The 55,241-nt window shown below is 71.2% G+C and carries 65 protein-coding genes (1 of these 65 running past the window's edge); 40 read left to right on the top strand and 25 right to left on the bottom strand.

Annotation, left to right across the window (positions count from 1 at the left end):
* On the top strand, positions 1-7 hold the 3' end of the coding sequence (locus ACZ53K_RS35850; protein WP_468845252.1) for a hypothetical protein. Its footprint begins 170 nt before the window's first position; only the last 7 of its 177 coding nucleotides appear in the window; the start codon falls outside the window, past its left edge; it ends in the stop codon at positions 5-7.
* Between the two features lie 262 nt (positions 8-269).
* Here ACZ53K_RS35850 and ACZ53K_RS35845 read toward each other — a convergent pair whose 3' ends face one another.
* Positions 270-1,547, bottom strand: a complete 1,278-nt coding sequence (locus ACZ53K_RS35845) for an outer membrane protein assembly factor BamB family protein (protein ID WP_468845249.1) — start codon at positions 1,545-1,547, stop codon at positions 270-272.
* Between the two features lie 210 nt (positions 1,548-1,757).
* Between ACZ53K_RS35845 and ACZ53K_RS35840 the strand changes: the two genes are divergently transcribed.
* On the top strand, positions 1,758-2,468 hold the full coding sequence (locus ACZ53K_RS35840) for a class I SAM-dependent methyltransferase (RefSeq protein WP_468845246.1): 711 nt from the start codon (positions 1,758-1,760) through the stop codon (positions 2,466-2,468).
* A gap of 368 nt (positions 2,469-2,836) precedes the next feature.
* On the opposite strand, the gene ACZ53K_RS35835 is transcribed toward ACZ53K_RS35840, so the two are convergent.
* The 21 genes from ACZ53K_RS35835 to ACZ53K_RS35735 form a co-directional block, all read right to left on the bottom strand.
* Entirely contained in the window at positions 2,837-4,159 is a 1,323-nt protein-coding gene (locus tag ACZ53K_RS35835; RefSeq protein WP_468845243.1) for an MFS transporter, read from the bottom strand.
* Positions 4,160-5,261: 1,102 nt separating this feature from the next.
* Positions 5,262-6,290, bottom strand: coding sequence for an MSCRAMM family protein (locus ACZ53K_RS35830; RefSeq protein ID WP_468845240.1), 1,029 nt, complete (start codon positions 6,288-6,290; stop codon positions 5,262-5,264).
* A gap of 59 nt (positions 6,291-6,349) precedes the next feature.
* Entirely contained in the window at positions 6,350-6,589 is a 240-nt protein-coding gene (locus ACZ53K_RS35825; RefSeq protein WP_468845333.1) for a hypothetical protein, read from the bottom strand.
* Positions 6,490-6,915, bottom strand: a complete 426-nt coding sequence (locus ACZ53K_RS35820) for an SPDY domain-containing protein (RefSeq protein WP_468845326.1) — start codon at positions 6,913-6,915, stop codon at positions 6,490-6,492. The genes ACZ53K_RS35825 and ACZ53K_RS35820 overlap by 100 nt, the downstream gene beginning before the upstream one ends.
* A gap of 264 nt (positions 6,916-7,179) precedes the next feature.
* The gene (locus ACZ53K_RS35815) at positions 7,180-7,668 is read right to left on the bottom strand and encodes a hypothetical protein (RefSeq protein WP_468845237.1); all 489 of its coding nucleotides are present in this window, start codon (positions 7,666-7,668) and stop codon (positions 7,180-7,182) included.
* A gap of 28 nt (positions 7,669-7,696) precedes the next feature.
* Positions 7,697-8,557, bottom strand: a complete 861-nt coding sequence (locus ACZ53K_RS35810) for an SPDY domain-containing protein (RefSeq protein ID WP_468845234.1) — start codon at positions 8,555-8,557, stop codon at positions 7,697-7,699.
* Between the two features lie 156 nt (positions 8,558-8,713).
* Positions 8,714-9,985: an ATP-grasp domain-containing protein gene (locus tag ACZ53K_RS35805; protein WP_468845231.1), complete on the bottom strand. Its 1,272-nt coding sequence runs from the start codon at positions 9,983-9,985 to the stop codon at positions 8,714-8,716.
* 52 nt (positions 9,986-10,037) lie between these two features.
* Complete coding sequence (locus ACZ53K_RS35800) at positions 10,038-10,373, bottom strand: hypothetical protein (protein WP_468845228.1); 336 nt, start codon at positions 10,371-10,373, stop codon at positions 10,038-10,040.
* Between the two features lie 49 nt (positions 10,374-10,422).
* On the bottom strand, positions 10,423-11,667 hold the full coding sequence (locus ACZ53K_RS35795; protein ID WP_468845225.1) for an MFS transporter: 1,245 nt from the start codon (positions 11,665-11,667) through the stop codon (positions 10,423-10,425).
* An 83-nt stretch (positions 11,668-11,750) separates the two neighbouring features.
* A complete protein-coding gene (locus ACZ53K_RS35790) occupies positions 11,751-12,407 on the bottom strand; it encodes a hypothetical protein (RefSeq protein ID WP_468845222.1) in 657 nt (218 codons plus the stop codon).
* Positions 12,404-13,261: a winged helix-turn-helix transcriptional regulator gene (locus ACZ53K_RS35785; protein WP_468845219.1), complete on the bottom strand. Its 858-nt coding sequence runs from the start codon at positions 13,259-13,261 to the stop codon at positions 12,404-12,406. Before ACZ53K_RS35785 ends, ACZ53K_RS35790 begins: the two co-directional genes overlap by 4 nt.
* A gap of 30 nt (positions 13,262-13,291) precedes the next feature.
* Positions 13,292-13,702, bottom strand: a complete 411-nt coding sequence (locus ACZ53K_RS35780; protein ID WP_468845216.1) for a hypothetical protein — start codon at positions 13,700-13,702, stop codon at positions 13,292-13,294.
* Between the two features lie 9 nt (positions 13,703-13,711).
* Entirely contained in the window at positions 13,712-14,146 is a 435-nt protein-coding gene (locus tag ACZ53K_RS35775) for a hypothetical protein (protein WP_468845213.1), read from the bottom strand.
* Positions 14,143-14,601: a hypothetical protein gene (locus tag ACZ53K_RS35770; RefSeq protein ID WP_468845210.1), complete on the bottom strand. Its 459-nt coding sequence runs from the start codon at positions 14,599-14,601 to the stop codon at positions 14,143-14,145. Before ACZ53K_RS35770 ends, ACZ53K_RS35775 begins: the two co-directional genes overlap by 4 nt.
* Before the next feature lie 84 nt (positions 14,602-14,685).
* Positions 14,686-15,033, bottom strand: a complete 348-nt coding sequence (locus ACZ53K_RS35765; protein ID WP_125533678.1) for an SH3 domain-containing protein — start codon at positions 15,031-15,033, stop codon at positions 14,686-14,688.
* A 62-nt stretch (positions 15,034-15,095) separates the two neighbouring features.
* Positions 15,096-15,434, bottom strand: a complete 339-nt coding sequence (locus ACZ53K_RS35760) for an SH3 domain-containing protein (RefSeq protein WP_468845207.1) — start codon at positions 15,432-15,434, stop codon at positions 15,096-15,098.
* A 186-nt stretch (positions 15,435-15,620) separates the two neighbouring features.
* A complete protein-coding gene (locus tag ACZ53K_RS35755) occupies positions 15,621-16,325 on the bottom strand; it encodes a hypothetical protein (RefSeq protein ID WP_468845205.1) in 705 nt (234 codons plus the stop codon).
* A gap of 49 nt (positions 16,326-16,374) precedes the next feature.
* Positions 16,375-17,073, bottom strand: a complete 699-nt coding sequence (locus tag ACZ53K_RS35750) for a hypothetical protein (RefSeq protein WP_468845203.1) — start codon at positions 17,071-17,073, stop codon at positions 16,375-16,377.
* Between the two features lie 166 nt (positions 17,074-17,239).
* A complete protein-coding gene (locus ACZ53K_RS35745) occupies positions 17,240-17,716 on the bottom strand; it encodes a type II toxin-antitoxin system RelE family toxin (RefSeq protein WP_468845201.1) in 477 nt (158 codons plus the stop codon).
* Complete coding sequence (locus ACZ53K_RS35740) at positions 17,713-18,330, bottom strand: DUF4913 domain-containing protein (protein ID WP_468845199.1); 618 nt, start codon at positions 18,328-18,330, stop codon at positions 17,713-17,715. The genes ACZ53K_RS35745 and ACZ53K_RS35740 overlap by 4 nt, the downstream gene beginning before the upstream one ends.
* A gap of 147 nt (positions 18,331-18,477) precedes the next feature.
* Entirely contained in the window at positions 18,478-19,233 is a 756-nt protein-coding gene (locus tag ACZ53K_RS35735; protein WP_468845197.1) for a DNA-methyltransferase, read from the bottom strand.
* Between the two features lie 493 nt (positions 19,234-19,726).
* On the opposite strand from ACZ53K_RS35735, the gene ACZ53K_RS35730 reads away from it, so the two are divergent.
* From ACZ53K_RS35730 to ACZ53K_RS35675, 12 genes are all read left to right on the top strand, one after another.
* Positions 19,727-20,857 (top strand): C40 family peptidase, encoded by a 1,131-nt coding sequence (locus ACZ53K_RS35730; RefSeq protein ID WP_468845194.1) that lies wholly within the window; start codon positions 19,727-19,729, stop codon positions 20,855-20,857.
* A gap of 135 nt (positions 20,858-20,992) precedes the next feature.
* Positions 20,993-21,301 carry a DUF6112 family protein gene (locus ACZ53K_RS35725; protein ID WP_468845191.1) on the top strand — a complete coding sequence of 103 codons (309 nt, stop codon included), beginning with the start codon at positions 20,993-20,995 and terminating at the stop codon, positions 21,299-21,301.
* On the top strand, positions 21,301-21,978 hold the full coding sequence (locus tag ACZ53K_RS35720) for a hypothetical protein (protein ID WP_468845189.1): 678 nt from the start codon (positions 21,301-21,303) through the stop codon (positions 21,976-21,978). The genes ACZ53K_RS35725 and ACZ53K_RS35720 overlap by 1 nt, the downstream gene beginning before the upstream one ends.
* Before the next feature lie 36 nt (positions 21,979-22,014).
* A complete protein-coding gene (locus ACZ53K_RS35715; protein WP_468845186.1) occupies positions 22,015-23,376 on the top strand; it encodes an SCO6881 family protein in 1,362 nt (453 codons plus the stop codon).
* Positions 23,377-23,468: 92 nt separating this feature from the next.
* A complete protein-coding gene (locus tag ACZ53K_RS35710) occupies positions 23,469-24,944 on the top strand; it encodes an SCO6880 family protein (RefSeq protein ID WP_468845184.1) in 1,476 nt (491 codons plus the stop codon).
* A gap of 378 nt (positions 24,945-25,322) precedes the next feature.
* On the top strand, positions 25,323-25,526 hold the full coding sequence (locus ACZ53K_RS35705) for a hypothetical protein (protein ID WP_468845181.1): 204 nt from the start codon (positions 25,323-25,325) through the stop codon (positions 25,524-25,526).
* 43 nt (positions 25,527-25,569) lie between these two features.
* A complete protein-coding gene (locus ACZ53K_RS35700) occupies positions 25,570-26,034 on the top strand; it encodes a DUF6238 family protein (protein ID WP_468845179.1) in 465 nt (154 codons plus the stop codon).
* Between the two features lie 28 nt (positions 26,035-26,062).
* Positions 26,063-27,577 carry a VirB4 family type IV secretion system protein gene (locus tag ACZ53K_RS35695; protein ID WP_468845176.1) on the top strand — a complete coding sequence of 505 codons (1,515 nt, stop codon included), beginning with the start codon at positions 26,063-26,065 and terminating at the stop codon, positions 27,575-27,577.
* A gap of 134 nt (positions 27,578-27,711) precedes the next feature.
* Complete coding sequence (locus ACZ53K_RS35690) at positions 27,712-28,149, top strand: XF1762 family protein (RefSeq protein WP_468845173.1); 438 nt, start codon at positions 27,712-27,714, stop codon at positions 28,147-28,149.
* Between the two features lie 162 nt (positions 28,150-28,311).
* A complete protein-coding gene (locus tag ACZ53K_RS35685) occupies positions 28,312-29,070 on the top strand; it encodes a hypothetical protein (RefSeq protein ID WP_468845170.1) in 759 nt (252 codons plus the stop codon).
* A gap of 207 nt (positions 29,071-29,277) precedes the next feature.
* A complete protein-coding gene (locus tag ACZ53K_RS35680) occupies positions 29,278-29,847 on the top strand; it encodes a hypothetical protein (RefSeq protein ID WP_468845167.1) in 570 nt (189 codons plus the stop codon).
* Positions 29,848-30,151: 304 nt separating this feature from the next.
* A complete protein-coding gene (locus ACZ53K_RS35675) occupies positions 30,152-30,643 on the top strand; it encodes a hypothetical protein (RefSeq protein ID WP_468845164.1) in 492 nt (163 codons plus the stop codon).
* A gap of 110 nt (positions 30,644-30,753) precedes the next feature.
* Here ACZ53K_RS35675 and ACZ53K_RS35670 read toward each other — a convergent pair whose 3' ends face one another.
* Entirely contained in the window at positions 30,754-31,065 is a 312-nt protein-coding gene (locus ACZ53K_RS35670) for a hypothetical protein (protein WP_468845161.1), read from the bottom strand.
* Positions 31,066-31,281: 216 nt separating this feature from the next.
* Between ACZ53K_RS35670 and ACZ53K_RS35665 the strand changes: the two genes are divergently transcribed.
* From ACZ53K_RS35665 to ACZ53K_RS35550, 24 genes are all read left to right on the top strand, one after another.
* Complete coding sequence (locus ACZ53K_RS35665) at positions 31,282-32,076, top strand: glycosyltransferase (RefSeq protein WP_468845324.1); 795 nt, start codon at positions 31,282-31,284, stop codon at positions 32,074-32,076.
* Positions 32,077-32,242: 166 nt separating this feature from the next.
* Positions 32,243-33,433, top strand: coding sequence for a hypothetical protein (locus tag ACZ53K_RS35660; RefSeq protein ID WP_468845159.1), 1,191 nt, complete (start codon positions 32,243-32,245; stop codon positions 33,431-33,433).
* Between the two features lie 21 nt (positions 33,434-33,454).
* The gene (locus ACZ53K_RS35655) at positions 33,455-33,883 is read left to right on the top strand and encodes a hypothetical protein (protein WP_468845157.1); all 429 of its coding nucleotides are present in this window, start codon (positions 33,455-33,457) and stop codon (positions 33,881-33,883) included.
* 2 nt (positions 33,884-33,885) lie between these two features.
* Positions 33,886-34,239, top strand: a complete 354-nt coding sequence (locus ACZ53K_RS35650) for a hypothetical protein (protein WP_468845154.1) — start codon at positions 33,886-33,888, stop codon at positions 34,237-34,239.
* Positions 34,240-34,268: 29 nt separating this feature from the next.
* Positions 34,269-35,444: a hypothetical protein gene (locus tag ACZ53K_RS35645; RefSeq protein WP_468845151.1), complete on the top strand. Its 1,176-nt coding sequence runs from the start codon at positions 34,269-34,271 to the stop codon at positions 35,442-35,444.
* Between the two features lie 57 nt (positions 35,445-35,501).
* Positions 35,502-36,002, top strand: a complete 501-nt coding sequence (locus tag ACZ53K_RS35640; protein WP_468845148.1) for a hypothetical protein — start codon at positions 35,502-35,504, stop codon at positions 36,000-36,002.
* 96 nt (positions 36,003-36,098) lie between these two features.
* Complete coding sequence (locus tag ACZ53K_RS35635) at positions 36,099-36,518, top strand: hypothetical protein (RefSeq protein ID WP_107087549.1); 420 nt, start codon at positions 36,099-36,101, stop codon at positions 36,516-36,518.
* Positions 36,515-37,507 carry a hypothetical protein gene (locus ACZ53K_RS35630; protein ID WP_468845145.1) on the top strand — a complete coding sequence of 331 codons (993 nt, stop codon included), beginning with the start codon at positions 36,515-36,517 and terminating at the stop codon, positions 37,505-37,507. Before ACZ53K_RS35635 ends, ACZ53K_RS35630 begins: the two co-directional genes overlap by 4 nt.
* Positions 37,508-38,212 (top strand): hypothetical protein, encoded by a 705-nt coding sequence (locus ACZ53K_RS35625; RefSeq protein ID WP_468845142.1) that lies wholly within the window; start codon positions 37,508-37,510, stop codon positions 38,210-38,212.
* 26 nt (positions 38,213-38,238) lie between these two features.
* Entirely contained in the window at positions 38,239-39,000 is a 762-nt protein-coding gene (locus tag ACZ53K_RS35620) for a hypothetical protein (protein ID WP_468845139.1), read from the top strand.
* A 167-nt stretch (positions 39,001-39,167) separates the two neighbouring features.
* Positions 39,168-39,557 carry a hypothetical protein gene (locus ACZ53K_RS35615; RefSeq protein WP_468845136.1) on the top strand — a complete coding sequence of 130 codons (390 nt, stop codon included), beginning with the start codon at positions 39,168-39,170 and terminating at the stop codon, positions 39,555-39,557.
* Between the two features lie 62 nt (positions 39,558-39,619).
* Positions 39,620-39,769, top strand: a complete 150-nt coding sequence (locus tag ACZ53K_RS35610) for a hypothetical protein (RefSeq protein WP_159393212.1) — start codon at positions 39,620-39,622, stop codon at positions 39,767-39,769.
* Between the two features lie 45 nt (positions 39,770-39,814).
* Positions 39,815-40,204, top strand: a complete 390-nt coding sequence (locus ACZ53K_RS35605) for a hypothetical protein (protein ID WP_468845133.1) — start codon at positions 39,815-39,817, stop codon at positions 40,202-40,204.
* Positions 40,201-41,034, top strand: coding sequence for an SPDY domain-containing protein (locus ACZ53K_RS35600; RefSeq protein WP_468845131.1), 834 nt, complete (start codon positions 40,201-40,203; stop codon positions 41,032-41,034). The genes ACZ53K_RS35605 and ACZ53K_RS35600 overlap by 4 nt, the downstream gene beginning before the upstream one ends.
* On the top strand, positions 41,031-41,903 hold the full coding sequence (locus tag ACZ53K_RS35595) for an SPDY domain-containing protein (RefSeq protein WP_468845128.1): 873 nt from the start codon (positions 41,031-41,033) through the stop codon (positions 41,901-41,903). Before ACZ53K_RS35600 ends, ACZ53K_RS35595 begins: the two co-directional genes overlap by 4 nt.
* Positions 41,900-42,490, top strand: a complete 591-nt coding sequence (locus tag ACZ53K_RS35590; protein ID WP_468845125.1) for a hypothetical protein — start codon at positions 41,900-41,902, stop codon at positions 42,488-42,490. The genes ACZ53K_RS35595 and ACZ53K_RS35590 overlap by 4 nt, the downstream gene beginning before the upstream one ends.
* A complete protein-coding gene (locus ACZ53K_RS35585) occupies positions 42,490-43,251 on the top strand; it encodes an SPDY domain-containing protein (protein ID WP_468845123.1) in 762 nt (253 codons plus the stop codon). The genes ACZ53K_RS35590 and ACZ53K_RS35585 overlap by 1 nt, the downstream gene beginning before the upstream one ends.
* 34 nt (positions 43,252-43,285) lie before the next feature.
* On the top strand, positions 43,286-45,079 hold the full coding sequence (locus ACZ53K_RS35580; protein ID WP_468845120.1) for a type IV secretory system conjugative DNA transfer family protein: 1,794 nt from the start codon (positions 43,286-43,288) through the stop codon (positions 45,077-45,079).
* Positions 45,080-45,162: 83 nt separating this feature from the next.
* Positions 45,163-45,774 (top strand): hypothetical protein, encoded by a 612-nt coding sequence (locus tag ACZ53K_RS35575; protein WP_468845117.1) that lies wholly within the window; start codon positions 45,163-45,165, stop codon positions 45,772-45,774.
* A gap of 180 nt (positions 45,775-45,954) precedes the next feature.
* A complete protein-coding gene (locus tag ACZ53K_RS35570) occupies positions 45,955-46,755 on the top strand; it encodes a hypothetical protein (protein ID WP_468845114.1) in 801 nt (266 codons plus the stop codon).
* Positions 46,756-46,861: 106 nt separating this feature from the next.
* Positions 46,862-47,308, top strand: a complete 447-nt coding sequence (locus ACZ53K_RS35565) for a hypothetical protein (protein WP_468845111.1) — start codon at positions 46,862-46,864, stop codon at positions 47,306-47,308.
* 104 nt (positions 47,309-47,412) lie between these two features.
* A complete protein-coding gene (locus ACZ53K_RS35560; RefSeq protein WP_468845321.1) occupies positions 47,413-48,291 on the top strand; it encodes an adenine nucleotide alpha hydrolase family protein in 879 nt (292 codons plus the stop codon).
* Positions 48,288-49,478 carry a DNA cytosine methyltransferase gene (locus ACZ53K_RS35555; RefSeq protein ID WP_468845108.1) on the top strand — a complete coding sequence of 397 codons (1,191 nt, stop codon included), beginning with the start codon at positions 48,288-48,290 and terminating at the stop codon, positions 49,476-49,478. Before ACZ53K_RS35560 ends, ACZ53K_RS35555 begins: the two co-directional genes overlap by 4 nt.
* Positions 49,478-50,599, top strand: a complete 1,122-nt coding sequence (locus tag ACZ53K_RS35550) for a DnaB-like helicase N-terminal domain-containing protein (RefSeq protein ID WP_468845106.1) — start codon at positions 49,478-49,480, stop codon at positions 50,597-50,599. Before ACZ53K_RS35555 ends, ACZ53K_RS35550 begins: the two co-directional genes overlap by 1 nt.
* An 85-nt stretch (positions 50,600-50,684) precedes the next feature.
* On the opposite strand, the gene ACZ53K_RS35545 is transcribed toward ACZ53K_RS35550, so the two are convergent.
* A complete protein-coding gene (locus tag ACZ53K_RS35545; protein ID WP_468845103.1) occupies positions 50,685-51,722 on the bottom strand; it encodes a hypothetical protein in 1,038 nt (345 codons plus the stop codon).
* 362 nt (positions 51,723-52,084) lie between these two features.
* Complete coding sequence (cqsA, locus tag ACZ53K_RS35540; RefSeq protein ID WP_468845100.1) at positions 52,085-53,284, bottom strand: alpha-hydroxyketone-type quorum-sensing autoinducer synthase; 1,200 nt, start codon at positions 53,282-53,284, stop codon at positions 52,085-52,087.
* A gap of 228 nt (positions 53,285-53,512) precedes the next feature.
* On the opposite strand from cqsA, the gene ACZ53K_RS35535 reads away from it, so the two are divergent.
* Entirely contained in the window at positions 53,513-54,043 is a 531-nt protein-coding gene (locus tag ACZ53K_RS35535; protein WP_468845097.1) for an EF-hand domain-containing protein, read from the top strand.
* A 559-nt stretch (positions 54,044-54,602) separates the two neighbouring features.
* The gene (locus ACZ53K_RS35530) at positions 54,603-54,998 is read left to right on the top strand and encodes an STAS domain-containing protein (RefSeq protein WP_468845094.1); all 396 of its coding nucleotides are present in this window, start codon (positions 54,603-54,605) and stop codon (positions 54,996-54,998) included.
* Positions 54,999-55,241 lie beyond the last annotated feature (243 nt).

Here is a 55,241-nt window from a genome sequence, read left to right as displayed (position 1 = left end):
CCGGTAACCACGCCAAGCGTCCCGAGGTTCCCCTATACAGCGGCCCCAGCGCGAGGAAGCCCCGTCCGTACGGACGGGGCTTCCTGCTTCGAGTCTTCTGGCCGGTCCTCGGCGGTATCGCTGCCGCGCGGCCGGGCGCCTCTGCGAGAAGACCAGGGCCCAGGTCTCTCCTCGCTGCCCGCGCCATTCATCCCATAACGCAGACACCTACTGCAAGCACCCGTCACGAGATGTCACGCGGTCAGAACCGTTCCTGGCGCCCGAGTGCGTCAGCCGGATGCGGGGTGGGCGACCAGCGTGTGGTTCTCGTCGTCGTTGAGGGCGATGCCGGTGTATTCGTTGACGGCGGCCGGTGCAGCACCGGGGGAAGCGTTGCGGTCGGTGCCGGTCTTGGCGTCCAGGACGACGGGGCCATTGCCGGTGATGCCGTAGACGGCGCCGTGCCAGGCGGCTGTGACCTTGGGCGCGGTCCGGCCCGTCCCCTGCTCCGGCAGGCTCCACAACTGCTTGCCGGTCGTGGCGTCCAGGGCGAAAACTTGGGGTCCGTCGGTCTGGCAGACGGTCACCGAGGCGTCGTCGTAGCGGCAGGACAGTCCGCTCGTCTCGCTGGGGAGGGCTGCGGCCTTGCCGCCATCAGGCGTCAGCAAAGCGCTGACAGAGTCGCCGCTGTCGTAGTCGTTGCCGGTGACGGCAGCCAGGTGCGGGCCGGCCGGGCGCACCGTCAGGTCGAATCCGTCGATTGTGTTCCACAGCTGCTTGCCGTCGTGGTCGACGGCCAGGCCGGTCACTTGCTGGCGGACGGTGTCCTTGGTGGTCACGGCGACGGCGGTGTCACCGATGACGGCGGCCGCGGCGACGTCGTCGTTGTGCCAGCTGACCTTGCGGGTGGCCAGGTCGACGGCGTAGGTGGCGCCGCGGTTGCCGCTGGTCACACTGAGGACGGCGGCGTTCTTCGTGGTGGCGACCAGACGGGCCTGGGCGGGGGCCTTCTCTGCCCAGCTGGGCAGGGTGTCGATGTCGAGGGTCCACGCCGTCCGGCGGTCCGTGGTGTCGACCGCGACCAGTTCGATACCGGTGCGGCTGGGCGTGGTGCCCTTGCCGGGGAAGGTGACCGTGAACGGTACGAGCAGCTGCTTGCCGTCGCGCGTGGGCACCGGGGCGCCGGTCTCCGTGTCGGGTTCGACGGCCGGCTGGTGGCGCGGCCGTACGGTCGTCGTCGTGGCACCGGTGCTGGTGTCGAGAATCTGGAGGCTGTCGGCGGCCGCGATGTAGGCGTGGGTGTCGTGCAGCGCGAGCGGCAGGGGCTTGATGAGCGTCCCCACCATGCTGATGCTGCCGCGGCCGGCGGCCTCGGGCAGCGCGGCGCCCTGGGCGGCGAACGTCTGCGGCGGGTCGAAGCTCTTGCGCGGAGCAGAGCTGGCGGCCGGCTTCTCGGAAGTCTTCGGGTCGGAGCCGGCCCCGGGCTTCGCGGCCCCGCCACATCCGGTCGCCAGGGTGAGTACAGCCGTGGCAGATACCGCGGCGGTCACCTTCGAGATCGAGCGCATTCGGGACTGTCCTCCATGGTCCGGAGCCTGCTGGTCCTGGTGAACCTACGGGTCACGGCGGCCGCGTTCAGCACGGTGCCGGGATTTTGACCGGATCGCGATCAGCGTGCGGGACCGCCGCGGCCGCGCTCGTCACGCTGGTGACGTTCGCGTTTCCGGGCCACGGCCCAGCTCCCGCACCACGCTGGCGGCCCGGCAGAAAGGAAGCGGATGCAGTACGAGATACCGCCCGACGCAGCCCTGGTCGATGCGCGTGTCAACGCCCGCGCCTGGAACCACATCGCCGCCCAGGACGCACCCGAGGGCACCGGGCCCGGCCAGGCACCCGAGCGGATCGAGTGGACCTGCTGGCCCGGCCGGGGACCGGGAGCCGACTTCCTCGGTGACCTCACCGGGCTGCGGGTGGCGGAGCTGGGCTGCGGCACCGGCGAGCACACCGCCTACGCCGCCACCCACGGGGCCCGCCTCGCCATCGGCATCGATGTCGCCGCACAGCGCATCGCCACCGCCCGCGCCCGCTTCGGTCACCTGCCCGCCCTCGCCTGGCGGGTGGGCGACGCAGCTGAGGTGCTGGCCGGGCTGCCCCGGCTGGACGTGTGCTTCTCCATCTACGGCGCCCTCTGGTACGCCGACCCCGCCCAGCTCCTGCCCGTCACCGCGAACCGGCTGGACCCCGGCGCGCTCCTCGCGTTCTCGGTCAACGCCCCCCGCCCCGGCGAACGGCCCGGCCGCCGCGTGGACAACCTCACCCTCGCCGACGGCGCCCGGCTCCCGGCCGTCCACTACTCCTACGACGCCGACGCCTGGCGACCTCTCCTTGCCGAACACGGCTTCGCCGACACCGAGGTCCTGCCCGTCGAAGGCCCCGAGGGCAGCCCGTACCGCACCCTGGTCATCCGGGCCCGCCGCAGTAGCGGCTGAACGGTCACAGCCCGTTCGCCGACGGCAGCCCCCACGGCTACTGGTCCGAACCAGAGGAAGCCGCCCTGCCGGGCAGCGGCGCAGCCGAGCGGGCACCCGCTCGACCACCGCCCAGCGGCAGAGCATTTTCCCGCAGCGCGACGGCGCCCGACAAGGGCGCACCCGCCACCCGCCACACCGTGGACTGTCAACGAGCCGCCATCATTTCCTGCGTTGTCGCAGAAGAGCCCGCCTGAGCCGATAGTGCTCATCAACCAGCCGATGGTTCTCCTCAATCAGCGCACGGGCCTTCCGCCGCAGCTCATCGGCGATCTCACAAGCCGCCGTCGACTGCTCCCGCAGAATGCCCGCTTGTCCCTCCACCACCATCACGAACATCTTCCCCGAACCGATGCTGTCATGTCGGCCTCATGCACGGGCTGTTCACCGCCGGGCGAATTCCGCCCCGCTGCCCTGCTGCTCTGCTCCACCACGGGCGCCGGGCGCCGGGCCATGGCCCGCGCGGCGATCCAGGCGAGCAGCCCGGCGACAGCGGTCAGGGCGCCGCCCGCCGCGAAGGACGCCCGCGGAGCACGCTCCAGCAGCCCGGGCAGCACCAGCATGCTGCTCATGCTCGCCACGTGCAGCTTGACGGAATCGGCGCTGAACACCCGCAGCCGCTGCGGCCCCGGCAGCGAACCGATCTCCGCGTTGAGACTGATCGAGGCCAGTGGCACCAGGGCGCTCGCCGTCGCGGCGAGGGCCGCCACCTCCAGCAGGCTGCTGCTGAGCGCGAATGCGGCCAGCAGCAGCCCCCGCACCGCCCACACCAGGCAGTACGCGCCCGGGAACCGGCCCGGCAGAGCCACGTTCCCGGTCAGCAGGTTCCCGACCACGGCGCCGATGCCCATGGCGGACAGCACCACCGCGTACGCCCCGGCCCCGGCGTGCAGCTGGCTGGTCAGCCAGATCGGAATGCCGATGGTCAGCACGGTGGAGCAGAACTCTCCGACGCCGCTCACCGCGAGCGCGCACCCGACCCGCGGATGAGATCGCAGGACCGCCAGCGCCCTGGGAACCTCCGCCGGTGCGGCAGGCCCGGCCTCTTCGTCTCGGGGCGGTGCCGCCGGCGAGGGCGGTGCGGCCGTACGGCCGAGCCAGGCGAACGCTGCGGCAGAGACGGCGAAGGTGGCGGCGTCGACGAGGAACAGCTGCTCGGCGGGCAGGACGACCAGCAGCACCGCGGCTGCCCCGGGGCCAAGGAACCAGGTGAGCCGGTTGGAGATGTCCATCAAGCCCGTTACCTGCCGTACCTGATCTTTCTTCACCATCCCCGACACCAGCGCCGCAAGGCTCGGACCGGTCAGCGCGTCGCAGATCCCGACCAACACGATGACCACGAGGACGCCAGTCAGGCCGAGCGAAGGCCACAACCAGGGCATCGCGCCCACGATGACCACCTGTACCGCCTCCACCGCGGCGAGCACGCGGAACGCGGCGAAGCGTGCGATCAGCTTCCGGCCGAAGGTGCCGATCAGCAGGTGCGGCACCGACTCGACCACCACAACCAGGCCCATGGCGACCGCGCCGGAGCGCTGCCAGGCCGTCCACGCCAGTGCGAGGGTGAAGAAGCGGTCGCCGAAGACGGACAGCGTCTCAGCGAGCCACAGGACCAGGATCGGACGCTGCCGCAGCAGGCTCAGGTAGCTCACCCGCGTGACTGTAGGGGCCCGGCGAACATCAAGAAGCGTGTTCGGCCGCTCCTCCCTCCAAGGCAGTACCCCAGGCCGCCTTCGGGGGTGGAGGCAGCCCTCATGACCGGGCCCAGGCCGAAACCCGCCGCCTTCGTGAAGAGATGATCAGCCAGGCGTGACAGCTGGCCCGTTCAGCGCTGGACGTTATGGCAGTTGGGAGCCCCTGCGGGGCAAGGCGCGAAGGTTAGCGTTCTGGGCGTCCCGACCAGACAGGGCGGCGTTCTCAAGAGCCAGCATGTTCAGGGCGTTCACCCGCAGATCCGGCAGACCATCCGGCCCGATGAAGAACCGCTGTCCTTCGAACCCCGCCATTACGCGGGACCGCGAAACCAGCTCCGGGGTCACATCTCGTAACAGCTCTTCCAAGCCTTCGGCATCGTGATCGGTGTCGTACCGATGCACTTGCCAGCACTGCGTACCGCTTCCGCCCTGTCCCACGAATGGAGCAACGACCCGCAGCAACAACGGTCACTCGATACAGAACGTCGGTCGCCTACCACCTGGCACGACTGGAAGCGGCTGGAGTGATCAAGCGGGCGGGCCGCCGCCGGTTCTGTCGTCCGAACTGATGCCAGCCCCCGACGCACGCGCGGCACCCTGAGTTTTCGCGCCCCACGGACACCGCACCGCGAGTCGGCAGCCTCCTCGACGGACGCGCCGCTCGCCGTCAACCAGCAGCTCGTTGTAGATTCAAATATGTGAACGAATCCTTTGAGCGGCTGGACCCCGAGAAGATCACCCGGGGTTCAGCCGCAGTCGTGCTGGGCTGCGAGGAGCGACAGGTCGGCTACTGTGCGAGTTGCCAGGGTTACACAATCCGGTACCTGACGGGGGCGCGGCCGGTGTGCCGGGCCTGCCGACCGGCGCAAGGCTCCGGCGCCGCCCAGCCCTGAGTTCTGCGTGCAGGAGGCCCACGCAGGCCGAACAGATGCGCTCGCAGCGCTTATGGCGCGAGGGCGGCACCTCGAAGCGCACCGAGGCGCCGGAGAACGGAAGTTCTCCGGCGCCTCGGTGCGCTGGTGTTTACAGCTTCCAACTGTGGTGCTGGTGGTTTCGGGGTTCACCCGCCTTCGGTGGGGGCAGCGTCCTGTGAACGCCGTCGTCGAGCTGCGACGACGACGGCTCCGCCACCGGCAAGCAGACCCCCTGCCGCCCCTAGGAGCCAGGGGGTGGAATCGGCTCCGGTGTGGGCGAGCGATCCAGTTGCCTGTTGCGGTGCGGGGGGTACGGAGGAGGACGTCGGTGCCGCCGCGGCGGAAGCGCTCGTCTCGGGACGCGGTGTGGCTTGGTTCTGCTTTCCGGGCGTGCGGCCTGGCGCGGGCTTGGCTGGTGCGGTCGGCGCGGGGGCAGTCTCGGTCGGCGAGGGGCTGTGGGTCGGGTGGTGCTTCGGGGTGTCGGCGAGCGTGACCGTTGCCGGCGCTCCAGGCTTAGCGGTGAACTTGACTGGGGCGCTGTCCAGCTCGTATCCCTCAGGAGCCTCGGTTTCGGTGATCTTGTAAGGGGAGCCGGTGCGGGTGGCGACGGGCAGCTGGATCGTGGCGGTGCCGTCCTTGCCCGTGGTCACGGTGGCAGGTTCACCGCTGCTGTCGGCCGGAGTGACGTTGACAACGGCTCCGGGCAGGGGCTTGCCGCTGCTCTTGTCGGCCTTCTTCACGGTCAGGTTCGCCGGCTTGAACGAGTCGATGATCGTCAGCGGTGTGGCGGTGCCGGGGGTGACGATGACGTCCTGGTCGGTGGCGACGGTGTGCAGCGGGCTGCCGCTGCTGGTCTCCTTGAGCCGGTAGATGCCGGTGGAAAGGTCTTCGAAGGCGAGTCGCCCGTCGGCGTTCGTACGGCCGCTGGCGGCTTCCTTGCCGACGTCGTCGAGCAGGGTGAACGCGGCCCCCGGCATCAGGCGCCCGTCGGGGTCCTTCTTGAGGATCGCCACGCCGCCGGTCTCGGGCAGGTGCCGCAGGGCGGGTGCGGAGATGGGCGGGGTCGGCTCCGGAGCGTGGGCCGCAGCGGCCGGGGCCCCGGCCAGGGGGCCGGCGACGGCAGCGGCGACGGTGATGGCTGCCGCCGTGGTACGGCGGGGCGATTGGGTGCGCAAGAACGAACTCCTGGGACGGCGATCCGGCGGTGGTGGGCGGGTGGGGCGGCACGGCGGTTTCAGCGAGTGCGGCCCGGCCTGGTGCTGGGCGGCGGTTGGGCCACCGGCTGCTGCTGGGCTGCTGCTGTCGCGACATGCAGGTGGTGGCGGGTGTGGAAGGGGATGTCCTTGACGGTGCGGTGCACCGGCTCGGTAGAGATCAGGGAGGCGGTGAGGGCTGCGACGAGCGTGGTGGGCGCCGCGAGCGAGAAGCGCGCTCCCAGTTCGGTTGGGCTGGGGGTCCACCCCAGATCCGCCATCTCGGCCCGTCGCTGTCGCGCGTGTCATAGCGGTGCCGCACGCCTGCGAGGCCGTCCGGCGACCGGAAGCCTTGTGTGCCGTCAGGTCTGGCGACGTGGCTCCAGCCATGGACGAACAACGGCGCGTACGCTTCCTGCGGCGCCGTGCTGTCCCCGAACAGCCGGCCCTGGTCGACGTGCTGGTCTTCTATATAGAGGTCGAACAGGTCGGCGTGGACAGCGTGCAGCAGCTCGACGGGGGTGGTGGCATCGAAGGTGGCCTTCCAGGTCGTCGGCTCGACCGGGGAGCGGTTGCCGCCGATGGTCCACGTCCCCTGGCCCCGCATTTCGGGCTCGGAGACGAAGCGGGTCCACAATCGTAGGCACGGGCTGGCCGAGTAGGCCGTGCCCTCTTCAAGCTGGTGCTGTCTCCAGTCCAGTTCGCTGGAAAATGGCCAGACCGTACGGAGGTCCACCGGGCCGGGGCCGGCCAGATGCCGCGGAAGGACTTTCACTCCCTGGGCGGGATCAAGGTTACGCAAGGGGTCTAGCAACACGAAAACGGCTCCTGTCGGGCAGGCGCAGCGCTGGGCGTGACGGAGTGGCCTGGTTCAGCGGGTGCGGCCACCCTTGTGGATGGTCAGCGGGGCGGGCGCCTGGTGAGCGGTGCGGCCTGCGGCGCGGTCCGGTGTAGGCGTGGTCCAGGCGCCGGGGAACCAGACGGCGGTGTACTGCTCGATCGCGTCGCGCAGCCCGGTGGTGATGGCGCCCTCCCACGGCGGCTGGCCGGGGCGGTGGTGCTTGTCGAACGTGCCGTACCGACTGTCATTGACGGGGGTGTTGTGGGCTACGTCGCGGCGGTGGAAGGTGCCGTGGTCGACGAAGTTGAGGGCCACAGCGTCGATCTCGCCCCGGTGCGCGTGGAGGACTGTCAGGCGCAGGCCGCCGTAGGTGTCCGCGCGGATGGTGTTGGTGAAGTCGATGCGCAGCCGCAGCGGCGTACCGGTGACGGGAGTGGCGTAGTAGGTATTGCCCACGACGGTGCTGTCGGTGAAGGGGAGGCACAGTTCGGCGAAGAACTCGGGGGCCTGCAGGGGCATGGGGTCCTCCGGCGGTAGGTGGACAAGGTCAGCGACGGCGTCCGACGCGCCCGGTGGGTACAGCGGGCGGGGCTGCGGTGGTGGTGCTCCAGCGCGGCACGCTGCGGGTTGCGAGCGACGGTGGGCAGCGTGAGGCGGTGCGCTGCACGTCCAGTGGTGTCGGGAGCGGGGGCGTCGGTGGCGTGACGGGTGTCAGCTGTGCCTTGCCCCTGAGCCGGAACGCCATCTGGTCCTTCCAGCGGAGCAGCGGGGCTGGGTCCGCGACGCAGGCTGTGACCGCTTTGACCAAGGGCGCGGGGGTCTTCGTCGAGGCGGTGGCATACCAGTAGGGCCTCGTGGCCGCGGGCCCGCCCCAGAGGTACCAGCGTGCGTCCAGCGTGGTCAGTTCGCTTTCCGGGTCGAGGCGCCGGGTGGTGTATTGAAGACCGGCCATGGCGCCGGGGGCCTGGAGTTCCATGACTCCCCGGTTAGGGTGCTGAAGTGTCCAGCCGGAGTGGACCAGTGGTGTGACAGCCCTGTATGGCGAGAAATCCGGGTCGGCCAGGTAGGCGCGTGGGCCGTCGGCGTACGCCCCCGCCAGGGCGGTGGTGAAGGCGGTGACGAACTCCGTCGGCGTCTCGTCGTTGAAGCACACGCCCCACTTCGGCCGGGCGAAGAGGTCGGCGTAGGCGGTGATCCGCCACAGGCCATCGTCCTCGCCTTCGGGCAGGTATCCCAGGTGGATCTTGCGGTCGGGGGCGCTGACGTAGACGTTGCCGTCCTGGTCGGATCGCAGATGCCAGCCCCGCTCCAGCAGTGGAGCAAGGGCGGGGTCGCCGGTGAACGTACTGCCGGCAAGGTAGCGCGGGGAGACATAGACGTCCCCGTCGAGCAGGTCAGGGTCGGGCATGGACCATTTCCGTGAAGAGTGCGGGGGAGACTGCGCGCGGCCCGGCGCCAGCCAGGTGGGGACATCGGGCTTTCGAGCAGTGTCACGCCGCTGCTCGCTGGGCCTGAAGGGAGTGCAGCGACCAGGTAGGAGTACCGGTTGCTGGTCGCGGCCGTGTCACGCGGCGGATTCCGAGCAGGAAGTTGCCTGACCCGAGGGCTCGATGTGCACGGTGATCGCGCAGAGGGCATTCTCGGCGCGTTGCTGGGCGAGGGGGGCGGTGGGGGCCGTGGTGATCAGGAAGCCGATGCGGGAAGTGAACGTGTCGCCTCCTTGCGGCGGCAGCACGACCTCGTCTCCGGTCTCTCGCTGCCAGTGGACCCGTTCGAGCCACGGCGCGCTGGCACGCAAGTCGTCGTCGAGGTGGCGGGCGGTGAGCGTGCCGGAGGCCGGGGGATACACCATCCGGATGGCGGCTGCCTGCTGCCGGGTGGGGGCCAGGTCGGGGGTGCGTCCGCAGGCCAGGTCGGCGGCGGCACGCGGCAGGTCGATGCCGGTTGCGCGGTGGACGAGGTGGCCGATCAGGTCGCCGCCGATGCGCGCGTTGACCTCGACCAGCCGGGGCCGGCCCCGCACCAGGCGGATCTCCACGTGCTGGATCCCGTCGGTGAGGCCCAGTGCCTGGACGGCAGCGGTGGCGGCCGGGGCCACCGTGGCGAGCAGCGGGTCGCGGGCGTCGACCGAGTGGGCGATCTCCTGGAAGTAGGGTGCCGGGCCGAGTGTCTTGCGGGTGACGGCGACAGCTGTGGTCTGGCCGCGGTGCGTGACGCATTCGACGCTGACCTCTGGGCCGTCGAGGTACTCCTCGACCAGTACCTGTCTGTTTTCTGCCGAGCAGTCGGCCGCCTGGGCCGCGAAGTCGTACGCCGTGCTCAGCTCTTGTTCGCTGTCGACGCGGATCACGCCGATGCTGGCCGCGTGCGCGGCGGGCTTGAGAACGACGGGATAGCCGATCCGCCCGGCCGCGTCGACGGCCTCGGCCCACGTGCTCACGCTTTTCGAGGCGGCCGAGGGCACGTCGTGCTGGGCGAACAGGGCCCGCGCGGCAGCCTTGTTGCGGCAAGCCCGCATCACCTCCGGTGCGGCAGTGGGCAGTGCGAGCCGGTGTGCCAGGTAGGCGACCGGGACGAGGTACCACTCGGTCCAGGTGACCACGCCGACCAGCCGGTGGCGCCGGGCCAAGGCCCTGCCGGCCGTTTCCAGGGCCGCCTGGTCGGCGGGGTCGGCACCTTCCCAGTCAACGATGAACGGGCGCTCCCACGTCGGTTCGGCGGGGGTGATCAAGGCGATGTCGTAGTGGGCTGCCATGTGCTCAAGGCAGTACCCTCGGTACGCCTCGGCCTCGGGATCAGCAGCCGCGACAACCAGGACGACGGGGCGAGAAGACACGGAACGCTCCATGAGGCGGGGGCGGAATCAGTCGGTGTGACGGCGATGCGGTTCACGGCGTACGGCGGCGGCGCAGTTCGAAGGCGCGCTCCCAGTGGGGGTGGTCAGTGATCAGCTTGCGGGCGTAGAGGGCCGTGTAGTTGTTGTTGAGCCCGCGTACTCCCTGCGGTAGTTGCCAGCGCAGTGATTCGAAGAGGGCTTTGAGGCCGATGCGTTCGGCTCCGTCGGCCAGCCGCTGGGCGGTCAGCCGTTCCAGCTCCCGGTAGACGTGCGGGTGCTCGGCGTCGAAGGTGAGGAACTGCTCGGTGAGCGTGGGTCTTTCTGCCGGGCCGGCGGCGGGGCCGAGGCCGGGCAGGTGCTGCTGCTGGGCGGCGGGCGGGGTGGGCATCGATGGTTCTCCGGACGGCGCGCACTGGGCGGCGAAACGGGGATACGGGTCAGGTGGCGGCGCGCAGGGCCGGTGCGGCGCGCAGCCGGGCGAACGCGGTGGCCAGGCCGAGGGCCTGCAGGACGGCGCAGACGGTGAGGGCGTGGCTGAGCAGCACCGGCGGGATCGCGGCCACGAGCAGCCCAGCGAGGGGGAAGGGCAGCAGGAGCAGCAGGATCGTCAGGGCCAGGGTGCTGCCGAAGGTGTCGGCGGGGATCAGGTGGGAGCGCAGGGTGCGCAGGACCACGGTCAGGCCGCCCTCGCCTGCCATCAGCGCGGCGGTGAGCGTCAGGTACGCGCCGTAGGTGTGGGTGAGCGAGAGCGCCAGGCAGGCCGAGGCCGCCAGGCCCGCCGACGCGGCGCCGACCGGCCACAGGCCGTACCGGTCGATGGCGCGGCGGCAGAGCGTGATGGCGACGAGGGAGGCGACGGCGGCGGTCGACCAGAGCAGGCCCACGTCGGCGCTGGTGTGCCCGAACTGCTTGATCACGATCACCGGTGCGGCGGCCTGCAGGAGTCCGATCGCGAGGTTGGAGACGCACAGGCCGGTCACCAGCCAGGCCAGGGCGGGTAGCGCCCGTAGCGTCGACCAGCCGGTGCGCAGCCCCTGGCGTCCCGGTGCCGGGCCGGCGCGGCGCTGTCCTCGGTGTTGGCTGGGGGCGAAGGCGCTGGCGAGGAGGGAGAAGGCTGCGATCACGCTGAGCATTCCGGCCGGGCCGCTGACGTTAAGGAGCAGTCCGGCGAGCGCAGGGCCGGCCAAGGTGGCGGTCTGGTCGATGCCGAACAGGGCGGACTGGATCCGGTGCGCGTCGGTCCGGGCGGTGCGGCTGGCGAGGCCGCCCGCCGTTTCGGCCGCGATGTAGCTGAACTCGGTGAGGATGCCGGTGCCGGCGGCGAGCAGCATGACCGTGGCGGTAGCGCCCGGACCGGTGGACTGGGCCGGCAGGAGGAGCGCGGCGGCCAGGACGACCAGGGCGCGGGCGGTCGAGGCGCAGCGCAGGACCCGGGTGGTGCCGTAGCGGCCGACCAGCGTCCCGGCCAGGGCGAAGGCCATCAGACGGGGCACCCATTCCGCGGCGAAGGCCAGGCCGGTCAGGGCCCCCGATCCGGTGGTCGCGAGCACCAGCAGCGGAATGCCGTACGTCGTCATGGCGAACGCGACGGCGTCCATGCTGCGGGGCAGGTAGATACCGCGCAGCAGAGGTGGAGTGCCCTTGCGGCGCTGGGCGGCAGCGGGTCGGACGGAGGTGGTCATCGAACTTCCGTGGCAGGGCTGGACGGTGGTGGCGGGGGCTGGGGCGGGCCGCTGATGCGGCCCGCCGCGTGTTGGTGTCCCCGTCAGGTGGCCCTGCGGATGGTCGTCCGGGCGAAGGCCGTGGTGGTGCGGGGCGACTGCGGTAGCCGTGTGCCCAGGGCTGAGCGTCGCGGCGGTACGGCGTCGATGAGGTGGGCGTGTGCCGCTGTCCACGCGGCCAGCTCGGCGTACGGCCCGCGAAGGTCCTGGCCGGCCTGGGTCAGGCGCCAGGTCCGTTCGCCGGTGGGTTCGGCGAGGTTGGCCTGCGTGAGCGTGTCCGCCTCTGTGTCGGCCGTATCCGGCGGGGCGTCGGGCTGGTCTGCGATGAGGGCCGTCAGGACGCGGCGGTCTTTGAGGAGTTCCAGCCCGGCCTCGACGCGGGTGACGAAGTCGGTCGCGGTGCCGGGGTAGTGGTGGGTACGGCTCCAGCGGGCCAGGGCTTCGTAGAGGTCTCCCAGCCCTTCGCCGGCCTCGGTCAGCAGGTAGCAGGTGCGTCCGTCGTGCTCGGCGACGGTGAGCAGGCCCCGGTGGCGCAGGGTCGGCAGTGCGTAGTGGATGCCGGTGCGCGGCAGGTCGGTGAAGGTGCGGGCGGCCATGCGGCGGGGCAGTGGCCCGTTGTGGTCGATCTCGCTGATGGCCCGGGTGGTCCACTGCCTGCTCAGCAGCTCGGCGGCGCGGGCTATGTGCTCGGTGCCGGTCATCGGCGGCGTCCCCCTGCTGCCGTGGGCATCGGGCGTGCGGGGCCGCCGTGGGAGAACAGGTCGCTGTTCTTCCAGGTCGCCGGGGCCGACGCTGCCGCAGGGCGTGCCGACATCGCCGGGCGTGCTGTGTGCGTGGCCCACTGCCCGTGGCGCTTTCGTGCTGAGGGGGCCTGTCCGGAGGCCGCGCGTGCGGGCGTCCGGCCCGCCGCCCAGTCGGCGAAGGCGACGTGGACGGGATTGAGGGCACGGCCCGCCGCGGTGAGCTGGTAAGTGCTCTGGCCGGCGGTGCGTTCGACCAGGCCGTCGTCGGTGAGCTGGCGCAGCGGCTGGTAGACGGTGGTAGGGCCGGAGCCGGGAAGGACGGCGGCGGCCAGGTCCCTGGCGCTGACCGTGCCGCGCTCGCGCAGTGTCCACAGGATGGGGGTGGCGTGCCGGGGGGTGATCAGGCCGAGAGCGTCCTCGATGTCCTGGGCCTTGGGAATGCGTTCGGGCTCGCGCTGGCCGGTCTGTGGGTTGAGGACCAGCTCCTTTTCCAGGTGGGTGCCGGCCCAGGTGGCGAGGGTCTCCAGGACCGGCATCAGGGCCGCACCCCGGTTGGTGAGGCCGTAGGTGACGTGCCGCTGGGAGAGCTGGCCGCGTTCGACGAGCCCGGCGTCGGTGAGCTTGTGCAGCCGGGGGTTGAGCTGGCCGTCGGCCAGCCAGGCGAGCTTGGGCTTGATCTCGTGGTAGCGCAGCGGCTGCTCGTGCAGCGTCATCAGCACCCACACGCTCCAGCGGGGCGCGATCATGTCAAGGCTCTCGGTGACGCGCGCCAGGTCGGTGGCGGTAGCGCGGGACAGACCGGTGGGGGCCATTAAGGGAACTCCTGGTGGTGCGGACGGTGTTCAGCGCGTCGGTGCGAGCGGATGTGCGGCTGCGGAGGCCGGTGGAAGCTGGGGTGCCGGGGCCGTGGCCTGCGGCGGGGCGGCCCGGCGCAGGCTGTGCAGGACGGTGGTGGCGGCCTGGGTATGGGCCTCGCGGGTGGCGACGGACGTGGCCAGGCGGCGGGCGCAGTCGGAGATGGCGCCCGCGGTGGAAGCACTGACTTCGCGTCCGGGCTGTGTCAGCTCCTGCAGGCGGCCGAGTTGGTGATCGATGTTGCGTTCGGCCTGGAGCAGCCCGGCGTGGATGCCCAGCAGGGCGGCCAGCATGCTCTGGGTCTGCTGGGCACCCACGTGGGCTTCCAGCTCCGCCAGCGGCCGGCCGTAGAGCGCTTCGATGTGTTCGGCGACGGCCAGCGCGGTGGTGTGGGACAACTAAAACTTTCAGGGTCGGCGGGCCCGGGCCGGGGACTGTGCGGCCGGTGGGTGCGCGGCGGTGGCACAGGCTGTGATCTTCGGGGGCGGGAGGCCCTGCGGAGGGTGGGCGCCGGGAGCGGGCATGGTCCGCAGCACCTCCTCCAGGGCGCCGACGCACTCCTGGCGGCCGGAGAGCGCCGCCTGCAGCCACTGCAGATCCCACTGCAGCTCCTCGGCGGACAGCTCATAACGCCGGGCGGGGGCCGTGGCCTCGTGAATGCGGTCGCGCACCCGGGCGAGCTGTTCCTCGGCCACCGCCAGGAAGGAGCGCAGCTCCATGATCCGGTGGAGGGCTGGAGAGGCCGTACCCGCCACCGCGGCGGTGTACAGCTCGTCGAGCGGCGCTCCGAAGACCTTCTCGATCACGGTGTCTTGGCTGGTGGGCTTCCGTGTCACACTCACCGTGTCCTCCCCCGTGCCGCTCCCGGCGGGCCAGCGGCCGGGCGTACCGCAGGGCTCGTGGTCGAAGCGGAGGGTCGGCCGGCCGAGCGGGCGGCGAAGCGCCAGGCGCCGGGGAAGGACGCACGGGCCGCTTCCGGGGCGAGCAGGTGCCGCACGACCATGGCCCGGCCATCCCGCATGGCAAAGGCCGCATTCACCCGGTGGGCCAGCGCCATCTGGGCATCGGACAGTTCCCCGGGAACGGGCCCGATGGCGTCCAGCAGGGCGTCCTCGCTCTGTTCCAGGGCGGCTTGGTCGCGCTGGAGGTGGCCGTACCAGCGCAGGACCTCCGCGGCTTGCTGGTGGTCGTCCGGCGCCGCTGCGGCGGCTCGGCGCAGCTCGGGCAGGCTCATCCGGAAACGTTCTTCGATCTGCTGGGCCACGGCCTCCAGCACTTCGTCCGCGCCGTCAGGCACAGCACTCTCCTTTACGGTCCCGCAGGTGATAGCTGGTGCAGCAGGTGCCGGGGCGGGAGGTGCCTGCCGCCCCGGCCCGTTGGGTCAGTGCAGGCAGGTGGAGACGTCGGGGTAGACGTAGATCCCCGACACCCAGCCGGTGACGCCGGTCGACTTGTCGGTGATGTAGACCCATTCGCCGTAGGTGGTGGCCTTGTGCACGGTGAACTTGTGGCCCTTGTACAGCAGGCCGAGGGCCGTGGACTTGGCCGATGCCTTCGAGCGAATGGTCACCGCGCTGGCGTGGACCTTGTACGGGCCGACCTTGCCGCACGGGTCGGAGGCGGTCACCGCGGTGGCCGGGGACGCGGCGGAGGCCGTCGAGGCGGTGGCAATGGGCAGGGCCACAGCGGCGGTTACGGCAGCGGCGGCGGCTATGCGGGAAATACGCAAGAGAAACTCTCCATGGTGGTGCGAGGAATAGGGGGACGCAGCAGGAGCCGCGGTGGGAAAGGTCAGTCGAGGCAGATGCGGGTGCCGCGGTAGACGTACGTTCCGGAGACAAATCCGCTGACGCCGGTTGAGTGGTCCGTGACGGCCACCCAGTTTTCGGCCGCCGGGTGAGCGGTGAAGTCGTGGCTGGGGTAGAGGATGCCGACGGCGGTCGCCTTGGCTGACGCCTTCGCGCGGATGGTCACCGCGCTGGCGTGCACGTTCCACGGCCCCGGCTGTTCGCACGGGCGGGTCACCGTCGCGCCGGAGGGCGCTGTCGCGCTGGCGGTGGGGGCGGACAGCAGCGGAAGGGCAAGAGACCCGAGCACTGCTGCGGTGAGGGTGATGCGTGAGGAACGCATGACGAAGAGGTCTCCAAGCCAGTGCATACGGAAGGGGGGAAAGTGAAGCCCTGGAACAGGCGGTGCCGTTCGGGCTGGTATCCAGAGTCCGGAAAATTCCCGGTTGGGCTAACCGGGGATCTGCTGCTATAAAGCCGCGCCCCAGCTCCCCGTGAAGTGACGGCGGTTACAGCAAGAATCCCTGGGTCAGCGTCGGGGCCCGCTTGGGCGGGGCGCGATTCCCGGTAGCTGCTGCCGCGCTGGGACGGAGGGGGTCACGGTGGGTTCGGGCAGTGGGGTGTCGCGGGCGTCCAGCCATTCGCCGGCCTGCGCGGCGTCGGCGAAGCATCCCTCGCGCAGGGTGTACCGGTTGGCGTCGACGTCCCACTTCTCGACCAGGACGCGAAACGGTCGCTGCGCCGCGGTGGGGTGGAGATCCCGCACCAGCACGGTCGTCTCGTAGTCGATGGTGTCGTCGGTGTAGTGGTCGAGGATTTCGTACCGGCCGGGCGAGGTAGCCAGCTTGGCTTCCAGAGCGGTCGTCTTGGCATCGGCAGCCTCTGGCCCCAGGTCGGTGCGGGCGCGCAGCGCGGACACCGGGCAGCCGCGGGCGACGAGCCACTGCTGCGCGAGCGGTACCAAAGGCAGCCGCTGAGAGGCATACCGGAAACTGCCGGTGGCTTCGTTGCGGTCGATGTGGACGGCCAGATACTGCGGTGAGCCCGGCAGGTCCCACGTCATCGAACTGTCATGCAGGACGGCATAGCTGCCGTCGCCTTGGTGGTGGCTGGCCACGACGGTCAGCTCGTTCTCCGACAGACTGATCTGCCAGTTGAAGAGGGTGGCTTCGGCGTCGTTCGCAAGATCGAGTCCCTCGACGCGAAGGACGGTTTCGAGGTCGTTTTCGGGCATGATCCTCGTCGTTGAAAAGGGTGGAGGCCGCCGGGGCGTCGGCGTGTTCTCAGCGGCGTGGACGCATGGCAGGCCAGGCGCCCACGCGCTGAGCAGGCGGTGGGGCGGGGCGGGTCGGTCCGCGGGCTCCGGTCAAGACGGTGCGGCCGGCATCGGTGACGGTGATGGGCTGCCCGGCGTGCAGCGCGTGGGACTCGTCCCGGGTGACGCATCCGGCCGCCTCCAGGCGTTGATAGGTGGCAGCAGGAACGCGGGTGCCCGATGCAGTGACCGCCGCCAGGCGTCCGGTGAGCAGGTGTTGGCGCAGCTGGGCGCCCTCGCTGATGGCCATCAGGGCCGCGTGGTCCGCAGCGGACAAGTCCGGCATCGAGCCGGAGACCGTGTGCCGCCGCCCGGCGCGTTCGAGAGGCTCCAGCGCCGCCACAACCTCGGCGCGGCGGGCGTCCCGGGTGGCGGTGGCCTCCTTCATCCGCTCGACGGCGCGGTCGATGCGGGCAAACAATGCCCGCTCGATCTCGTACTCCCCGGAGGCGAGCCGTTCCAGCAACACGCGGTGAAAAGTCAGGACGGTCGTAGCGTCGTTGAGCTTGCGGTGCGCGTCAGCCACCCGGGTGGCCGGCTCATCGAGCAGGTCGTGATCATGCAGCTCCCACAAACGGTCGATGCTGTGTCCGGTGGCCGACTCGACACGGTGATCGAGCGAGGTCAGGCCCTTGTGAACGGAGGAGGATGTCGAGGATGAAGGCATAAACAATCCCTTGGTCGTGGGGCCGAGGGCCGCAGGCGCCCACAACACAGCTCACGGCCCGGCACCTGCCGCCTCCAGCGCTCGGCAGGCTGGGCGACGCGGACGTCAGCAGATGTGAAACCGGAAGCAGCTCGTCGAAACCACACGGTCAGCGGCCGGAAACGTCTCAGCGGGTGGGGCCGTTCGCCGGGGACGAGGGCATGTGCAATGGGCCGGGACGGGGGCCGGGGCCCGGTTTGGGCACTCCGGACGGCCGGGAGGCGGTCAACTGCGGCGATCGGGCACGGGCGGCGTGGGCCAGCGCGCTCATCGGTCGGCGTTCCATGCCCAGCCGGGCGGCGACGGTGTCGTAGACATCGAAGTCGGCCCGGGGGCGGACAGCGATGACGTGGATCTCGGTGGTGTGCTGCGAGGTGGCCGGTGCCGGGCGCTGGCAGTACACCAGCCGCCACTCGGCGCGCTGGTCGAGGTACAGCTTGCGCAGTCCGCTCAGGTCCCCGGTAAGCTTGCCGCCTTTCATGTCCCCGTTGACCGTCTCCTGCAGATGCTCCAGGGCCAGGTCCCGGACGTCCGTCGGTGCTTCGAGCAGGTCGGTCAGGGCGCGGGGGTCGAAGCTCAAGGCATGGCGCGGACGGCCGCTCATGCCGGCGCCTCGCCGGTGTCTGGGGTGCTGGCGCCGGTGCGGCGCGCGGAGCGCTGCGGGCCGGGCAGGATGCGGTGGGCGGGCCGGTCGGGATCCGTCATGCAGGCCGACAGCGACCCGCCCGGCGCCCGTACGGCCGCCATGGTGTGGGTGAGAAAGTCCCGGTGCCACACGGCCATGCCGGCCAGACCCGCGTCTGGTTCCTTGTGCTGGTGGTAGGCCAGCCACAGGGCGTGCAACCAGGCGAGGACATCCTCGTGCTCCTGCCACTGCAGGCACCAGGGGGCGGCCGTGGAGACCTCGTCGCCGTAGGTGTCCATGAGGAACGTTTCCACCCAGTCGGTCAGGGTGTCGACTTCCGACTCGAACTCCTCCCCCTCCAGTTCCAGGATCGGCCGCGGCGCCGGAGCCGGGGCAGGCATCGCCGGCCCCGGCGGGAAACCGGCGAAAGGCGAACCGGCGGGTGCTGAAGCAAGGTTGTCCAGCTGCCGGGCTTGTTCGGCCGACTGATCGAGAAGCTGGCGGACGGTGGCGTCGAGGTGTTCCAGATTGCCGTCGGGCAGTCGTACGGGCTCCGTGTCGCCCTCGTAGCGGGGGCCTATGGATTCGGGCACGAGTATCTCCTTGCAGCCGCTCGCGGCGGGTCGGGGAATGCGGCTCCAACGATCCGGAGAAATCCCGGTTTGGCTAACCGGGCATCGGCCGCTATAACCAGGCGCCCGTCGGCCGTTGCCCGGGGAACTGCCCCCAGAGCGACGCGGTTACGCGGCCAGGGTGCAGTCCTCCTGGCCGAGGGTGTCGCGCAGCGTCTCGGTGAGCCGGTCGGCGGCGATTTCGGTGTAGTGCCGGGTCTTTTCCACGCCGATGAAGTCCCGGCCTTCCAGCAGGGCCGCGACGCCCGTGGAGCCGGAACCGGCGCAGAAGTCCAAGACGGTGCCGTCCGGCGGGCAGATCTGCACCAGCTCCCGCATCACCTCGACGGGCTTTTGCGTGATGTGCCGGCGCTTCTTCCCGCTGGGCTGGGAGGCGCTGTACAGGCCGGGCAGGTACACCGGGTTGCGGGAGGCGTCGATGGGGCCGTTGGACGCCCAGATGATGAACTCGCAGTTTTGCGTGAACCTGCCACGCTGCGGCCGGGCCTGCGGCTTGTGCCAGGCCAGCACGCCGCGCCACAGCCAGCCGGCCGCCTGGATGGCGTCTGTCGTGATGCCCAGTTGCCGCCAGTCGGTGAACAGCAGCGCCGTGCCGCCGACCTTGGTCAGGCGCTGGGCTTCGGTCATGATCTGCGTCAGCCAGAAGCCGTACGACCTCTGGTCCATGGTCTCGCCGGTGAAGTCCGGCAGGCTGTGTCCGGCGTCGGCGGAGGTGTACTTCTGGCGCGCCGTGCGGCTGGTGCGCTCCTTCGCGGTCCGGCCGCCGGAGTTGTACGGCGGGTCGGTGATGACCGAGTCGACGCAGTCATCGGGCAGGTCGGCGAGCACACGGAGCGCGTCGCCCTGATGGAGGGAAAACGGCAAAGAGGTACCCCAATTCGGGTCGGGACAAGATGGCGGGAAACTCCTCATTCGCTGTCCGGCTGGGCACGGGAGGCGGTGCCGGAGGCTGTAGCCGAGGGGGCAGGAGGAGACCAAAACTGTAGGCCACGTTTCCCGGTTGGCCACGGTCACCGTTTCCGTGCGCACGGCGCCGAGCCAAACTTTTTGGTCAACCGGGGAAGCGCGCTTACTGTTTTGGAACCGCCCGGCGCACCGCGCCTGCAGGCGTCCCTCCCCTCCTTTCGTCACCCTTGGAGACCGCCTTGTCCCGGCACCGCTGACCAACTGCTGCATCTCGCGAGCGGCAACTCGCCACGATGCCCCACCCGATCACCTACCGCACCCCGGCCGACGCCTTTCCACTTTCACCACTCGGCCGGCACGTCACTTCGAGGAACACCGCTGTGGCCCACCTCTGCCCTTCCCCGCTTGAAATCGCCCTGCCCGCGTCTGCCGTCTGCGAGGACAGCCCGGGTTGAAGGGCATAGCCGCCGCAACTGCCGGCGTCTTCTGCCTTTCCCCTCTTCTCCTGGCCGGCACCGCCGTGATGGCGGCGGCCGGCAGCGGAGCCGCTGCCCAGCATCCGTGCGCCTCGGACACGGACATCGACACCAAGGCCGTCTCCCGTCAGGTCACTGCCCTCCTGCATGGCAAGGGCGCCGAGAAAAACGTTCACGTCGAGGGCCTGGACCTGCCGGAGCAGCAGATTCCCAACGCCAAGACGATCATCGCGACGGGTATCTCTCTGCACGCTCCGGCCCGCGGCCAGGTCGTGGCGCTGGCCACCGCCATGCAGGAGTCGCGGCTGCGTAACCTCGGCAGCGGCGACCGGGACTCGCTCGGCCTGTTCCAACAGCGTCCCAGCCAGGACTGGGGCACCGCGCAGCAGATCCGTGACCCCGTCTACGCCAGCACCCGGTTCTACAAGGCACTGTTCAGCGTGCACGGCTGGCAGCAGATGACCGTCACCCAAGCCGCCCAGGCCGTGCAGAAGTCCGGCCTTCCGGATGCGTACGCCCCGTGGGAGAAGCTCGCCCGCGCCCTGCAGCAGGCCCTCGCGACGACCCTGCCGAACGGCGGCGCCGGCAGCAAGCCCGACAAACCCCCGAACGGCGCGCCGCCGACCGTCGCCGACTGTACGCCGGGCGCGGACGGTTCCGCCTTCGGACCAATCCCGGAAGGCGCCGTCCCCTCCGGCTACCAGATCCCTGCCGGTACTCCGGACAAGATCCGCAACGCCCTGGAGTGGGCGATGCACCAGCTCGGCACCCCGTACCAGTGGGGCGGCACCTGCATCAACTCGCACGGGCCCGACCCGATGGGACGCTGCGACTGCTCCAGCCTGATGCAGCAGGCGTACGCCGCCGCCGGCATCAAGCTCTCCCGCGTAACGTACACGCAGGTCGGCGAGGGCACAGCGGTCTCCCCGCAGGCGCTTAAGCCCGGTGACCTGCTGTTCGCCCGCGGCAGCGCGTCCCGGCCCGAGCACGTCGGGATGTACATGGGCGCGGGACTGGTGATCAACGCGCCGCGCACCGGCAAGCCGGTACGCATCGAGCCGGTCAAGAACTGGCAGGTCCTCGCCGCCCGCCGCGTCGTGACCTGACGCCCCGGGCCCGCCCTGCCCGCGCGCCCGGCGAGCCCGGCCGGTCCGGCCCTTCCCCGCGTCGCCGACGCCTTCGTCGTCTCCCCTTTCCGCACGGCCCGACGGCCTGCGCCCGCTAGGAGTCCCTCCCGTCCCATGCCCCTGTCCGACCGCCTGATCCAGCTCGCCTACGACCCCGGCATCTCCCCCAAGGAAGGGGGCCTGCCGGGCCTGTCCGTCCTCAAGAGCGTCGTCTCCTCCATCAATTTGTACGCCATCATCGCTGTCGTCGGTGCTTTCGCTGTGTCCCTGGCCGTGTGGGCCTGGGGCCACTTCACCGGAGGCCACCAGGCCGAGGCCAACGGCAAGAAAGGCGCGCAGATCTCCGCCGGAGCGGCCCTGGGCCTCGGCGCCGCCAACGGCATCGTGGTCTTCTTCTCCACCCTCGGCGCCCAGGTGAAGTGATGAAAAAACGTCTCGGCTCCTACGTCTCCGCCCGCACCGCCGACTGGTCCGCCAACCGGCGCGTCGCCACCGTCGCCGTCGTCATCACCGTCCTGATCGCCGTCGCCGGCCTGACTGCCTGGTTCACCGGCCGCGGCGAGGACCATGACTCCGCCCGGCCGCCTGCGGCCAGCCCCTCCGCTTCGGCTTCCTCCCCCGCGCCGTCAGCGGGCACCGGCTCGGTTCCCCGCCCTCCGCAGATCAGTGACCCGGTGGCATACGCCAAGGCGGCGGCGAAGATGCTGTGGTCCTACAACGCCCGCACCACCGGCCGCGACCAGCAGCTCGCCGGCATGCAGGCGTGGATGACCAAGGAGTCCAAGTACAGCGACTGGTCCTCGATCACCGCGCAGGTCCCCGACCCGGTCCTGTGGTCGCGGATGCACGACAATGCCCAGCACGCCAGCGCCAGCATCGGAGAGGCCCACTATCCCTCGGCGTTCAAGCAGGCGCTGGCCGACGATCCCTCCGCGCTGACCGAGGCGTCCATCTACGCCGTCACCGTCACCGGCAAGCAGACGCTCACTTGGAAGGGCGGCGGAGGCGGAGCCGAGGACCGCTCGGTCACCCTCGCTGTGCAGTGCCGGCCCTCCCACGACTGCTCACTGGTCTCCCTCGCCCCGCAGGTCGCCCCCTGACGCGCCGCTGACCGACCGAAAGGAGGCGCCCCTTCCGTGGACTTCTGCTCCATACCCGTCGCCGGCAAGCTGTGCAGCGCCGCTGACGCGATCGACTTCGTGGCCAACCCGGGCAAGGCCATCACCGAGGGCATCGGCAACTGGATCGCCAAGAGTGCCGGCGAACTCGCCGCCACCGCAGCCGATCTGGCCGCCAAGGCCGTCGACACCACCACCAAGGTCGACCTGAACGCCGCCTGGTTTCGCGACAACTACGAAACGCTGCTGCCCATCGGCCTGATCATCCTGGTCGCAACGTTCAGCGCCCAGCTCATCCGCGCCTCCGTCCGCCGCGACGGGCAGGCGATCACCCAGGCGTTCACCGGCACCGCCATCGGCGTGCTGTTCGCCTTCGGCGCCATCGCGCTGACCACGGTCGCCATCGAAGTGGTCGACGCTCTGTCCGACGGTCTGTTCAAGGCGGCGGGCAGCAGCGTCGAGGACGCGGTACGGCGCATGGTCAAGGTCTCCCAGATCGGCTCCCTGTCCGGCCTGGGCTGGCTCGTGCCCACCCTCGCCGCCCTCGGTGCTGCCTTCGGCGCGGTCCTGTACTGGTGCGTGATGATGGTCCGCAAGGTCGGCATCCTGGTCCTGGTTACCCTCGCGGTCTTCGCCGGCGCCGGCGGCGGCTGGGAGGTCGCCCAGCGCTGGCGCAAGGGCTGGATCGAAGCCACCGCCACCCTCATCGTCAGCAAACTGCTTATGACCATCGTCTTCCTGCTGGGCATCTCCGCCATGGGCAAGACCGAAGCCAAGGACGGCCTCGGCGCCCTCGCCGACGTCCTGTCCGGCGTCGTCATCATGGTGCTGGTCCTGCTGTGCCCGTACGCCACGTTCAAGTTCGTACACTGGGCAGCCGAAGGATCCGACGGCGAGACCCTGCACCGCGCCGGTGGCGCCGGAGCCCAGATGGCCCGGCAGCACACCGAGCGCGCCGGCCGCAAGGCCGCCTCGATGGCCGCGGGCGGCGGCGCCGGAGGCGCAGCCGCCGGAGCAGGCGCCGCACCGCAAGGCCCCTCCGACATTCCCGGACAGGGCTCCGGCGGCATCACCGCCGCCAACCCGTCCAGCGAAAGTCCTGGAGGACAGGGCAGCGAAACCACCGCATCGCCCGCCCTCGACCTGGCCAAGAAGGGTGCCCAGCCTCCGCCCACCCGCCCAGGCGAAGATGCTGGTGGCCGCGTCGGCGGCCCACCTGCCGGAGCAGCTGGAGGCGGCCCCGCCAGCCAGGGCGCCGACGACAGCCAGTGGGGCGTCACCGACCGCGCCTCCGTGCCTCCGCCGCAGGGCGCGCCGTCCTCCGGGTCCGGGGCGGCGACCGGCCCGGCCTCTCCTCCCCCTCCGCCTGCCGGTAGCTGACGACCTCCCATTCCGTGGGACGTGCCGTACCCCGGTACGTCCCACGGGCTCCCGCTCCGCTGCCCCGCGCTCTTCGAACGGTCTTCTCCCCCATGTCCGACGCCTCCGCCGTCGCGCCGATGACGGTGAAGTTCCCTCACCGCAGCCGCCGCGGCATCCTTCTCGGCCTGTCCTTTCCCCAACTCCTCCTGGTGTCCGCTGCCCTGGCGCTGCTCCTGGTCATCGTGGTCACCACCGGCCTCCTCGGTGCCGTCCTTCTGCTGCCGCTGTGGGCCGCGGTCGGTGCCCTGGTGATCATCCGCCGCAACGGGCGCTCCCTGATCGACTGGGCCCCGGTCATCGCCCGCTACGCCCGCCGTCGGCGCGCCGGACAGACACTGTGGCTGGCCCGGCCCGCCTCCCGGCCCCGGCACGACGGCCTGCTGCACCTGCCCGGCACCGCCGCCTCGCTGCGGGTGGTCACCCCATCCGACTCCCAGTCGCAGGCCGCCGCCGTCCACGACCCGCACGCCCAGACCCTGACCGCCGTCGCCCGCGTCTCCAGCCGCGCCTTCGCCCTGCTGGACCCGGCGACGCAGAACGCCAACGTGCGCGGCTGGGGCCGGGCCCTGGCCGGCATCGCCCGCACCGGCAACATCGCCACCGTGCAGGTCCTGGAGCGCACCGTGCCCGACTCCGGGGACGCCCTCGCGCGCCACTGGAACCGCCACGGCCAGCCGCAGACACAGGTCGCGGGCCAGGTCTACGCCGACCTCGTCGCCTCCGCCGGGCCCGCCGCCGCCCCGCACGAGGCGTACCTGGCCATCGCCCTGGACCTCAAGGCCGCCCGGCGCCTGATCAACCAGGCCGGGGGCGGCCTGACCGGCGCCTTCACCGTGATGCAGCAGACCACCAGCTCGGTGGCCCAGGCCGCCCACAACGCGGGCCTGGCCGTCACCGGCTGGCTGACCGCCCGCGAGATCGCCGCGGTCATCCGTACCGCCTACGACCCCAGCGCCCTCTCCGCCCTGCAGCAGTGGTCCGAGACCGGACGGGCCGAGGCCGATCCGGCGGCGGCCGGACCCGTCGTCCAGGTCGAGGAGTACGACCGCATCGGCACCGACACCGCCCGCCACGCCACCTACTGGGTCGAGAACTGGCCCCGCACCGCGGCCCCCGCCGGATTCCTGCACGGTCTGCTGTTCAGCGCCGGCGTCCGCCGCGCCCTGTCCCTGATCTACGCGCCCCAGGCCCTGGAGTCCGCGCTGCGCGACGTCCAGCGCCGCAAGGCCACGATCATCGCGGACGCCGCCGAACGCCGCCGCAAGGGCATGGTCGACTCCGAGGAGGACAGCGTGGAGTATGCCGACGTCAAGGACCGCGAGCGGCAACTGATCGCCGGGCACGCCGACGTCGCCCTGACCGGCCTGCTGACCATCAGCGCCGAGAGTGACGCCCTGCTGGACGCGGCCTGCGCCCAGATCGAAACGGCCGCCGTCAGCGCCCAGGTCGACCTGCGCCGCCTGAACTACCAGCAGCCCGACGCCTTCACCCTGACCGCACTGCCCCTCGCCCGCACCGCCCTGTAACCGGAGGCCGTCCTGACACCGTCCCCGCACCTGATCGACGATCTTCTCGACCTGCTGGCCGACCTCAAAGAGCTGCAGCACCGCCACCAGCAGCAACTGGACGCGCATCGCGACGCGGACGGCGAAGTCATCGAAGACCAGCGCGCCGCGTACGAGGAAGCGCGCGAAGAGACGGCCCTCGAAGCCAGCGACCGGCTCGACACCGTCATCCACCGCCTGGACCAGCTCGTCGCCACCCCGGCCCGCCGGGCCTTCACCGTCGCCCTCACCAGCCCCGGCCATGAGGAAGGCGCCGAACCCTGGCTGTTCGTCGTCAACGCCACCGACCTCAATACGGCGTACCGCACGCTGACACGCCTGCCCACGTACCGCCAGTGGATGAGCGACAGCCGCGTCCCGGGCGCCGCCACCGTCACCCCCGACGTCGGAAGGCTGGTGATCAGCGAGAGCCACCCCGGTACCCGCCCCCACGGCCCGTACACCGATCTGCGCGACGAGCAAGCGCGGTGTCCGGACGAGTCCTCTGCTCCGTGCCGGCTTCCCGTGCCCCCAGCCGCTCCCGCCCCGCGCCGCTCCCGCTGACACGGCCCGCACCACCGTCGAGCCGGCCATCACCGCCTGCCCCATGGCAGGAAGGATTCCCTTGATCTCTGCGAACACCAGCGACGCGTACCCCTTTCTGCGCGCCGCCTCCGCCGGGCTGCGTCACCACGCCCGCGCCCAGGCCCCGGTTGGGCCCACGGACCGCCTGCAGGCCGACCTGCTGCACGCCCACCTCACCGCGCTCCACCGGCTGCTCGACCAGCTCGCTGAGGGCACCCGGCCGCCGCACCCGGCCGCGGGCCGGCACTTGTCCACCGCGCGTACACGGCTGTGGCAGGCCAGCGACGCCGTCCACGACGCCTTCCACCTCCTGCCGCCCTCCTCCGGCACCGACGCACACTGCCACCCCGAGCACCTGTCGACCGGCCCCCCGGTACTGACCATCTGCCAGCGCCACCTCGCCTCCGGGCACGCCATTCGCCGCAAGACCACCCCCGCCGACCTCCACGCCCCGCTGCCCGGCCACACCACCACCTGCGCCCCGTGAGCACGCACCGCCGAATCGAGCCCGCCCGATGACCCACCGGCCCGCCCGCCGCGCCCGCCGCGCCTCGGTGTCCCCCCTGTTCACCCCGCACGGCACCGACCGCGCCGCCCGCAAGGCCGCCCGCCGCCAGCTCGCCGAAGCACACGCCAAGGCCCGCGCCGCCTCCACCACGCACCCGCCGGGCCAGGCACCGGCCGAACCGGAGATGCCGCTGCCCCTGTACCCGGGCAGTGGGCGCCCCGGGCCGGCCTCCGCACGCGGCACGCGCCTGAAGCTGCCCGCCCACCGCATGACCACCGCGACCGCCTCCGGTGCCTATCCCTTCCTCGCTGAAGGTGGACTCGGTGCCGAGGGCATCTACATCGGCCGCGACGTTCACGCCGAAGCCTCGTTCGTGTTCGACCCCTTCGCCCTGTACGGCAAGATCGAAGGCTTCACCAACCCCAACGTGCTGCTGGCCGGCGTGATCGGGCAGGGCAAGTCCGCGCTGGCCAAGAGTTTCGCGCTGCGTTCGGTCGCCTTCGGCTACCGCATCTACGTACCGTGCGATCCCAAGGGGGAGTGGACGCCGGTCGCCACCGCGCTCGGCGGCACCTCCATCGCCCTGGGCCCCGGCCTGCCCGGCAAGCTCAACCCGCTGGACGCCGCCCCCCGCCCCCAAGGCGTCTCCGAGGACGACTGGGCGGGCGAGATCCGCAAGCGCCGGCTGCTCCTGCTCGGGTCACTGGCCCGCACCGTCCTCGGGCGGGACCTGCTGCCCATGGAGCACACCGCCCTCGACGTCGCCCTGGACGCCGTCGTCACCCGGGCCGCCACCGTCCGGCGCACCCCGCTGCTCGGTGACATCGCCGCCACCCTCAACGACCCCCAGCAGCTCGACACCGCCGCCGGAGCGATGTCCGGGCGTCTCGGCGACGCCGCCCGCGACCTGGCCCACGCCCTGCGCCGCATGGTCCACGGCGACCTCGCGGGCATGTTCGACGCCCCCTCCACCGTCACCTTCGACCCCACCTCGCCGATGCTGACCATCGACCTGTCCCGGCTCGGCGGCTCCGGCGACGACACCGCCCTCGTCCTCGCCATGACCTGCGCCTCCGCCTGGATGGAATCCGCCCTCGCCGACCCGCACGGCGGCCGGCGCTGGGTCGTCTACGACGAAGCCTGGCGCCTGATGCGCCACCCCGGCCTGCTGGAACGCATGCAGTCCCAGTGGAAACTCTCCCGCGGCCTGGGCATCGCCAACCTCATGGTCATCCACCGGCTGTCCGACCTGCTCACCGCCGGCGACGCCGGATCCCGCGGACGCGCCCTGGCCGAGGGACTCCTGGCCGACTGCTCCACCCGCATCGTCTACCGCCAGGAGACCGACCAACTGCACGCCGCAGCCACCCTGCTCGGCCTCACCTCGGTGGAGACCGAAGCCATCTCCCACCTCAACCGAGGCCGCGGCCTGTGGAAGGTCGCCGGACGCTCCTTCATCGTCCAGCACCTTCTGCACCCCCACGAGGGGCAGCTCTTCGACACCGACGCCCGCATGCACTGAAAGATCCGCGCCTTGCCCGCTTGCCCCCTACTCCCCAAAAGCCCTGAATATGCCGCCCTGTTGACGGCCCTTGCACCTGTCACGGCCTCGCGAGACCACCGGGGGCGGGGCGATGGCACGTGACCCTGCACCTCGTGCCCGTTCGCTCCCGCGACGCCGCCGCGTTCGTCCGGGCCTGGCACCGCCATCATCCACCTCCCGCCGGGCAAATCTTCGCCGTGGGTGCGGCCGACGAGAACGGCATTCTGCGGGCCGTCGCGATAGCCGGACGGCCAGTCGCCCGACACCTGGACGACGGAGCCACCCTCGAAGTCACCCGCACCTGCAGCGACGGAGCCCGCAACGCCAACTCCATGCTGTACGCAGCGGTATGGCGGGCGGCGAAGGCCCTGGGATACAACCGCGTGATCACCTACACCCAGGACGGGGAGAGCGGCGCCAGCCTTCGCGGCGCCAACTGGCGGATCCTGGCACAGCGGCGCCCCCGCCCCGGATGGCACGCCCCTTCCCGACCACGCGTCCCGCGCGGCACCGAGTACATCGCCCGCACCCTGTGGGAACCAGCGGAATGACCCCCGGCCCTCACCGGGCCACATCCCTCCTGCCAAGACGTTCGTCGAGTGGCGGCAAAGTACCGGCCGACCGCGGATGCGCCGCACACCAACACGAGGCCCGTACGCGCCAGCGTCTCTTATCGCCTTCGTCCCCACCTCCACGCCACATCACCGGAGCCCATGCCCCAGCCCCGTCCCGACCTTTCCCACTTCGCTTCTCGCCTCGCCCATCACCTGCCCGGAGACTGGCATTACGGCTACCGTCGCCATTCCGCGTACCCCGAGCAGTTCCGTCACGGCCAGCAGGTCTGGGGCGGCGGCCCGGCCCTTAAAGCCATCCACGAATTCGTCCTGGAACACGAAGTCGTGATGAACGGGCCCGATGGGCAGCGGCTGTACATCATCGACCGGCCGCTGCGCCGCGATCAGTTCCTCGTCGCCCCCCTCGCGCCTGCGGTCAACTTCGACACCGACCCCTTCGACGAGGTGGACGAGCCCAACGGCATCGCCGTCCCCGCCGATGGCGCACGCGCCGCCGCCGCGGTCTCCCGCCGACTGCTGCCCCACTACCGAAAGGCTCTTGATGTCCTGCGCCGGCGCCCCGAAGAGCCTCCCGCCTCCCGGCCCGCACCCTCCGCAGTGTCCCGAGCCGTAGCGCTGAAGCTGGACAGCGATGGCTGTTGGACCACGCCCGACGATGCCCTGAGCGCTACGGCCCGTACCGCGCTGTATACCCAAGGTTTTCAGCACTTCCCCAGTACGCGTCTGTTCATGCTGCCCGCCTCATACGGCGTTGCCGAGCAAACGCAGCGGATATCCAACGTCGCCCGTCAACTCGCCCCCCTCGGCATCGAGGTCAAGCTGCATCACACACCGCGCGCAGCGACCGTTCCTCCGCCCCCTCGGATAGCAAAACCCGTTTCCGCACCCCACCGTTGATGCGGACCAGCGGCACTGCGGTGCCCCTTGCGCCGCACAGACATTCCGAGAAAGCCCGTGCATTGTGATCAGTTCGATGCCGAGCTGTACGGCAGTGCCGGACCTCTCAGCGCCACAGAAGTAGCCCCCGGACACCCGCCACTCCAGGCCAACGGTGCCTCGCTGGCACCCCCAACTCACGGCGATAGAGACAACCCTAAGAGGCTCGTGAAACCCGACATCCAACACCACCTGATACCGCGCGAAGACGTCCTTCGCCTTATCGGCGCGCTCAACCCGATAGAGGCCAAGTGCTCCGAGAGCGCCCAGAAGTGGCATCTGCTGGACGAGAGCGGCCACATGCCGGCCGCGCCCTCCTTCACCGAGCTGTTCCAGCACGCCACCGAAACGCAGAACCTCTCCCGTGACACCTTCCGGCTCACCGGCGACTTCGCCGCGAACCCCCACAGCACCACCCGCGCCGGGCGCGCCACCCTGGTCCATCTCGCGATGGCGAGCACCACGTCGGCCCACGCAGCATCGCACTTGTCGGACACCGCGGAGGCCGCCCTCTACCTGCCGGTCGTCTCCCGCCCAACCGACCAGCACTACCTGGAGAACCGCATGGTCCTCGACCACGCATCGGCCCGCGCCTACCTGCGCCGCACATCGGAAGCGATGCGCGACGCGCTCAAGGAACTCAACGGCCACCTCGACTCCCATCGCTCGTTCCCCGCGCCCTCCCGCCGGCAGAGCCCCGCGCCGCCACCGCCTGGACTGAGCGGTCGCCACCGCTGACCCGGGCCATTCCCGCCCTTCAAGGAGTCCCCTGAACCGCCCCTCGCGGCGTCAGCTGGCGAATGGTGGCTCGCCGGCCCCGGCCCGGCCGAAAAGCCCCTTCCCGTCCGCGGAACTCCCGCGATGCCCCGTACGCCCTCTGCATCCTGTGGGAAGCAGCGAAGTGAAACAGCCGCCTTCTGCCGCAGGGGCACCGCCGTTGCCCCGACCCGACAGGAACCTTCGAGGGCATCAGCGCATCTGAAGCCCTACGACGGTGCCGCTGAGGTTTTAGCCCGGTACCGCTCTGCCCCCAAGGAAAGCCTTGCCCCCTCACCAGTCCGGCTTCGAACCGTCCGACAACGCCGTACGCAATAACCAGGTCAGCGCTGACGCGCTGCACCGCTGGGCCGAGCGGAGCGCTCGGGAGTTCACCGACCGCCTCGCCGTCGCAGGCGCCGGCCAGAGCATCACCGCCTGGACCGACCAATTGCGCGGCGCCCGCACCGCCGCGGAGTTCCAGGCCGTCGCCGAGGCGGTCGTCGGTGACGGTCGCAGCGGGATCGGCGCACTGCACCAGTTCCTGGAGACCGCCGCCGAATGGTGCGGACGCCACCACGAGCCCGGCGTAGCCGACCACTACCGCGTCTACGCCCGGCGCCTTGCCGACCTCGGCGAGGCCCTGACCGACCTCGGCGAAGACCACCTCCTGGATGCCTACCGCCGCGCCCACCGCCCCCCGCAGCCGCCCCGCCCCGCCCCGGTCGTTGCACCGTCGCCTCCCGGCACCACTGCGCCGCGCCGCCCCGCCCGTTAACCGCCCGTAGAAGGGATCCACTTCTGTCCACGCGGTCCTTCCTCGCCCGCCCCACCGAGACCGGCTACAGCGGCATCTACGTCCACCTTGACGGCATACCCAGCCACCACCTACCCCTGCTGCTCACCGCACACCGGTACCGCTTCGCCGGTGATACCGACGCCCTGATCCGGCACCTCGTCGACCAGGTCGCTGTCGCCTGGGACGAGCTGGGCACCGACCTCCTCGACGGTGCCCCCGCCGCCCTGCGCACCGTGTTGACCGGCGGGGAGAGCTGGCCCAGCCGCACGATGGACGACCTCATCTGCCCGGACGGCTCCCCACCCCAGCGCATGACCGTCACCGAGGAAAGCGCGGGCGAGCAGGACCTGCAATGGGGGTATGTCCTGCATCCGCACGGCATCGAAGTCATCAGCTTGCACGAAGACCTCCGCGGTCCCGTCGTGAGCTGGGATACCGACCCCCGCGCCCGCTTCAGCGACCACCCGGGCCAGTGGCGCCCATCGTGCCCGCCGCCGCTGTCCCCGCCGCCGGAGCTTTTGCCGTCCAGCCGCCTTGGCACCCAGCCGGCCACCGCCCCCGCCACCGTCTCAGCGCCCCGCACGCCCGCACGCCGCTGATACCCGCTCGCCCCGTCTCTGGAGTACCTGCTGTCCCACCACGCTGCCAGCCCCGACATCACGATCATCATCGCCACCCAGCTGCGTCCCGAACGCCTGGACTACCTGTGCGAGCTGCACCACAGCCTCGCCCAGCAGACCATTCCGTGGGAGGCGGTACTGGCCGTGGACGGCGCCGACCCCGGCTGCGTCCCGTCGGCGCTCGCTGATGACCCGCGCGTCCGTGTCCTGGCGCTGCCGCGTGCGGTCGGCGCCGCCGCGGCCCGCAACCTGGCTCTGAACCAGGTACGCACCAAGTTCGTCGCCTACGCCGACGACGATGATCTCCTGCCCGCCGACAGCCTCGCGGTGCGCCACCGGCACCTCACCGCGACGGGACTCGGCTGGGTGGCCGGGTGGTCGGCGGACCTGCTGCCGGACGGCACCACCCGCACCTGGATCTGCCCCGCCCCGCCCGGCCGCCACGAGCCCGGAGATGTGTGGACGTACTGGGCCGCGCCTTCCGCCGAGATCCCGCTGGGCCAGACCATGCTGCTGGCACACACCGAGCTGGTCCGGGCCGCCGGGGGCCACGGCGGACTGCCCCAGGCCGAGGACTTCCTCATGGTCAACGGTGTCACCACTCTGGCCGCGGGCGAACTGCTGCCCCACGTCGTGTATTTCTACCGCAAGCACCCCCACCAGATGACCTGTGGTCCGCAGTTCGACACGTTCGAGGGGCCCGCGCGCGAATTCGCCTTCCGCCACGGCCAGCGGCTGCGCGCCGCCCTGGCCGAATGCCCTCGCGTCACAGCCGTCACCAGCGGGTCATGAGAAGTTTTCGCGGCTGGTCGATGGAGTCAGGGTCCTGATTCTGCCTCGCCAAGACCTGCCACCGCCACCGAAGCGCCGGTGATTGGGCCGGGCGGCGCCGCGCGTCCGCCGCGCTGCCCGGCACTGCGAATACGCAGGCCCCCATCGAACCTTCGCCTGGAGCTGTATGCCCGATTCTTCCCTCGCCCACATCACTCTGACGTTCAGCCGCAGCGCCGGCATCGTGGCCATCCCCACCGGAAGGCAGTACCGCTGGGCCAAGACGGCCCTGAGCACCTCCGGCTTCCAGCGTCGCGACGACGGCACCTTCACCTTGCCGGTCGGTGATCCGCAGGCTGCCCGCACGACCGTTTCCGACCTCATCCGTGCCGCGCAGCGCCACCAGACCACCGTCAGGGCCAGCACCCGCCGCTTCCTCGGTGATGTGGCCCAGGACTTTGCCGACCAGCTTCGCGGCACCTGGACAGTCAAGCTGGAGGTCTACTCCCATCCGCTGTGGCAGGAGGACCTCGTGCCGTGGCTGTGGGACCGTGGAGAGCTGTCGCAGGCCGTCCAGAACCTGCAGGTGCCGTACGCGGCCGTCCTCAGCAACGACGCGGACATCGCCTTGCTGCTCATCGAGCGGCCGGGCCACCAGCACGGCTACGTGGTGGGCGCCTTCGCCCCGGACGGCTTCACCGACAACTACCACGAGCCGCAGGCCCCGCACAGCGTCATCGTGCCCGCCGCCTCCGGGCTGGCCGGCCGCATCGTGACCGACCGGTTCCTGCCCGCCTACCACCAGGCCCTGCTCGCCCGCCGCACCACCACGGTCGAAGATGCCCTCGCCCGGATCCGCGAGGAGTACCAGACCTGGCAGGCCATGGTCGCCTCCGGCCGGGACAGCGACGCCAGCCCGCTCCGTCCGGACAGTCTCCACCAGGCCAACGCCGCCTTGCGCGACCTCGCCTGGTCGGCATTCCGAGACGTCCTCACCCACGGCCCGGCCCTGCTGGAGCGCTGTCCCCCCGATACGGCCAGCCGTCGTAAGGACGCCGACGCTCTGGAGCGGCTGCGCTCCGCGCTGCACAGCACCCAACGTGCCCGAGCGGAGTGGAACGACGTCATGGACGGCCTGCGGCAGTCTCCCGACACTCAACGCGTCATCCCGTTCGTGGAGGCCGAGGCACAGCGCGACACCCGGGTGTGGCCGGCGATCGAGACGTGGCTCAAGGACGGCGATGTCCTGCTGCGGCAGGCCCGCGCCGCCTCCGGAGGACCGCCGCGCCCGCTGCGGGCCCAGGAGACCGCGCTGTCCGCCACCGCCCCAGCGCTGCCCGCGCCCTCCGCAGCCCCCGACGCCGCCCCGCGCCGCTGAAGCACCGAGAAAGGCCCGCCTATGGACCAACCGCACGTCCACTTCGCCATCGACTCGCAGTACGGCTTCGTCGCCGCCCCCACCGACCGCTTCCCGTCCCACCTCGCCCACTGGTACCTGGTCCGCGAACAGTTCGTCCCTGTGCTTGAGGCGCCGGGGCTGTACCGGCTCACCCATCAGCGCCAAGACGGGCTGCGCCGTACCCGGCAGGCCGTTCATGACCTGCGCCGGCACGGGTGGACCGTCCACGCCGACGACGTTCTCTATGCCGCGCCGCACTCCGCACCTTCTGCGCTGTCAGCCCAGCGCTCCCAGGCCGCCCGCGCCGCCGCCACCAGCTCGCCGCAGTACAACCAGTCCCTGGGGCCGCCGCCCCTCGGCGCCACGCCCCCGAGTTCTCCGCCACAGGCACCGCGGGCTGTAGCCCCCGGACACGGGCGAGGCAGGTGAGCGTGGCCGACGAGCCGATCCGCATCACGCGCGGCCCCGGCGGAGAGGTCGAAGCCGAGGGCCTGATCGACGCCTTCGCCGCGAGCTTCCTGCGCCGCGCCGGGTTCCTGTCCCAACCCGTCCTGTACGGCACCTGGCATCGGCTGCCGTTTGACCTCGGCCCCGTATGGGAGAACGAGCACGCCGCCTTCGCGGCAGAGATGCTCACCGCGGCCCACTACCCGGTCATCCTCGGCTCGGACCTGCGCCCGGCCCAGCCCTCCGGCCCAGCCGAACCCGCCATCGGGCGCCGTTCCAATGCGGGGTCGCGCCCCCACCCACCGCAGCCCACTCGCGCACCCAGCGCCCGCCGTTGATGTCCCCGGAGCCGCACATTTCCGAACCCATGCTTTCTTCCGCCGACCCCATCGAGCAGCTGCGCGGATGGCACCGTTGTTATACGGCCGTTCACCGGCGGGGCGCCCAGGCTCTCGCGGACCTGCGCGACCGGTACGGCGGCTTCTTCGACACCGCCGCGGCGCGGCAGGCGGTAGCCGAGCGCAACCGCCACGCGGCCCAGGACTTCACCAACCACCTGCTGCCCCACGCCGAGTCCATCCTCACCCAGGCCCGCACCGCGCTGGCCGCCCTGCCGCCCGCCCGGCATCACAGCGCCTGGAAGCTCCTGCTGGACGACCTGGACCACGCCACCATCCACAGCCACCGCATCCTCGCCGCCCAGCCCGTGCCCACGGCCCGCCACGCCGCCCTCTGGCCATACATCACCACCTGGGCCGAGCACACCCCCGTAGTACGTGACCTCATAGGCCAGCACCATCGGCCTGCCGTTCTTCCTTCACTGTCCGCCCAGGAACAGCGGTACTGGAGCAGCCTGGCCCAGGCCGCACGGGGGCGCGGCACGTTCGACGCCTTCGAGACCTGGTACGACACGACCGGCCAGCAGATCACCCTGGCCCACCTGGACGGCGAGGACGCCACCGTCCTCGCGCTCGCCGGCGACCTGGACAGCCCCCAGCTGCACGTGCTTGGGCACTACCCGGACCAAGACACCGCTGCCCGCGCAGTGCCGCCGCCCGTTCCCCCTGGTGTCTTGCGTCCTGACGTCAGCCCCTACAGCGAGCGCGTCCTGTCGCCGGAAGTCCCGGTGCAGGACCTGACCCAGGACGTCCTCGAAGCCCGCCAGACCGGGGATGTCGCCGACCTCCTCCTGAGCGCCACCAACGGCACCGGGCCCGCAGGAGTAATGACCCGGCTGGGTGAGTTCGTCAGCGCCTGCGCGGAGTTCGGCGACGCTCTCGACACCCGCGACGGCCAGCGCCTCGCTGCCCGGCTGCACGACCTTGCCGCCCAGGTCTCCCGGCTCACCGGCGAACTGCGCGCCGTTGGCGAGGACATGGCTGCCGGCATTGGCGTGCTGCCGCCCTACCGCACGGCCAACCCGCGCCACCTGCCGCCCGCCCCACCGCCACCCGCGCTGAGCGCCCAACGGCCCGCCGAGCAAGGGCCCACAACGGTGCCCACCGGCATCGCGCCACGCAGCGCAGCCAGCCCGCGGCGGTAAAGGCCAACGCCTCCGGCGGACCCACCACCCCCGAAATCTGATCAAGGAGTACAGAGCTTGACCGTCCGTACGACCTGGACCGTCGATTACGCCTGCGGGCACAGCGGCGAACGGGATTTGTCCGATCGGCCCGCCGACAAGCGGGCCTCCTTCGCCCGCTGGCTCGCCACCAAGGACTGTACCGACTGCTGGAAGGCCGCCCGAGACGGTGACCGGGCCAGCAAGGAAGAGTGGCTCGCCGCCAAGCGGGCCGAGGAAGCCGCTGCCGCCACCGAGTGGGCCCGGAAGTTCGACATGCCGCCGCTGGAGGGGCCGGTCAAAGCGCTGGACTGGGGGGAGCGCTGCCGGCACCAGCTGGTCACCGCCGCCCACACGGCCCTGGTCCTCGACGGAGACTGGGACGAGGCGGACTGGGGGCGCGTCGAGGAGCAGACGCGCGCCGTCACCCGGGCCGGCTGGTGGATCGACCAGCGCGACACCGAGGGGACAGACCTGCCCGAACTGCTGGAGGCGGCCACCGACGACGACCGCGGCGGCACCGAAAACCCCTTCCGGTGACGGCGCCTGTGTATAGCGGGCAAAGCCCGGTTAGCCAAACCGGGCTTTGCCCGCACCATGGAAACCATCCCCGCCCGTTCCTGTGAAGGATCCGCCTTGCCCGACGCCGCATTCCGGCCGCCGTATATACCGGCGGACACCGTCACCCCCGAGCGCGACATCACCCACGCCCACTTCACGTCCGGCGACCGCGTCGTCATCCTCAAGGGTGCCTTCGGCGGCGACCTGTGCGGTGAGGAGATGACCGTGATCGCCCCGTCCTGGCACACGCCCACCGACGAGGACGGCTGGCGGCTGCGCAACCCGCACGGCGGCGAGCGGACCTTCATCACCGCCCACCCCCGCTACATGGTCCACGTCCAGCGCTACTGCCCCGACTGCGCCGGCTACCTGAAGGCGCTGGGCGAGGTGCTGCTGCCGCAGATGCCCGCCGACCGGGTCGTCGACGGCGGCTGGTACACCCTCACCGCCCTGGACCAGCTCGTGCACAACCGCGACCTGCGAGACGCCCGGTGATCCCCCGCCTCCACGCGCGCAAGCCCTGCGCCGCGCCGGTCCTGCACGCCGCCCTCGGGCCGCAGGCGGACGCTTTTGTCCCCCCGGCGAGGATCGTCGCGGGCTGGCCCCGGCTCGCCCGCCGGGTGCCCGAAGCGGAACACCAGCAGCCATCCGCGGTGCTGTGGGCCGACCTCCTCGACGCACCGGCCACCGAGGGGGCGGCGACCGCACCGCCCGACAGTGATCGCCACCCCATCTGGCACCTGAGCCTGCGGCTGCACCCCGAGGACCGGACACTCACACCCGGCGAGTGGAGCGAGATCGCCCACCGGTACGCCCGAGCGGCCGGCCTCGCGCGCCCCGGTGACGCGCACACGTGCCGCTGGGTCGCCGTGCAGACCCGTCCCGGCCGCCTGGATCTGATCGCCAACCTCATCCGGCAGGACGGCCAGTGGGTCACCCTCCCACACCAGCTGCACCAACGGCTGGCGCAGGAGGCGCGTCGGGGCGAAGACGACCTCGGCCTCACCCCCCTGCGCGCCACCCCAGCCCTCACCACGCCGGGCCGGCACCGCCAGCGCTCCGCGCTCACGCCCACCGACGGGCCGGCGCCCTCCGACGCCTCCGGGCCCGACCCAGCGCCGCAGCGCCTGGAGACGAGCCCGGAGCTGGCCGCCCTGGTCGCCGAGTACGGACTGACCACCGACCTGCAGCAGCTCGCACGCCGGATCACCAACCTGGTCGATGAGCAGCACGGCCTGCTGGCGCCGGTGCGGCGGTGCGTCGAACACACGGCACACCAGGCCGAGGGCCACCCTGACGCCTGGCTCCGGGAGGCCGGACACCGACTGGAATGGGCCGCTCGGCGCCTGCACGCCCTGCAGCAGGATCTCGAAGCAGCCACCGGGGTTCTGGCCACCGGCGCCTCACCGGACAGTGGGACGCCTGCCCGCCCGGGGCCACCCGCCACGCCCCCGCCGTCTGCCCCTTTCCTCCGTCACCGTTGATTGGCACCCCTGCTGTCCCTCGCCGACCGAATCCTGCGCATCCGTGTCGACCCGCACAGCGATGAGGTCATCGCTCGGGGCGGAGACCCCGAGGCGCACAGCATCCTGCAGCGCTCCTGCTTCGTCCCCGTGGTGCGCCTGCACGACCACTACCACCGACTGCCCACGGGCCTGGAGAAGAACGAGGAGATCCGTCTCGCCAGCCAGGCCGTCGCCCGGCTCAGCGCGGTGGGCTACCACGTCGACCACGACCCCAGCTTCGCCGCCACCGCGCCGATACCGCACGACCTCACCCTCGGCGCACAGATCAACAACCTGGCACGCCGCATCCGTGAAGCCGCGGACAGCGACGAAGTCGCCGATGTCCTGACCGAGCTGACCGCCGCCCACGACGGCATCCTCACCGCTGTGGGCGAAGTCCTCTCCGCTAGCGCCGACTTCCACCAGGACCTCGGCCAGCCCGCCGACCCCCACTACGCCGCCCGGCTGCGCTACCTCGCCGGCCGTCTGGGGGCCATCACCTCGGAGGTGAGCGGCACGCGCAATGACCTTGCCGACCGGCACGCTGCCCACCCGCACCGCACCCCGTGCCCTCAAGAAGTCGCCCCCACCGAACGCGAAGCATCGGTCGTGTGCCCCTGCCCGCCCGCACCGGCCCCAGTGCCCCGTCCCCCCGCCACCGTCCCAACCGGCCGCCGCCGCTGACCTCACCCCCTTGTTACCGGAGAGGCATGCCCGACCCCGACACCCGCGACCTGCCCGCCTTCGCCACCGCCCTCGCCGACCAACTGCCCGGCTCCTGGACCAGCGAGTACCACCACCACGACGAGTACGAAGACCAGTTCCCCACCGCCGACCAGGTCTGGGACATGAACCTGGTCTCCGGTGCCATCGCCGAGTACGTGCTGCGCCACCACGCGGTGCTCACCCACGAGGACGGCACCCGCCTGTACCTCATCGACCGTCCGGGCCACCCCGACGAGCACCTCGTCGGCGCCCTCGCCCCGCCTGGCATCGACCCTGAAGCCTTCCGCGGCGTGTGCGAGCCCGACGGCATCGCTGTCAGCACCGACGTCGATACGGCCGCCGAGGACGTCCACTTCGACCTGCTGCCGCGCTACGCCACCGCCCTCGCGCAGGTCCAGCACAACGCCGCGCACCCGCCTGCGTCCCCGGGCGCCCCGGCACCGGAGCCCGAGACGGTCGTCATGACCTGGTACGGCGACGGCCTGCTGGCCGCCAAGGCCACCAGCCAGGAAGCGGCGAAAGCCCTGCGCGAAAACGGGTTCACCTATGACCCGGCCGAGCACGCCTTCGTCCTGTCCGGAGACGACACCGCCCTTCAGGCCCGCTGCGTACGCAACGCCGGCCAGCAGCTCGGTGCGCACGGCATCGGCGTCACCCTGCGCCACCCGCCCAAGCAGCCCGCCCTGGACGCCGCCCTGCCCACGCCCGTAAAGCAGCCCAACCGTGCGGCATCGCGCAGCCGATGAAGGCCCGCGCGACCTCCCCCGGACGCTGACGGATCGAACGGGTCCGCACCACGTCAACGCACCGCCCACCACGCACCCCGCCACACCGGCCCGGCCAGCCCAGCCCTGCCCGCCCGGGCGCGGCCCGCCATCCAAGCGCCGGTGACCTTCGCCGAAAGGAGCGCCCCGTGAGCCTGGCCGACGAATGCGGCACCGATGTCGAGATCTACCGCCGCGCCTTCGACCGCACCATCTACGCCGACAGCCGCACCGCAGCACCCGAGACACTGCTGGCCCTGCTGGACAGCCTCGGCCTGCAGCGCCATGGCCAAGCCATCTACCTGTGGCACCAGGTCCCTGACCACCTTCCCGAGGCGGAACAGCACCAGCTGGCCAGCCAGGCAGTTCCCTGGCTGCATGCCGCCGGATACCGCGTCAACATCGCGACGGACGTCTTCGACGAGGCGGCCTACGAGCAGGCCGCTAGCCAGGTGCAGGCCCAACGTCCCGGCGCTGCCCGGCATCCGGTGCCCGTGTCCCACAGCGCCCGTGCTCCCCGCTCCCGGAGCAGGCACTGACCAGAAAAACGCTGCCCCGCTCTGGAGAAACGATTTCCCGACCCCCTAGCACGCCGCCAGCGATGTCCCCGCGGCGCCCGGCCCGGCTCGCGGCCTTCCTGATCCGCCGCTACCTGCACACCTGCACCCTCGGCAGCGACCGTCGCCCCGTGCCGCTGGCCACCGGTCCCTTCGCCGCCCTCGACGAAGCCCGCCGCAGGCCGCACTCGTGAACGCCTCTGGCGTCCGTCGTACCGCTATCCGTTTCGCGGAGGAAAATGACCGACCCGACTCCCTTCCCCGTAGGCGTTGCTGACGACATCGCCCGCCAGCTCGGGCAGCTCTCCGAGCTGATCTCCCAGGCCCCGCCCCGTGAGGCCGCCCAGGCACTGGCCCGGGTGCTGGACTGCGACACAGGGCTTCTGGGCCGGATGGCCGCACTGCTGGACACCGGTTCGCGCATCACCCGCGATCACGCCGAGAACGGCGCCCTGCGGCCCGAGGTCTGCCTGGCGGTGGGCCGCGCCGCCAACGACCTCCACGAGCTGGCCGCCGACTTCGACGTGCACGCCGAGGACCTCAACCATCTCGCCCAGCCCCAGACCGCTGCCCACGGGCCGCTGCCCAAGCCGGTGGCCTCGGCCATGGTCGTGCGGAGACGCCGATGAAAAAGCACCAGCAGGCCAGATGGGGACCGGGCGCAGGCGAAGTACCCCAGCAGCACTACCTCGTCGCGCCCCGGCACTTGGCCGGCGCCGGAGACCTGCGACACATCACCGAATACCTGCGCGCAGCCGGATGGAAGGACCACACCCCCCGCCACGGTTCGCCCGTCTCCTTCGAAAACCGCGACCGCACCATCCGCATCGGTTACGCCAACCACATCATCCCCCCGATGTGGACCATGTCCGGCGGGCCGAAGAACACCCCCGAGCAGACCTGGCACGCCACCTTCGACGCCGCGACGCCGGTCGAGATCATCGCGGGATTCACCGACACCCTTACCCGGGCCCGCTCCCCTCATGCCCCGGACGCCTGGCGCCCGATGACCGCCCAGGGCTGGCGCGCCGGGGAGGGGCAGCACCCCACCGTCACCAGTCCCGACGGAACCGCCCGCCTGCAGTTCCGGGAGGAAGAGGACAACACCATGTGGTGGGCCGCGGCCAGGACCACCACCGCGGCAGGCCAGCATGTGGTCGCCTGGCGGGCGGTCTTCAGCGAGAACACCCCGCTGCACGCCATCGAGGGCTTCGCCGCCACCCTGGCCGACCCCAGACCGCTGCTGCGCCCGCCCGGCCACGTCCCCGTCGCCGCCGCCCAGCACACCACGGTCACCCCGTACATGGTGCTGCCGTCCCAGCTGCGCGCCATGCAGCAAGACCGTGCCGCCGCGGCCCGCCCCCCGACCCGGCGCGCCTGGGGCACCGTTCAGCCCCGCCCCCACATGCCCGCACCAGCGGCGTACGCCGCAGCACACCACGGCGGTCGGCAACGATGAACCACCAGTACTTCTTCACCCGCGCCAACGAGCCCACCAACCGCATTCAGTTCTCCACCACCCCGCCCCATCTGGCCGGAGCCGGCGACTTCCGCCACATCACCCAGGCCCTGCGCGCCGCCGGGTGGAAGAACCACTCAGCGCCGGATTACCCCCACGTCATTCTGGCCAGCCCCGACTACGCCTCCAGCCTCGTACTGGAACCCGGAGCCCGCTCCGACGCGCTGGCCTGGCGCCTTCGGGGCCACACGGACGGCACATCCTGGCATGCGGCGTTCGACGGCAACCTGCCGGTGGAAATCCTCGCGGGCTTCACCGACGCGCTCCTTCACCCCGCACCACCCGAGCCGCCCGAGCCGCCCGAGACCTGGACGCTCCTGACGCAAGCGGGCTGGACCTACGAGCGCGACGACCAAGGCAGCGAGCAGAGCGTGCACCCGGACGGCACCGTCCGCGTCCTGCGGTACGCCTTCGCGGACACCGACCACCGCCCCTGGCAGGCCGAGGCCAGCAACCCCCACGGTCTCGGTGGCCGCCACATCTGGCGGGCCTACATCGACCAGGCCACGCCGCCGCACCTGACAGCCGGATTCCTCACGGCCCTGGCCACCGACCGGCCCCTGCAACGCGGCATGGGCGACGTCCCGCACACCCACCTGGTCGCGCAAGAACACACCGGCCCGCAGGCCGAACAGCTCATCGCGGCCCACCGCCAACGTCTGGCTGACGCGCGCACCGCCGCCCGCCGGATCCGCCGGGCGACCACACCCGACACCCAGCTCCCCACGGCCTCGGCTCAACCGCGCAGCGCCGCCCCACCGGTTCATTGCGCAACGCCCGGCGCCCACCCCACCCGGAAGATTCAGTGACCGCCTCATCCCCCGATGTCCACCAGCAGCGACTGGAGCAGCTCGCCGCGTTCTTGCGCGAGAGCGAGCAGATCCTCGCCGACTGGGACGCCTACTCCGACGAACACACCGACCTCGACGCCTGGCCGCTTGACCCCCACGCCTACGGGCTGCGGGCCAGCCGCCGGGACGCCGACACCTGGCGCGCCTTCAACCGGGTGCGCGCCTACGCCAAGGATCTGCTGCGTACCGCTGCGGGCCAGGTGCGGCGACTGCCCGCCCGAGCCATCCAGCCGCGGTGGTCCTGGCAGCTCACCACTCTCGATGCCGCTCTGGACCAGCTCGATGCCGTGCAGCGCACCTGGTTCGAAGCCCGCGACAGCCTGCCGGCAGCCGCGCGGCCGGGCACCGAGGCGTACGACGACGCCCGGGCGGAGCGGGACGCCGAAGCCTGGCACTACCTCTATGAGTGGTCCAGTCACGGCCAGGTGCTGATCGACATCAACACCACCGCCCTGAACACACCCCCGCGCGCCACAGCCCCCGCGCCCGCGCCCGCACCGGCGGCCTCCTCCACCACGTCCCCTACGCCCCGGAGGCAGCACTGATGCCTGACAAGATCGACATCGCCCTGGTCGAGCCGCGCTGCATAGCCGGCGGCGGTGATCCGTCCTGGATCACCGTCGCCCTGCACCGGGCCGGCGGCTGGAGTTATGGTCACGCCCCGCTGATGCCGCGGGTGCTGCTGTCCAGCCCCGGCCAGCAGGCGCTGTTGCGTCTGGAGCCCGACGCCGACGGCCCGTGGTGGCGGCTGGAGCACGCCGCCACCGACGGGCAACGGGCCTGGTCGGCGAGCTTCGGCGCGCGTACTCCCGTCGAGATCATTGCCGGGCTCACCGATGCCCTCACCGTTGCGGAGACCGCGTCGGCCGCCGACCCGTACGAGCCGCTGCACCGCGCCGGGTGGCGCACCGACTACGCCGGCAAGGCGTTCCTCTCCCCCGACGGATACGTCCGCATCGAGCACTTCACCCACCACTCCGACAGTTTCTGGTTCGCCAAGGCCGCGCTCCCGACCGTCGCCCACAGGCTGATCTGGCAGGCGCACCTGAGCGGCGAGACGCCACTACATCTGGTCGCCGGCTTCACCCGCGCGCTGGCCGACGACACCCCGCTGCGCCGCGACCTCGACCCCACACGCATTCCGTACTACGGCACGCCGCACACACGCGTCACCCGGCGCCAGGTACCGGCCGCCACCGTCGCGTCCGCGCTGGAGCACCGGGTCAAGGACCTCACCGCCCGCCGAGCGGGCGCCCCACGTCCCGCGCCGCAGCCACCCGAGACATCGCCCCGCCGGACTCGCTGACCCGCACGCCCCCGCACGCCCCTGGAATCCTTTCTTGCCCAACTCCTCCCCCTCCTCTTCCGGTGCGGGCAACGACATCGGCTTCAAGATCCTGCTCGGCGTCATGGCCGCGGCGGTGCCCCTGGCCAACCTCGCCTGGCTCGGCGGCAACCTCACCGCCTCCCTCACCGACACCGGCCCCTGGGCTTCGTACGAACCCACCAACGCGCTCCTGCAGCCCGAGCACCTGTGGCCCGAGGTCGCAGAAACGTCCCTGCTGATCGGAACCCGCATCGCCCCCCTCGGCGTGCTCCTCGTCCTCGGCGTGCTCGCCGCGCTGCTGTGGGTGCGGCACAAGAAGGGCTCCGGCAAGACCAAGGCCGTTGCGGGCATGGCCAAACGATCCGACATCGAGCCACTGCTCGCCAAGCAGATCACTGCGAAGGCCCGCAGCCTGCGCCCCAGCCTCAAGGACGCCAAGACCATCACCGCCCAGGACACCGGAATCCTCCTGGGCAACCTGGCCGGCACCCGCCACGAGGTCCGCATGGGATACGAGGACGTCGCCGTCGCCATCATGGCCCCACGCTCGGGCAAGACCACCTGCCTGGCCGTTCCCGCCATCCTCAACGCCCCCGGACCCGTCCTGCTAACCAGTAACAAGGCCGCCGGTGACGCCTATACCGCCACCCTCGACGCACGCTCACGCGCCGGACGGACCTGGTCGATGGACCCGCAGCAGATCGCCCACGCCGAACGCGCCATGTGGTGGAACCCGCTCGCCGACGCCACCACTCTCGATGGCGCCAACCGCCTCGCCGGGCACTTCTTGGCCGCGAGCGTCGATGCCTCCCAGCAGGGCGACTTCTGGTCCAAAGCCGGTTCCAACATCCTCTCGCAACTTCTGCTGGCCGCCGCCCTCGATCAGCGGCCGATCACCGACATCATGGCCTGGCTCGCCTTCCCCGCCGACCGCACCCCGCTGGACATCCTGCGCGATCACGGCTTCGCCGCCGTCGCCGCCCAGCTCAAGGGCACGGTCGAGGGCCCGCCGGAAACCCGCGACGGCATCTTCGAGACGGCCCGCCAGTACGCCGCGGCCCTGCTCAACGCCGAAATCGCCGCCTGGGTCACTCCGCAGAAGGATGTTGAGGAGTTCCGACCGGCGGACTTCGTCACCAGCCGCGACACGCTGTACCTGCTGTCCAAGGACGGCGGCGGCGGAGCCAGCGCCCTGATCGCCGCATGCGCGGACTCCGTCATGCGGGCCGCGACCGCCCAGGCCGAACGCGCCGGCGGACGCCTCGACCCCCCGGCGCTCGCGATCCTGGACGAGGCGGCCAACGTGTGCAAGATCAGCGACTTGCCCGACCTGTACTCACACCTGGGCTCGCGCGGCATCATCCCGATCACGATCCTGCAGTCCTACCGGCAGGGCCAAAAAGTCTGGGGCGACGCGGGCATGGACGCCATGTGGTCCGCCTCCACCGTCAAAGTCATCGGCTCCGGCATCGACGACCCCGACTTCGCCGACAAACTCTCCCGCCTGATCGGCGACCACGACGTGCAGACCACCTCTACCTCGCACTCCGAGTCCGGGAAGTCGACCTCCGTGTCGATGCGCCAGGAGCGGATCCTGCCCGCCGACGCGATCCGCGCCCTGGCCAAGGGCACCGCCCTGTGCTTCGCCACCGGCATGCGCGTCGCCATGCTCACCCTGCGCCCCTGGTACGCCGAGCCCGGCGCCGCGGAGCTGTCCGCCTCCTCCGCCCGCGCCTCGAAGGCCATCACCGAACGCGCCGTCGCCAAGGCCGCCCCGGCGAAGTCCGACTTCACCACGGCCACCTGACCCCCGGCGCCCATGCCCCGACGCTGACGCCGCCAACGGCGGCAACTCCCCCACCCGACCACCGCTTTGCCCCTTCGGAGACCATGGCCTTCCTCGACCACAACGACGTCGTCATCGGATCCACCGACGACGGCCACACCTTCGTCCTGCTCAACCGCGCCCTCCCCCCGGCCCAGCGCATCCTGACCGACCACGGCTTCACCGCCCGCCAGCCCAGCGGCCCGGGCCGTCCGCTGTACCTGCTGCCGCCCGCCTACGCCGGCGAGCAGGCCCACACCCGCACCGGCGAAGCCATGCATTTCCTCTTCCAGCACACCTGGGACGTGACCGACCTCAGCTGGACCACCCGCTGGAACCCGGACGAGCCGCTGCCCGAACCGGACGTCCACTTCGATGTCTCCGGCGAGCGCGTCACCGCCACCGCCCGCACCGACGCCGCCCGCCGCGTCCTGGCCGACCACGGCTTCACCGCCACACCGGACGGATACGCCCTGCCCGCCGGCACGGAGGAAACCCGGCAGCTCGGCGCGGTCGTCCAGGCGGAGATCGCTCTGTCCATGGAGAACCTGGGCGCCCGCATCGGCCTCGGCTTCCGCACGCCCGCCGATATCCCCGTCGCCCCCGCCCACACGAGCGCCCACACGGCTACACCGCCTGCAGCCCCGGCTCCTGACCGGCCGCGCCGTACGCGCTGACAGCCAGGCGACCTGCCGAGCAGAACCGCCGAGCCAGCCCCCCCGCCTTCGCCAAGGCGAAGCCCGTACCCGCAGCCGCGCCGGTGACGTCTGTGAACGCCCCGCCGTCACGCCAACGCCGACTCGGCGGCCTGGTACGCCGTCGCAGGCCCCGCACCGAACGGAACCGTCCCGCCGCCGATGACCGCACCCACCGCCCCGGCCGAAAAGCTCCTGCTCCTGGGGGGCGACTTCGCCCGCCACAACGACTATCTCTCCCGCCTGCGGCTGGACGGCCTCAGTCCCGCTACCGCCCTGACGCAGCAGGCCATCACCACCCAGCACCTGGCCCAATTGGCACTGAACATCGTCGATGGTCTCAACGCGCAGCGGATGTACCACAGTCCGGCAATCCGCACCGTGTACGCGCGGGTACGGCAGCTCGCCCAGCTGGCCACCGACACAGCCGACCACCTCCTGGACGCTGAGGACATCCTCGACGACACCCGGGCGGGCGTTCCGGTCAAGGGTGATGGCCCGCTGCTGACGTATCGGCAGGCCCTGGAGGAGGCCAACGAGCGCCTCATCCTCGTCCGGGAGCTGACTGCACTGGGCCCCCTGGACACGCTGACGGCCGCGGAACTTTTCGTCACCGAACGGCGCCGCCGGGGCGACATCCCCCCGCAGCAGGTGCCCGCCTTCTCGCCCGCGCAGCACGCCGCGCTGCGTGCGGTGGCGCGCGGCGAGGTGACGATCTTCGACGGCAAGCCGTACCGGCGCCGCGACGACCTGCGTCTCACCCTCAGCACCCTGCGCTCGCTGGAGGCCCGCGGCCTCGTCGCCCGCGAGGACTGCCCGCTGTGGCTGCACGACGAGCGGGTGCACCTGAGCGCCGACGGCCGCCGCGACCTGGCCGCCACCTTCGGCCGGCCCTCGGTCCCCACGCACACCGCCGCCCGCCCGGCCCCGGTGGCCAAAGCCACCACCAGCCGCTCTCTGTAACCCCTGCCTCCCCGGAGATCTCACGCCTACCGACGACGCGCCCACCCCGCACGACATCGCCCTTGCCCTCGCCGCCCAGATCCACCCGGACGCCGCACCCCGCGACGTGATCGCCAGCTTCAGTGTGCGGCGCCAGGCCGGGCCCCGCTACGGCTACCGGGGCTCCGGCGGCCCGGTGACCGTCGTGGCCCAGTCCCTGCACGCCCGCCTGTACGGACTGCCGACCGCGCCCCCGCCGCTGCCCACGGCGCTCGACGAACTCCTGCAGGCCCTCGGAACGGCACGCGACGGTGACCAGCGGCAGGCGGTGCTGACGCAGCTCGCCGACCAGCTGCGCAACGCCGCCGAAATCCTCGAATGGGCCCGGGACAACGCGCGCCAACTGCCCGCCCCCGTCTGGGAATGGCTGCGCGACGCCACCGACACCACCCGCCACCTGGCCGACGGCCTCGACAGCGTGAGCCCTTCATTCGCCGCGCCGCAGGCCCCCGCCGCACCGCTTCCCCCGCCGCCGGCGCCCGCCCCGTCCCGAACCGCCCCCGTCCGGCGCTGACCGCACGCCTCGGATGCCGCCCCCGTACACCGCAAGGACGCCCCATTCCCGCAACCCCTGTTCTCCGATCTCTTTCCCTTGGCGCCGGTGTTCAGTCCAGTGCCCTGCTCGCCCTGTCCGCCGAAGGGGTCCTGCCGCGCGTCGACTGCGCGATCTTCGCGGACACCGGGTGGGAGCCGCAGGCCGTTTACGACCATCTCGACCGCCTGGAAAAGGAGGTGGCCGAACCGGCGGGCATCCCCGTCCTGCGCGTCTCCTCCGGCAACATCCGCAACGACGCGCTCAACCCGGACCACCGGTTCGCGTCCATGCCGCTGCACGTCCTCAACCAGGACGGGCGCCCCGGGATGACCCGGCGCCAGTGCACCGGCGAATACAAGATCAAACCGATAAAGAAGCAGGTCCGCGTCCTCCTGGGCTACCCGTATCCCCGGCGCATCCCCAAGGGCGTGTTCGTCGAGCAGTGGGTCGGGATCTCCACCGATGAGTTCCACCGGGCCAAGGACGCCGACGTCGCCTACATGCGCAACCGGCACCCGCTCATCGACCTGGGCTGGTCGCGCGCCGACTGCCTGCGCTACCTCAAGCAGCGCGGCCTGGCCGACACCCCGAAGTCGAGCTGCCTGGGCTGCCCCTTCCACGGCAACGCCCAGTGGCGCCACATCCGCGACCACAGCCCGGCCGAGTGGAACGACGTCGTCGCCTTCGATGCGGCCATCCGCGGCGGCAACGCCCGCGCCAATGCTTCCGGCAACCGGCTGCTCGGCCAGGCATTCTTGCACCGCTCCCGCGTCCCGCTCGACCAGGCGCCCATCGACCACGTCACCGCCGCCGAATGGGCCGCCCGCCAGGCCGAACTCGGCGACCAGGCTCCAGACGGTGACGCCCTCGTCGCGCTGGAAGAAGGCGTGGCCGACGGCTGCTCGCCCTGGGCCTGCCGCGGCGAGCAGCCGGCACAGGACGACTTCGGGCTGGCCGCGTGATCTTGGATTTGTTCGCCGGACCGGGCGGCTGGTCGTACGCCCTGTCGCTGCTCGGCGTGCGGGACATCGGGCTGGAGTGGGACGAGTGGGCCTGCCGGACCCGTGCGGCGGCCGGGCAGTTGACGTTGCGCACCGACGTCGCCCGCTATCCGGTGGGGCCGTTCGTCGGCCGCACCACCGGTGTGATCGCCTCGCCTCCGTGTCAGGGGTGGTCGATAACCGGCAAGCGTCTCGGTCTGCTCGACCAGCCGCTGGTCCACCAGGCTGTCGCCGATCTGGCCGCCGGGCGTGACACCCGCGAGAAGCTGCTCGGTGCCTGCCGGGACGAGCGGTCACTGCTGGCCGCCGAACCCATGCGTTACCTGTCCGCCCTGAACGCGGTAGGCGAGCCGGAGTGGGTCGCCATGGAGGAAGTGCCCGACGTCCTGCCGCTGTGGAAGCAGTACGCGGCCATCCTGCGCTCGTGGGACTTCTCCGTCTGGACCGGCAACCTGAACGCGGCCGACTACGGGGCGCCCCAGACCAGAAGGCGAGCGATCCTGCTCGCCTCCCGTACCCGCCCCGCCGCACCGCCGGAGCCCACACATGCCCGCGTTCCGGAACCGCCCACGCTCTTCGGCCCCGGCCGGGACCGCTGGATCTCCATGGCCGAGGCCCTCGGCTGGGGCGCCACCGACCGGCCCGTGCCCACCGTGTGCGCCGGAGGCGGACCCGGCGGAGGCCCCGAACCCTTCCCCTCCGGCTCGCGCAAGACCCTCACCGACGCCCGCGACCGCGGCACCTGGCAGCACCCGCCCCGCACCCGTGGCACCGGCGGCCCGGCCGGCACCGCCCCCGCACGGACATGGTCGCTGCGCACCAACAGCCAGGCCAACGCCACCATCCGCCGCGCCGACGAGCCGGCCGGGACGCTGTTCTTCGGACACCGCGCCAACGAGTGCGTCTGGGTCGCCGAACCCGCCCACCCGACAACGGCCGAGGACACCCCCGCGCCGGAGGCGATTCGCATCACCGCCCCGGAGGCGGGCGTACTGCAGACCTTCCCCGCCGACTACCCGTGGGCCGGCAACAAGGGCCAGCAGTTCTCCCAGATCGGCAACGCCGTCCCGCCCCGGCTCGCCGCCCACCTGCTGGCCCCGCACCTCGGCCGCCCCCTCGGCCCCGACGACTTCACCCTGACCGCCTGATGCGCCACCAACCCCCGGTACCCGAACCCGACGAGGCCACCGGACTGGCGAACGCACATCCTCCGGCCCCGGTGCTCTACGCCGAGCAGGCCCTGCTCGGCGCCCTCCTCCTCGAACCCGCACGCCTGGACAAACTCGATCACCTGGCCTCGGAGCACTTCGGCGACCACGCCCACGGTGCCCTGTACGCGGCGATGCGTACCGCTGCCGTACCTGCCGCCGACGAGCACCGTAAGACACCGGTCTGGTTGCGGCGTGTTCTCGAAGCGGCACGGCCCCAGGCGCCCGGGCTGACCGCCTCCTACCTGCACACCCTCGTCCAACGCTGCCCCTGGCCCGGGCACGCGACGGCCTACGCCCGCATGATTCAGGCCGACCACGCCCGCCGCATGCTGCGGGAGCACGCCGACCGCCTCGCCCAGGCCGCCACCGATGCGTCGCTGCCCGACCCCACCGTCACCGTCCTGGCCCAGTGCGACGCCCTGTTCAGCTTCCTGGAAACACTGTCGGGCCGGTTCGCCCCGCACCCCGGCTCCCTGCCCCGCACCCCACAGCCCCCACCCGCCCGACGCACCGCCAACGGGGAGGCACTGGAGGAGGAACGGGCGCTGCTCGCGTGTGCGACGGCGCGACCCTCCAGGCTGCGGGAGATGCGCTGGCTGCAGCCCGAGGATTTCGCCCTGCCGCTGCACGGGCAGCTCTTTACGTGCCTGACCGCGCTGGTCCACCGCCGCGAACCGGTCGACGCGGTCACCGTGCTGTGGGAAGCCCAGCACCAGCACCTGCTGCACGCCGGCTTCACCCCCGCCGACCTGATCGATCTGCTCGCCACCCCGGTCGGCACGCCCGAACACTGGGGCGAGAAGATCCTGCGGCGCGCCCTGCTCGCGCAGGCCCACACCACCGCCCTGCGCATCCGATCGTTCACCGACGATGCGGCCAACACCCCGCACCAACTCGCCACCGGCAGCCGCCGCGCCCTGGCCGCCCTGACCGCCCTGCGCAGCCGCTGGCAGCGCGCCACCCACACCCCCGCCACCCCCCGCTCCCCGGCCGTGCCCCGCGCCGGGCCGCGCCTGCGAGCCACCGCTGCCTCCCCGACCACCCGCGTCCCCCGATAGCCCACCCTGCCCGGCCGGACCGCCGCATCCGGCCGGGCCCGGAAGCGAGCGCCATGCCCCAGCCCGACACCGCCGCCCATGTCCGTTAGGGGGTGCGGTCGATGCCCAGCCGGATTCCCTGCGTTCCGATGCCTGTCGGACCGTACGGGAGCCGATGACGGGCGGGACGGCTTTCCGGCTCTTCGGTTGCCGTGCCGCTGAGGGGGGCGCGGTACCTGGGTGAGAACTCTTCCCAGGTTTTCGTGGCATCCGCGCAGATCTTGAAGTCCTCGTACGCCGCCACGCATCTCTGATCTTCCTCGGCCGCCAGCAGTTCCCCCAGGGCCGTGATCAGATGGGCGTAGTTGTCGTCGATCCTTTCGGTCAGCTCTTCGTGGCTGAGGTCGTGTGCAGCGATCGCGTTCCACTCGCTGGAGTCCGACTCCTTGCCGAGGGAGTACCGGTCGTTGACCAGCAGTGTGTCGAGTTCCAGCCAGTGCATGTAGTTGTGCAGTTTCAGGGCGCCGAATTTCTTGGCCGGGAGCCCGTAGAGGCACCAGCGGATGTAGTGCACGGGCAAGATGCCCATCGTCACGCTCTTGACCCTGCTGTAGAGGAGTTCGCTCCGCTTGATCTTGCCCTGTAGGAGACTTCCGGCGAGAAATTCCCGGAACACGTCCGCGAACCCGGCGTGAGCGTCAGGGAGATCGCCCTTGAGGTGTTCGTCGAACGCGTGCACCACCGGGTCTGCCCCGGTGTCGTCGAGCAACCGCACCAGATCCAGTTCGTGACGATGGTCGTCGACGTGGAAAATCAGCAGCATCACGTGGTTCAGCGTGGCCAGCGTGCTGAAGTCCCGCACTCTCGGGAAGGACATGACGGTCAGGTGCGTCTGATCCTTGGCGTGTTCCAGGTCCAGGTGCCGCGTGACAGCGAAGCTGCGGCAGTACCAGGCGAAAAAGGCGTCGCGGAATTCGAGGTCCTTCGGTGCGACGTAGCGCAGCGCGTCGGCAGGGGCGGTCGGCAGCACCTTGCCGACCAGCCTGCTGGCCTGCCAGAACGCTGTCATCCACCCGGTGTGGGACTGCAGGTCAAAGCCGGGCGTGCTGCCGCGTTCTTCCACGCCCAGTGCCGCGTCTGTCATGCCTGTGGCCCCTTTGGTCCGGGCGCGGCGCTTGGACGCGCCTCCCGTGGGGGCGAGCCTAGGGATGTTTCCGGGCCGGATGCCCTGACGTCACTCCTTCGAGTACCGAGGGGGCTTCAGGTTCGATCTTTGCCTGTTCGTGGCCGCTCGTTTGTGGTACGGCCCGGGGTGCTCGCTCTTGCACCGCCTCTCTCGGCCCGGCCGCTCCCCGGTCCACCACTTCGGGGTGGGCTCCGGCGCTGGCGGGGCACTGACCGGCGCTGCCGATCACCGTGGCCCTCTGCGAAGGACCGGTTGACGCGCACCACGGGTGCCTTGATTCACGAAGACGCCTGCGTCGCACCACGCCGGGTCATGGTGGGTCAGGTGGTGCGTGGGTGGGGGATGCACAGAGGGCGGACGGCTTGGGCGGCGTGGAGGATGCGGTCGATGTCGTGGTCGGTGAGGTCGCAGTGAAGGGAGAGCCGTAGTGCGGTGTGGTTGCGGGCGGTGGCGGGAGGACAGAAGACAGAGCCGAACACGTCGTGCTCTTCCATGGTGTCGCGTAGCTGGATGATCGTTTCGTCCGGGCCGGCGGGCAGCGACATGATGTGGGCGCCTGAGCCTCGAAGGTCGTAGCCAAGGCCGGTGAGGGCTTCTCGCAGGGTGGCGGAGACCTCGTGCAGGCGGGTACGGCGCCATTGGTCGGTGCGGACGGCGTCCAGGGTGGCGTTGATCTGTACGAGGTCGCAGGGCACCAGGGTGGAGGCGAAGACCGCGGGCAGGGAGGTCATCTTGAAGTACTCGACGAAGTCCTCGTCGGGGCAAGTGAGGTAGCCGGCCCGTTTCGCGAATGCCTTGGACAGGCTCATGGTGCGAAAGTGGACCCGCTCGACGAGTCCGGCCTCGGCGACCATGCCCGCGCCCTGGGGGCCGTGGGTGCCCAGCGAGTGCGCCTCGTCGACAACCAGGACGCAGCCCATCTGCTCGGCCACGTCGCACAGCGCGGCCAAGGGTGCGAGGCTGCCGCACACGCTGTACATGGAGTCGACCGCGATCACGCCGGGCCCGTGCTCCTCGATGCGGCGTTGCAGGTGGGCGATGTCGTTGTGGATGAAGGGCCGTACCGGGGCGCCGGCTGCCTTGGCGCCGGCCCACAGCGACATGTGGGCCAGCTTGTCCAGGTACACCGGGACCTGGGGGCCGGCCAGGGTCTGCAGCAGACCCACGTTGGCGTCGTACCCCGACTGGGAGAAGACGCCGGCTTGCGCACCGAGGTAGCGGGCGAAGTCCCGCTCCAGGGTCGTCTGGGGGGTGTCCTCGTACAGCAGCACCGCCGAGGCCAGTCGTGCTCCCCGCATGGCGTGGAGCGACTCGCTCACGGCACCTGTCACGCGTTCGTCGCCGGCCAGGCGCAGGTAGTCGTTGCTGTCGACGATGGTGGAGCCCGGCCCGGGCATGCGCAGGCCGCGCAGGATGTGACGGCCGCCCCATCGGCCGCGGATCCCGTGGGCGTGGAAAGCCTCCACGCGATCCTGCACGAACGCGGGCAGCGGCCGGACACCGGCACGGACTTCGGTCATGTTGCGTAATGTCGGCCGCCGGAACAACCACGAAACCCTGAAGGCACGTTCGGGTGACCCAGTGTGAGGGTGTTCGGGCGGCGGAGCAGGTACCGCCACGGCAGCCTGCTCACTCCTTCCGGTGACAAGGTTCCATCACGCCGTCGCCCCGGGGTCTTGTCTGCCTACGTTGAGGCGTTCATTGAGCCAGGCCCGGCATCGCCGAGCCGCACAAGACAGGTGACCGGCATGCGAACCGAGGCCGCCAAGCGAGTCGAGCTGATCTTCACCCTCCTGGACGTCAACGGCAACGGAGTCATCGACTCCGACGACTTCGACCTCATGACCGCCCGCGTCCTGAAAGCGGCCACAGCATCGGACGACAGCGCCAGGACCGCCATCCAGGACGCGTTCCGCAACTACTGGACAAAGCTCTCCACAGAACTCGACACCAACGGCGACGGCGTGATCACCGTCGAGGAGTTCCGGCCCTTCGTGCTCGACCCCGAGCGCTTCGGACCTACCATCACCGAGTTCGCCCAAGCCCTCGCCGCGCTCGGCGACCCCGACAAGGACGGCCTCATCGAACGCCCCCTCTTCGTGGCGCTGCTGACAGCGATCGGCTTTGAGGAGGCCAACACCCACGCCGTCTTCGACGCCTTCGCCCCCGACACCCACGACCGCATCCCCGTGACCACTTTCGCCGCCGGCATCAAGGACTACTACGCTCCGGAAAAGGCCGGCATCCCCGGTGACCTCATGGTCGCCCCCAGCGTCTGACACCGACAAGTGCAAACGGGGAAGGTCGCTGCAGCCCGGTGCCGGACGCGGTCGAGGGTGGCTGGACGCGGATGCGCCTTAGACGGATGACGGTCATTCCTCCAAGGCGGGACTGCCTGCAGACCTGGCGCGTGATCACGTGAACATGAACAAGTGATCAACCATCGGCCGGCCACGCTGAAGGTCACCGATTCCCTGGTCACCCACCAGATCCGCGCCTACGACTTTCGTTCGGATCAATTCCGCTGGCCGAGGTTGTCGTTGATGATGACCGCATCAGCGCGCTCTGATCTCGCCCTTCGGCCTCCTTGCCAACGTGATGCTCCTCGTTCTTGCCGTTCGCGAGTACCGTTCTGGGGCGTCGGTCCTCCGGCTCGTGGTTAAAGCCGTGATCTTCCTCAGTTCTTCGTACACGCTCGTGCGGAACGTACGGCGGCTCCGCGCTGGACCAACCGCCGACAGATGTACCGTCGCTGTCGATGGTGCGGGCGGCCAGGTACTCGGCCCAGCTGGCGCTTGCTCGTGATCGGTTTCTCGCGAACGCGCAGAAGAGGTTGTTGTGCTGAACACCGTCCCCCGACGCGTCACCCGCACCTACCTGGCGCATGGCCTGACCGTCGTAGAACTCCACGGCGACATCGACATAGCGACCACCGACGAAGCCCGCCGGCACCTGGAGTCGGTAACCGCCAGGCCAGCCTTCCGCTTGCTGCTGGACTTGCGGCCGGTGACCTTCTTCGACTGTGCCGGCGTGCGCCTGCTGATGTTCGCCCAGCGGCGCACACTGGAGCAGCGCGGCCGGCTGCATCTGGTCTGCGACGCCCCGCAGATTCTGCGCCTGTTGGAGATCACCGGCCTGCGCAGCCTCTTTCACCCGGCGCCCACGATCGATCAAGTTCTGATTGATACCGCCGTGCCCCCGCGCCCACCGCGCCGCGGCCCCCGCAGGCCCTGATCACACTCGGCGGCTGGGGTGCGATCCGCGGCGCGAGCCCGCAGCAGCGTCCGGGCGAAGCCCCCGGATGGCGCAGCCTGGCCCGCTCGGCAGCGGGAACCCGTGCAGTGCACCGGTCGGCGAAGGTCACGACGCTCGGGAAGGCGCACGGTGCTGGGCGTACCGCCCGCGCGGGGGGGGGGGGGGAGACACCGCCCCCCCCCCCCCCCCCCCCCCCCCCCCCCCCCCCTTCCTGGGACGTCT

This window comes from Streptomyces sp. NPDC033221, assembly GCF_055577005.1.
This window is presented reverse-complemented; position numbering and strand designations above follow the sequence as displayed.

What these genes read in the sequence shown, in the direction of transcription:
- ACZ53K_RS35845 (WP_468845249.1), bottom strand. Translation starts at nt 1,547, where the DNA reads ATGCGCTCGATCTCGAAGGTGACCGCCGCGGTATCTGCCACGGCTGTA.
- ACZ53K_RS35840 (WP_468845246.1), top strand. Translation starts at nt 1,758, where the DNA reads ATGCAGTACGAGATACCGCCCGACGCAGCCCTGGTCGATGCGCGTGTC.
- ACZ53K_RS35825 (WP_468845333.1), bottom strand. Translation starts at nt 6,589, where the DNA reads ATGGCGGATCTGGGGTGGACCCCCAGCCCAACCGAACTGGGAGCGCGC.
- ACZ53K_RS35820 (WP_468845326.1), bottom strand. Translation starts at nt 6,915, where the DNA reads ATGCGGGGCCAGGGGACGTGGACCATCGGCGGCAACCGCTCCCCGGTC.
- ACZ53K_RS35815 (WP_468845237.1), bottom strand. Translation starts at nt 7,668, where the DNA reads ATGCCCCTGCAGGCCCCCGAGTTCTTCGCCGAACTGTGCCTCCCCTTC.
- ACZ53K_RS35810 (WP_468845234.1), bottom strand. Translation starts at nt 8,557, where the DNA reads ATGCCCGACCCTGACCTGCTCGACGGGGACGTCTATGTCTCCCCGCGC.
- ACZ53K_RS35800 (WP_468845228.1), bottom strand. Translation starts at nt 10,373, where the DNA reads ATGCCCACCCCGCCCGCCGCCCAGCAGCAGCACCTGCCCGGCCTCGGC.
- ACZ53K_RS35795 (WP_468845225.1), bottom strand. Translation starts at nt 11,667, where the DNA reads ATGACCACCTCCGTCCGACCCGCTGCCGCCCAGCGCCGCAAGGGCACT.
- ACZ53K_RS35790 (WP_468845222.1), bottom strand. Translation starts at nt 12,407, where the DNA reads ATGACCGGCACCGAGCACATAGCCCGCGCCGCCGAGCTGCTGAGCAGG.
- ACZ53K_RS35785 (WP_468845219.1), bottom strand. Translation starts at nt 13,261, where the DNA reads ATGGCCCCCACCGGTCTGTCCCGCGCTACCGCCACCGACCTGGCGCGC.
- ACZ53K_RS35760 (WP_468845207.1), bottom strand. Translation starts at nt 15,434, where the DNA reads ATGCGTTCCTCACGCATCACCCTCACCGCAGCAGTGCTCGGGTCTCTT.
- ACZ53K_RS35755 (WP_468845205.1), bottom strand. Translation starts at nt 16,325, where the DNA reads ATGCCCGAAAACGACCTCGAAACCGTCCTTCGCGTCGAGGGACTCGAT.
- ACZ53K_RS35750 (WP_468845203.1), bottom strand. Translation starts at nt 17,073, where the DNA reads ATGCCTTCATCCTCGACATCCTCCTCCGTTCACAAGGGCCTGACCTCG.
- ACZ53K_RS35745 (WP_468845201.1), bottom strand. Translation starts at nt 17,716, where the DNA reads ATGAGCGGCCGTCCGCGCCATGCCTTGAGCTTCGACCCCCGCGCCCTG.
- ACZ53K_RS35725 (WP_468845191.1), top strand. Translation starts at nt 20,993, where the DNA reads ATGCCCCTGTCCGACCGCCTGATCCAGCTCGCCTACGACCCCGGCATC.
- ACZ53K_RS35720 (WP_468845189.1), top strand. Translation starts at nt 21,301, where the DNA reads ATGAAAAAACGTCTCGGCTCCTACGTCTCCGCCCGCACCGCCGACTGG.
- ACZ53K_RS35710 (WP_468845184.1), top strand. Translation starts at nt 23,469, where the DNA reads ATGTCCGACGCCTCCGCCGTCGCGCCGATGACGGTGAAGTTCCCTCAC.
- ACZ53K_RS35705 (WP_468845181.1), top strand. Translation starts at nt 25,323, where the DNA reads ATGAGCGACAGCCGCGTCCCGGGCGCCGCCACCGTCACCCCCGACGTC.
- ACZ53K_RS35700 (WP_468845179.1), top strand. Translation starts at nt 25,570, where the DNA reads ATGGCAGGAAGGATTCCCTTGATCTCTGCGAACACCAGCGACGCGTAC.
- ACZ53K_RS35695 (WP_468845176.1), top strand. Translation starts at nt 26,063, where the DNA reads ATGACCCACCGGCCCGCCCGCCGCGCCCGCCGCGCCTCGGTGTCCCCC.
- ACZ53K_RS35685 (WP_468845170.1), top strand. Translation starts at nt 28,312, where the DNA reads ATGCCCCAGCCCCGTCCCGACCTTTCCCACTTCGCTTCTCGCCTCGCC.
- ACZ53K_RS35660 (WP_468845159.1), top strand. Translation starts at nt 32,243, where the DNA reads ATGCCCGATTCTTCCCTCGCCCACATCACTCTGACGTTCAGCCGCAGC.
- ACZ53K_RS35655 (WP_468845157.1), top strand. Translation starts at nt 33,455, where the DNA reads ATGGACCAACCGCACGTCCACTTCGCCATCGACTCGCAGTACGGCTTC.
- ACZ53K_RS35645 (WP_468845151.1), top strand. Translation starts at nt 34,269, where the DNA reads ATGCTTTCTTCCGCCGACCCCATCGAGCAGCTGCGCGGATGGCACCGT.
- ACZ53K_RS35620 (WP_468845139.1), top strand. Translation starts at nt 38,239, where the DNA reads ATGCCCGACCCCGACACCCGCGACCTGCCCGCCTTCGCCACCGCCCTC.
- ACZ53K_RS35610 (WP_159393212.1), top strand. Translation starts at nt 39,620, where the DNA reads ATGTCCCCGCGGCGCCCGGCCCGGCTCGCGGCCTTCCTGATCCGCCGC.
- ACZ53K_RS35605 (WP_468845133.1), top strand. Translation starts at nt 39,815, where the DNA reads ATGACCGACCCGACTCCCTTCCCCGTAGGCGTTGCTGACGACATCGCC.
- ACZ53K_RS35600 (WP_468845131.1), top strand. Translation starts at nt 40,201, where the DNA reads ATGAAAAAGCACCAGCAGGCCAGATGGGGACCGGGCGCAGGCGAAGTA.
- ACZ53K_RS35595 (WP_468845128.1), top strand. Translation starts at nt 41,031, where the DNA reads ATGAACCACCAGTACTTCTTCACCCGCGCCAACGAGCCCACCAACCGC.
- ACZ53K_RS35585 (WP_468845123.1), top strand. Translation starts at nt 42,490, where the DNA reads ATGCCTGACAAGATCGACATCGCCCTGGTCGAGCCGCGCTGCATAGCC.
- ACZ53K_RS35575 (WP_468845117.1), top strand. Translation starts at nt 45,163, where the DNA reads ATGGCCTTCCTCGACCACAACGACGTCGTCATCGGATCCACCGACGAC.
- ACZ53K_RS35570 (WP_468845114.1), top strand. Translation starts at nt 45,955, where the DNA reads ATGACCGCACCCACCGCCCCGGCCGAAAAGCTCCTGCTCCTGGGGGGC.
- ACZ53K_RS35550 (WP_468845106.1), top strand. Translation starts at nt 49,478, where the DNA reads ATGCGCCACCAACCCCCGGTACCCGAACCCGACGAGGCCACCGGACTG.
- ACZ53K_RS35545 (WP_468845103.1), bottom strand. Translation starts at nt 51,722, where the DNA reads ATGACAGACGCGGCACTGGGCGTGGAAGAACGCGGCAGCACGCCCGGC.
- cqsA (WP_468845100.1), bottom strand. Translation starts at nt 53,284, where the DNA reads ATGACCGAAGTCCGTGCCGGTGTCCGGCCGCTGCCCGCGTTCGTGCAG.
- ACZ53K_RS35535 (WP_468845097.1), top strand. Translation starts at nt 53,513, where the DNA reads ATGCGAACCGAGGCCGCCAAGCGAGTCGAGCTGATCTTCACCCTCCTG.